This window comes from Pseudomonas sp. BIGb0278, assembly GCF_024809895.1.
In the GTDB taxonomy this organism is placed as follows: Bacteria; Pseudomonadota; Gammaproteobacteria; order Pseudomonadales; family Pseudomonadaceae; genus Aquipseudomonas; species Aquipseudomonas shirazensis.
Map to the genome: position 1 here is coordinate 227488 of NZ_JANUEL010000001.1, position 57671 is coordinate 285158.

The following is a 57671-nucleotide window of genomic DNA, read 5'->3' on the forward strand; positions in this document are numbered from 1 at the left end:
GAGCGGCTGACGTTGAGTTGCTCGGCCAGTTGCTGTTCGGTGGGCAGGCGTGCTTCGGCAGCCAGGCGGCCGCTGTCGATTTCCGCACGGATGGCGCTGACAACCCTTTCTACCAGAGTATCTGGGCGCTGTAGCTCTAACATGGACGGAGTGCCTATTGATCAGGTTGTCAGACAATGCCCGCTATCCGCTGTGTCTGTCAATTATTTCCCCAGCTCAGCCAGATTACAGCTCGCTGACGTAAGTGCCGGTGCCGTTCAGAATGATCCGTAAAGTCTCGTCGATCTCGGCCAGGTCATTGCCGTCACTGGTCAATACGATCTCCAGGGTCTCATCGCCCTTGAGGGCGTCAGTGTCACCGGCGGCAACTTCCAGCAGCAGGCGCTTGGCGCTGAAGGTGATTTTGATACCGTCCAGGGTCGACGGCTCATCGTCCAGGGTCAGGTCGACGGTGTCTTCGTCCGGGTAGCGGGTCAGCAGGAACATCTGGCCCTGGTCGCTGTGGCAGCACAGGGTCGCCATGTTGTCTTCTTCATCATCGCAAGGGGTGGCGAACAGCAGGGGGGTGGTCAGTTGCATGGTCGGCTCGAATTGACGAAATGAAATGGAATTCTGCCAGTCTTGGGCCGTTCCATAAACGAATGTTACCGGGCATTGACCGAATATGTCGCAGCGCTGCAAGCCGCGGTGACCGCTCAGTCGTTAAGCTGCGCAGTCGATGGGTCCCCGTAAAGGCACAGCCACAGGCAGTCGCTTTTGCAGGTACCCAACAGATGAGCGTGGCAAACACGCTCAGCGCCTGGTTTCATCGGCCTGTTTTGCCCCGGGTTGCTATTGTTGATCCCAGGCAACACGCACATGCACGACGCTTCACTACAAAACAAAGCCCAAGCGGAGTACCACAGATGGCGTTTTTCACCGCAGCCAGCAAAGCCGACTTCCAGCACCAACTGCAAGCGGCCCTGGCGCAGCACATCAGCGAACAGTCACTGCCACAAGTGGCACTGTTCGCCGAACAGTTCTTCGGCATCATCTCTCTGGACGAACTTACCCAGCGGCGGCTTTCCGACCTGGCTGGCTGCACCCTGTCTGCCTGGCGCATCATCGAGCGCTTCGACCCTGAAACCCCGCTGGTGCGGGTGTACAACCCCGACTACGAGCGCAATGGCTGGCAGTCGACCCACAGTGTGGTCGAAGTCCTGCACCATGACCTGCCGTTCCTGGTCGACTCGGTACGCACCGAGCTGAACCGCCGCGGCTACAGCATCCACACCCTGCAGACCACCGTGCTCAGCGTGCGCCGCGGCGCCAAGGGCGAACTGCTCGAGCTGCTGCCCAAAGGCACCCACGGTGACGGCGTTCAACATGAATCGCTGATGTACCTGGAAATCGACCGTTGTGCCAACGCAGCCGAACTGAGCTCGCTGGCCCGGGAAATCGAACAGGTCCTGGCTGAAGTGCGCGTTGCGGTTGCCGACTTCGAACCGATGAAAGCCAAGCTGCGCGAAGTGGCGGCGCTGGTCGAACAGACCCCGTACCCGCAAGCCCAGCACGAGAAGGCCGAGGTCAAGGCGTTCCTCGAGTGGTTGCTGGACAACCACTTCACCTTCCTCGGCTATGAAGAATTCACCGTCGAGGGCGGCGCCGATGGCGGCCGCATGAACTACGACGAGCAGTCCTTCCTCGGCCTGCCACGTCGCCTGCGCATCGGCCTGACCGCCGAAGAGCTGCGCATCGAAGACTACGCTGTGGCCTACCTCAACGAGCCGCTGCTGCTGTCCTTCGCCAAGGCTGCACTGCCGAGCCGTGTGCACCGCCCGGCCTACCCGGACTATGTGTCGATCCGCCAGCTGGATGCCGACGGCAAGGTCATCAAGGAATGCCGCTTCATGGGCCTGTACACCTCGTCGGTGTATGGCGAGAGCGTGCATGCCATTCCGTACATCCGCGGCAAGGTAGCCGAAGTCGAGCGCCGCTCCGGCTTCGATGCCAAGGCCCACCTGGGCAAGGAACTGGCGCAGGTGCTCGAAGTGCTGCCGCGCGACGACCTGTTCCAGACCCCGATCGACGAGCTGTCCAGCACTGTCATGTCGATCGTGCAGATCCAGGAGCGCAACAAGATCCGCGTGTTCCTGCGCAAAGACCCTTACGGCCGCTTCTGCTACTGCCTGGCCTATGTACCGCGCGAGGTCTACTCGACCGAAGTGCGCCAGAAGATCCAGCAAGTGTTGATGGAGCGCCTGAAGGCCAGCGATTGCGAATTCTGGACGTTCTTCTCCGAGTCGGTACTGGCGCGCGTGCAACTGATTCTGCGGGTAGACCCGAAGAACCGCATCGACATCGACCCACAGCAGCTGGAAAACGAAGTGATCCAGGCCTGCCGTTCGTGGCAGGACGATTACTCCGCACTGGTCGTGGAAAACTTCGGCGAAGCTCAGGGCACCAATATCCTGGCGGACTTCCCCAAAGGTTTCCCGGCGGGCTACCGCGAGCGCTTTGGCGCCCATTCGGCGGTCGTCGACCTGCAACATGTGCTGGCCCTGAACGAAGCCAAGCCGCTGGCGATGAGCTTCTATCAGCCCCTGGGTCAGTACGGCGAGCGTCTGCTGCATTGCAAGCTGTACCACGCCGATACCCCGCTGGCGCTGTCGGACGTGCTGCCGATCCTGGAGAACCTTGGCCTGCGTGTGCTGGGTGAGTTCCCGTACCGCCTGCGCCACGCCAATGGCCGCGAGTACTGGATCCACGACTTTGCATTCACCTACAGCGAAGGCCTGAGCCTGGATATCCAGCAGCTCAACGACACTCTGCAGGATGCCTTCATCCATATCGTCAAGGGCGACGCCGAAAACGACGCCTTCAACCGCCTGGTACTGACCGCCGGCCTGCCATGGCGTGATGTGGCGCTGCTGCGCGCCTACGCCCGCTACATGAAGCAGATTCGTCTGGGCTTCGATCTGGGCTACATCGCCAGCACCCTGAACAACCACACCGACATCGCGCGCGAGCTGACCCGGCTGTTCAAGACCCGCTTCTACCTGGCACGCAAGCTCACCCAGGATGATCTGGAAGACAAGCAGCTGCGTCTGGAACAGGCCATCAACAGCGCCCTGGATGACGTTCAGGTGCTCAACGAAGACCGCATCCTGCGTCGCTACCTGGACCTGATCAAAGCCACGCTGCGTACCAACTTCTATCAGCCGGACAGCAGCGGCCAGGCCAAGTCGTACTTCAGCTTCAAGTTCAACCCCAAGCTGATCCCCGAACTGCCCAAGCCGGTGCCCAAGTTCGAGATGTTCGTCTACTCGCCGCGTGTCGAAGGCGTCCACCTGCGCTTCGGCAACGTCGCCCGTGGCGGCCTGCGCTGGTCGGACCGTGAAGAAGACTACCGCACCGAAGTGCTCGGCCTGGTCAAGGCGCAGCAGGTGAAGAACTCGGTGATCGTGCCGGTCGGCGCCAAGGGCGGGTTCCTGCCACGGCGCCTGCCGCTGGGCGGCAGCCGTGACGACATCGCCGCTGAAGGTATCGCCTGCTACCGCATCTTCATCTCGGGCCTGCTCGACATCACCGATAACCTCAAGGACGGGGGCGTCGTGCCACCGGCCAACGTGGTGCGGCATGACGATGACGACCCGTACCTGGTGGTGGCGGCTGACAAAGGCACCGCGACCTTCTCCGACATCGCCAACGGCATTGCCATCGACTACGGCTTCTGGCTCGGAGACGCGTTCGCCTCGGGCGGCTCGGCTGGTTACGACCACAAGAAGATGGGTATCACTGCCCGCGGCGCCTGGGTGGGCGTGCAGCGCCACTTCCGTGAGCGCGGCATCAACGTCCAGCAAGATCCGATCACGGTGGTCGGCGTCGGCGACATGGCCGGTGACGTCTTCGGTAACGGCTTGCTGATGTCCGACAAGCTGCAGCTGGTGGCTGCCTTCAACCACCTGCACATCTTCATCGACCCTAATCCGGACCCGGCCAGCAGCTTCGCCGAGCGCCAGCGCTTGTTCGACCTGCCACGCTCGGCATGGACCGATTACGATACCAGCATCATGTCCGCAGGCGGCGGGATCTTCCCGCGTAGCGCCAAGAGCATCAGCATCAGCCCGCAGATGAAGGAACGCTTCGCCATCGAAGCCGACCGTCTGACGCCGACCGAGCTGCTGCACGCGCTGCTGCAGGCGCCGGTCGATCTGCTCTGGAACGGCGGTATCGGTACCTACGTCAAAGCCAGCAGCGAAAGCCACGCCGACGTCGGCGACAAGGCCAACGACGCCTTGCGCGTCAACGGCAACGAGCTGCGCTGCAAGGTAGTGGGCGAGGGCGGCAACCTGGGCATGACCCAGCTTGGCCGGGTCGAGTACGGCCTCAACGGCGGTGCGACCAACACTGACTTCATCGACAATGCCGGTGGCGTCGACTGCTCCGACCACGAAGTCAATATCAAGATCCTGCTCAACGAAGTGGTGCAGGGTGGCGACATGACCGAGAAGCAGCGCAACCAGCTCCTCGGCAGCATGACCGAAGAAGTTGGCGCGCTGGTATTGGGCAACAACTACAAGCAGACCCAGGCGCTGTCGCTGGCGGCCCGTCGCGTACGCGAGCGGATTGCCGAGTACAAGCGCCTGATGGCCGACCTTGAAGCGCGCGGCAAGCTCGATCGGGCGATCGAATTCCTGCCGTCCGAAGAGCAACTGGCCGAGCGTCTGGCCGCAGGCCAGGGCCTGACCCGGGCCGAGCTGTCGGTGCTGATTTCGTACAGCAAGATCGACCTCAAAGAGCAACTGCTGAAATCGCAGGTGCCGGATGACGACTATCTGACCCGCGACATGGAGACGGCCTTCCCGCCGTCACTGCTCAACCAGTTCGGCGAGGCCATGCGCCGTCACCGTCTGAAGCGCGAGATCGTCAGTACCCAGATCGCCAACGACCTGGTCAACAACATGGGCATCACCTTTGTCCAGCGGCTCAAGGAGTCGACTGGCATGAGCCCGGCCAACGTCGCCGGGGCCTATGTGATCGTGCGCGATATCTTCCATCTGCCGCATTGGTTCCGCCAGATCGAGGCGTTGGACTATCAGGTCCCGGCCGAGATTCAGCTGACCCTGATGGATGAGCTGATGCGTCTGGGCCGCCGCGCCACGCGCTGGTTCCTGCGTAGCCGTCGCAACGAGCAGGATGCAGGCCGTGATGTGGCGCACTTCGGGCCGAAGATCGCCCAGCTTGGGCTGAAACTGGACGAGCTGCTGGAAGGGCCGACCCGTGAGCGCTGGCAGGTGCGTTATCAGGGCTTCGTCGAGGCTGGTGTGCCAGAGTTGCTGGCGCGGATGGTTGCCGGGACCACGCATTTGTACACGCTGCTGCCGATCATCGAGGCTTCGGATGTGACCGGGCATGACCCGGCGCAGGTGGCCAAGGCGTTCTTCGCGGTGGGTAGTGCGTTGGATCTGACCTGGTACCTGCAGGAGATCAGCAACTTGCCGGTGGAGAACAACTGGCAGGCGCTGGCGCGTGAGGCGTTCCGTGACGATATCGACCTGCAGCAGCGGGCGATCACCATTTCTGTGCTGCAGATGGCCGATGCGCCGCAGGACATGGATGCGCGGGTGGCATTGTGGTCTGAGCAGCGGCGGGTGATGGTGGAGCGCTGGCGCGCGATGCTGGATGACCTGCGCAGTGCTTCGGGGCATGACTATGCGATGTATGCGGTCGCTAACCGGGAGTTGGTTGATCTGGCCATGAGTGGGCAGGCTGTGGTTGTGCCTTCCTGATAGCTGATTTGGTTGGTTTGTGAGTGAGAGACCCTGGTGCCTTTGGTGGTGCCGGGGTTTTTTGCTTTTAGGGGTTTGGGGCTTATCCGGATTTTGTGATGGGTTTGCGGGCCTCTTTCGCCCTTACGGCGAGTCACTTTTTTGGCAAACGCCCCAAAAAAGTAACCAAAAAAATGCTTGGCTCCACATCCGGCCCCTTCGCTGCGCTGCGGGGTTCCCTCGCTCCGGCCTCCTGAGTCGCCGGTGGATCAAGAGCAAGATCAAGATCAACAGCTGGGCCGCTGCGCGATCCTTCGCGGCGGTCCGGCGTCCCGGTGAACCCGCTCCCACAGGGTCAGCGTTGTTCATGAGTTGTGTAGCAAATTTGCTGGAGTGCCGTAGCGTCCAAAGGGATTAATGCTGACCTGAGACCCCGCAGATCCCTGTGGGAGCGGGCTTGCCCGCGAAGGGCCGCAAAGCGGCCCCAGCTTTTGACTGTCGCTTTTGATCTGCGCCAGCGCAGCGAGGCGTGCTCTTGATCTACCCGCGACCTCAGGAGGCCGAACGCAGGCATTGCGAAGGGAGGTGCCGGCCATGGATGGCCGGCAAGCGCTACGGGCCAGGATGACCCGTTCAGCGCGGTACTTCCGGGAGCAATGCCGGAGTGAGGGAACCCCGGAGGGTAGGGCAGGGGCCGTATGTGGGAGCCAGGCCTTTTTGGTTACTTTTTGGGGCGTTTGCCAAAAAGTGACTCGCCGTAAGGGCGAAAGCGGCCAAAACTGCCACTAAATCAAACAAATAAGCCCACATCCAATAAAGCCAACCTACTTGAACCGCCGCTCAACCCCCTTCTCAACCAAGATCTTCGCCGAAATCTCCTCAACCGAAAAATGCGTCGAATCAATGTTCGGAATATTCTCCCGGCGGAATAGATTCTCCACCTCACGCACCTCGAACTCACACTGCGCAAAGCTCGAATATCGGCTATTAGGCTTGCGCTCATGGCGAATAGCCGTCAACCGGTCCGGGTCAATGGTCAGGCCAAACAACTTGCTGTGATGCTTCTTCAGCACCGCCGGCAACTGCAGCCGCTCCATGTCATCCTCAGTCAACGGATAGTTCGCCGCACGAATCCCGAACTGCATCGCCATGTACAGACAGGTCGGCGTCTTGCCGCAGCGCGACACCCCCACCAGAATCAGGTCGGCCTTGTCGTAGTAATGCGTGCGCGCACCATCATCGTTGTCCAGCGCAAAGTTCACCGCCTCGATCCGCTCCATATAGTTGGAGTTGCCGCCAATCGAGTGCGACTTGCCCACCGAATACGACGAATGCGCGGTCAGTTCCTGCTCCAAGGGCGACAGGAACGACGAAAAGATATCGATCATGAACCCGTTGGAAGTCGCCAGAATCTCGCGAATGTCCTGGTTGACGATGGTGTCGAAGATGATCGGCCGCATCCCGTCACGCTCCGCCGCTGCGTTGATCTGCAGCACCATCGTGCGCGCCTTGTCCGGGCTGTCGATGTACGGGCGGGTGAATTTATTGAACGGAATGCTCTCGAATTGTGCGAGCAGGCTTTGACCCAGGGTCTCGGCAGTGATGCCGGTGCCGTCGGAGATGAAAAACGCGGTTCGTTTCATTTGCACCCTAGGCCTTAAGCTGATGACGTTTCTTGGATATGATAAGTTCGCTTTGCCGAATGCGGCTTTTGGCATTCTCACTTATTTTCCAGGTCCCGGCCATAAGCGCCCGGCCCAGTCTGAACCGTCAGGCGGGCGCTCTGAGCTTTTCCAACACCGTTAGTGGAGAGATCACCTTGGTAGAGTACGTAGTTTCCCTCGATAAGCTCGGCGTCCATGATGTAGAGCATGTGGGGGGCAAGAACGCATCCCTCGGCGAGATGATCAGTAACCTCGCAGGTGCCGGCGTCTCGGTGCCGGGCGGCTTTGCCACTACGGCTCAGGCGTACCGTGACTTTCTCGAGCAGAGCGGGCTGAACGCGCAGATCCATGCCGCGCTCGATGCACTGGACGTGGATGACGTCAACGCCCTGGCCAAGACCGGCGCGCAGATCCGTCAGTGGATCATGGAAGCCGAGTTTCCCGAGCGCCTGAATGCCGAAATCCGCGCTGCCTTCGCCGAAATGGCCCAGGGTAACGACAACATGGCCGTGGCCGTGCGCTCTTCGGCCACCGCAGAAGACCTGCCAGACGCCTCCTTTGCTGGCCAGCAAGAGACCTTCCTCAATATCCGTGGCGTTGAAAACGTGATCCGCGCGGCCAAGGAAGTATTCGCTTCGCTGTTCAACGATCGCGCCATTTCCTACCGCGTGCACCAGGGCTTTGACCACAAACTGGTCGCCCTGTCGGCTGGCGTGCAGCGCATGGTCCGTTCCGAAACCGGCACTGCCGGGGTGATGTTCACCCTCGATACCGAATCGGGTTTCCGCGACGTGGTGTTCATTACCGGCGCCTACGGCCTGGGCGAAACCGTGGTTCAGGGCGCGGTCAACCCTGACGAATTCTATGTCCACAAGCACACCCTGCAAGCCGGCCGCCCGGCGATCTTGCGCCGCAACCTGGGCAGCAAGGCGCTGAAGATGGTCTACGGCGACGAAGCCAAGGCCGGTCGTTCGGTCAAGACCGTCGAAGTCGACCGTGCCGAACGTGCGCGCTTCTGCCTGAGCGATGACGAAGTCAACGAGCTGGCCAAGCAGGCCATGATCATCGAGCAGCATTACCAGCGGCCGATGGACATCGAGTGGGCCAAGGACGGTGACGACGGCAAGCTGTACATCGTTCAGGCCCGCCCAGAAACAGTAAAAAGCCGCGCCAGCGCCAATGTCATGGAGCGCTACCTGCTCAAAGAGAAGGGCACGGTACTGGTCGAAGGCCGCGCCATTGGCCAGCGCATCGGCGCCGGCAAGGTGCGGATCATCAACGACGTGTCGGAAATGGACCGCGTCCAGCCGGGCGACGTGCTGGTGTCGGACATGACCGACCCGGATTGGGAACCGGTCATGAAACGCGCCAGCGCCATCGTCACCAACCGTGGCGGGCGTACCTGCCACGCGGCGATCATCGCTCGTGAGCTGGGCATTCCGGCCGTAGTCGGTTGTGGCAACGCCACCCAGCTGCTCAAGGACGGCCAGGGCGTGACCGTGTCCTGCGCCGAGGGCGATACCGGCTTCATCTTCGAAGGTGAGCTGGGCTTCGACATCAAGCAGAATTCGGTCGATGCCATGCCCGACCTGCCGTTCAAGATCATGATGAACGTCGGCAACCCGGATCGCGCCTTTGATTTTGCCCAGTTGCCCAACGCCGGTGTCGGCCTGGCGCGTCTGGAGTTCATCATCAACCGCATGATCGGCGTGCACCCCAAGGCGCTGCTCAACTACGCCGGGTTGCCACCTGAGCTGAAGGACAGTGTCGACAAGCGTATCGCCGGTTATTCCGATCCGGTCGGCTTCTATGTCGAGAAACTGGTCGAAGGCATCAGCACCCTGGCTGCGGCGTTCTACCCGAAAAAGGTCATCGTGCGGCTGTCGGACTTCAAGTCCAACGAATACGCCAACCTGATCGGCGGCAAGCTGTACGAGCCGGAAGAAGAAAACCCGATGCTGGGCTTCCGCGGTGCTTCGCGCTACATCAGCGAGTCGTTCCGTGACTGCTTCGAGCTCGAGTGCCGTGCGCTCAAGCGCGTGCGCAACGAGATGGGCCTGACCAACGTCGAGATCATGGTACCGTTCGTGCGCACCCTGGGTGAGGCCAGCCAGGTTGTCGATTTGCTTGCCGAAAACGGCCTGGCTCGTGGCGACAACGGCCTGCGCGTGATCATGATGTGCGAGCTGCCGTCCAACGCGATTCTGGCTGAAGAGTTCCTCGAGTACTTCGACGGCTTCTCGATCGGCTCCAACGACCTGACTCAGCTTACCCTGGGCCTGGACCGCGATTCGGGTATCATCGCGCACCTGTTCGATGAGCGTAATCCTGCGGTGAAAAAGCTGCTGGCCAACGCCATCCAGGCCTGTAACAAGGCCGGCAAGTACATCGGCATCTGTGGCCAGGGCCCTTCCGACCACCCAGACCTGGCCAAGTGGCTGATGGAACAGGGGATCGAGAGCGTGTCGCTGAACCCGGATTCGGTACTCGAGACCTGGTTCTTCCTGGCCGAAGGTCAAGCCCCGGCCTGATCCAACCACTGCGCAGGCACGTCCGACGTGCCTGCGCGCGTATTCTTCGGGGCGAGTTCCAGCGATGGTTCCCGCCCTTTTTCATACAAGTATTCTATGCAAAGCAGTAGCGCTCTCTTCCCCGTGGCCTTGCAAAGTGCCGAACGCCGCGGTGACCTCAGTGAAGACGTGTACCGGATCAAGGCTGGCAACAGCCCCGACCCCAGCGTCGAGCTGGCGGTCACGCGTCTTGGCCTTGCCGATCACGGCGGCGTTCATGGCATACCGGTGATTCTGCTGCACGGCAGCTTCTCCAATCGACGGTTCTGGTTTTCGCCCAAAGGCATCGGCTTGGGCGCGTTTCTGGCGCGGGCCGGTTTTGATGTGTGGATCCCGGAGATGCGCGGTCATGGCCTGTCACCGCGTAATCGCCAGTGGCGGCAAAACCGCGTAGCCGACTACGCGCGCTACGATCTGCCGGTGATTGCTGCATTTGTCCATGAACAAGCCGGCCGGGCTGCACACTGGATCGGCCATTCGCTGGGCGGGACCACGCTTACGGCAGCGCTGGGTGGCGCTTACCTGCCATCTGAGCAGGTGGCCAGCGTGGCCCTGTTTGGCACCCAGATCAGCCGCGTGTACTGGCCGTTGAAGGTGCCGACAGTGGAGTGGGGCGCGCGCTTGCTGCTCAAACGCTTTGCACATATTTCTGGCTCCCGGCTCAAGCGCGGGCCGGAAGACGAGCCGATCGGCCTGGCGCTGGAGAGCATGCGTTGGCATGGCCTGTTCGGGCGCTTCGGCGAGAAGGGCAAGGATTGGTGGGCGGGGCTGACCGAGGTCGACGTGCCACTGCTGGCGGTGGCGGGCGCGGGTGATCTGCAGGACCCGGTGTGGGCCTGCCGCAAGCTGTTCGAGCAATACGGCGCCGAGCGCAAGCAGTTTCTTTGCCTGGGCCGGGAGCAGGGCTTCGATGCCTTTGGCCATGTCGACATGTTGGTAAGCAAGGCTGCGCAGACCCAGGTATGGCCGCTGATCGAAGGCTGGTTGCGTGATCCTGACGCGCCGGTACGTGGCGCCGAACTGGCGGCCGGCCTGACTGAGCAGTCGCAGATGACTGCACCACCTCGCGCGGTGTAGCCTTGGCCGGACTTTCCGCTTTCGTTGTGCCTGACAGGAGCCTTCCCATGCAGCATTACGTAACGCCCGATCTGTGCGACGCCAACCCAGACCTAGTCCAGGTGCTGGAACCGATGTTCAGCAACTTCGGTGGCCGCGACTCGTTCGGCGGCCAGATCGTGACCATCAAGTGTTTTGAAGACAACTCGCTGGTCAAGGCCCAAGCCGAGCTTGATGGCCGCGGCAAGGTGCTGGTGGTCGACGGTGGCGGCTCGCTGCGTTGCGCGCTGCTGGGCGACATGATTGCCGCCAAGGCTGCGCAAAACGGTTGGGAAGGCCTGGTCATCTATGGCTGCGTGCGCGATGTAGACGTGCTGGTGCAGACCAACGTCGGTGTGCAGGCGCTGGCCGCGCATCCGCTGAAGACCGACAAGCGTGGCCTTGGCGACCTCAACGTGGTGGTGACCTTCGCCGGCGTGACCTTCCGCCCGGGTGAATACGTTTACGCCGACAACAACGGCGTGATCGTTTCGCCGCAACCGCTGCAAATGCCCGAGTGATGCGCCGCGCGCGCTGATGGAGCTGGAATGTTCGAGGAAGACAACGCGCAGTGGGGGCTGGTGCATGCCCTGGTGCTCGATGGCAAAGGTGGCGCGCGTTCTATCGCTCGGACCGAACTGGATGACCTGCAGTTGCAGCCAGAGCAGAGCCTTTGGCTGCACTGGGACCGCAGCCATCCGCAGACCCGCAGTTGGTTGCTGCGCGAAAGCGGGCTGAGCGAGTTCAGCTGCGAGCTGCTGCTTGAAGAAAACACCCGACCACGGCTGTTGCCGTTGGCGGATGAGCAGTTGCTGCTTTTTTTGCGCGGGGTCAATCTCAATCCTGGTGCCGAGCCTGAAGATATGGTCTCGGTGCGCATATTTGCCCAGGCGCAACGGATCATCTCGCTGCGCTTGCGGCCACTGCGTGCCAGCGACGAAATCCTGCAGCTGCTGAGCGAGGGCAGGGGGCCCAAATCGGCCTCCGAGTTGCTCTTGCTGATGGGCGAACTGCTGACCGAAAAGGTCCAGGCGCTGGTCAGTGATCTGTCCGAACTCGTCGATTTCGAAGAAGAGAAGGTGGAGTCCGACGAACGGTACACGCCAGAAGACGGCGTGCTGCAGCAGATCCGCCGCCGCGCTGCCGGCCTGCGCCGCTTCCTGGCGCCGCAACGGGAAATCTACGTACAGCTTGCAAGGCACAAGTGGAGCTGGTTCGCTGACGCCGATGCCGATTACTGGAACGAGCTCAACAACAGCCTGATCCGCTACCTCGAGGAGCTGGAACTGACCCGCGAGCGCGCCGCACTGGTGCTGGAGAGCGAAGACCGGCGGCGCAGCGAGCGGATGAACCGGACCATGTTCCGCTTCGGCATCATCACCTGCATTTTCTTGCCGATGAGCTTTGTCACCGGCCTGCTGGGGATCAACGTCGGCGGCATTCCGGGCGCCGACAGCCCCTATGGATTCCTGTTCGCCAGCCTGCTGGTCCTGGCACTGGCGGCAGGGCAGTGGTGGTTGTTCCGCCGCCTGCGCTGGGTGTGATCCGGTGCATTTTGAAACATTCGCGTGCGGTGACGTTGTGACCCGTTGCCCGGCGCCCTCGTCTTTGACTGACATTACGCGAGGTGCCCATGCACGATCCGTTTGAACAATCCTTGCGTGACCTGCTCAATGCGTCGCCGTCCGGTCAGGACCGAGACGACGCAGCGTGTCTGGGTCGCGTGCTGAAAACCGCCAACCGTCAGGTTGGTGCAGGCGATCTATTCAGCTTGCTTGGCCGTTGGAGCCAGGCGCTGATGATTGCCGTCAACAATGGCTCGGCGCATGTTGCGCCGGTGCGCCGTAATCCTGCCGCTGGCAGCAAAGCTGATAAGGCTGATTGAATATGGAACTCGATCTCTGGACCCAGAGCCTGGTCACCGCCATGACTGCCCTTTGGACCAAGGTGGCGAACTTCATCCCCAACCTGTTCGGCGCGCTGGTCGTGGTGCTGCTCGGTTTCGTGGTGGCCAAGCTGCTCGATACGCTGTTGTCCAAGCTGCTCGCCAAGTTTGGCCTGGACCGTCTGATGGCCGGTACGGGCATGACCAAGATGCTCAGCCGCGGCGGCATTCAGGTGCCGATATCGACCCTGATCGGCAAGATCGTGTATTGGTTCGTGCTGCTGATCTTCCTCGTCTCTGCGGCTGAGTCACTCGGCCTTGAGCGGGTCTCGGCAACGCTGGACATGCTCGCGCTGTATCTGCCCAAGGTATTTGGCGCGGCCCTGGTGCTGCTGGCCGGGGTCATGCTTGCGCAACTGGTCAATGGCCTGGTCCGCGGCGCCGCGGAAGGCATCGGCCTGGAGTACGCTGCAGGCGTCGGGCGCATCGCTCAAGGCCTGGTGATCATCATTGCGATCTCGGTGGCTATCAGCCAGCTGGAGGTCAAGACCGACCTGCTCAACCACGTAATCGTCATTGGCTTGATTACCGTTGGTCTGGCAATTGCCCTGGCGATGGGCTTGGGCAGCCGCGAAATTGCCGGGCAGATTCTGGCTGGGATTTACGTGCGCGAGCTGTATCAGGTCGGCCAGCAGGTCCGGATTGGAGAGGTTGAAGGGCAGATCGAAGAGATCGGCACGGTGAAGACGACAGTGCTGACCGACGATGGCGAATTGGTGTCGTTGGCCAACCGCAGCTTGCTCGAACAGCGTGTCGATAGCCGCTAACCGGGTAAAAGCTGTTACTGTATGTCGCCGCGAAAACGCGCCCTGAGGGTGCGTGCGGCGACTTGACCTGACTGTCGGCCAGATTCGTTTTGAATAAAGTTCATTCGCCGCCCATGCGCTATGACCCACACGAACTCACCGACGAGGAGTTGGTGGCGCGTTCGCATGAGGAGCTGTTTCACGTTACCCGGGCGTATGAGGAACTCATGCGCCGGTACCAACGGACCCTGTTCAACGTTTGTGCACGTTATCTGGGGAACGACCGCGACGCTGACGATGTCTGTCAGGAGGTGATGCTGAAAGTGCTGTACGGGTTGAAGAACTTCGAAGGTAAATCCAAGTTCAAGACCTGGCTCTACAGCATCACCTACAACGAGTGCATCACCCAGTACCGCAAGGAGCGACGCAAACGCAGGCTGATGGATGCCTTGAGCCTTGACCCTATAGAAGAGGCGTCAGAGGACAAGGCACCAAAACCTGAAGAAAAGGGCGGCCTGGACAAGTGGCTGGTGCATGTGAACCCGATTGACCGCGAGATCCTGGTGCTGCGTTTTGTCGCAGAGCTGGAATTCCAGGAGATCGCCGATATCATGCACATGGGCTTGAGCGCAACGAAAATGCGCTACAAGCGTGCGCTCGACAAGCTCAGAGAGAAATTTGCTGGCGAGGTTGAAACTTAGTGGCCAGCAAATGTCTCTAAACCACCGGTGAGTTCTGCTAGACTTGCCGTCGAGTTGTCCCCCGGTTTTTGGTGGGACTGCTTATCTATCACACGATGGGGATTTAACGGATGAAATTGAAAAACACTTTGGGCTTGGCCATTGGCTCGCTCGTTGCCGCTGCTTCGTTCGGCGCTCTGGCACAAGGCACAGGCGCTGTAGAAGTCGAAGGCTTCTACAAGAAAGAATTCTTCGACAGCCAGCGTGACTTCAAGAACGACGGCAACCTGTTCGGCGGCTCGATCGGTTACTTCCTGACCGACGACGTTGAACTGCGTCTGGGCTACGACGAAGTCCACAACGCTCGTGGCGAAGATGGCAAGAACATCAAGGGCTCGAACACCGCCCTGGACGCTCTGTACCACTTCAACAACCCGTACGACGCAATCCGTCCGTACGTGTCGGCTGGTTTCTCCCACCAGTCCATCGGCCAGACCGGCCGTGGTGGTCGTAACCAGTCCACCTTCGCCAACGTTGGCGCTGGTGCCAAGTGGTACATCACCGACATGTTCTACGCTCGTGCTGGCGTTGAAGCTCAGTACAACATCGACCAAGGCGACACCGAGTGGGCGCCAAGCGTTGGTATCGGCCTGAACTTCGGCGGTAGCCCGAAGACTGCTGAAGTCGCTCCAGCTCCAGTTGCTGAAGTGTGCTCCGACAGCGACAACGACGGCGTCTGCGACAACGTCGACAAATGCCCAGACACCCCAGCCAACGTTACCGTTGACGCCGACGGCTGCCCAGCAGTTGCCGAAGTCGTACGTGTTGAGCTGGACGTCAAGTTCGACTTCGACAAGTCGGTTGTCAAGCCTAACAGCTACGGCGACATCAAGAACCTGGCTGACTTCATGAAGCAGTACCCATCGACTACTACCACTGTCGAAGGTCACACTGACTCCGTAGGTCCAGACGCTTACAACCAGAAGCTGTCCGAGCGTCGCGCTAGCGCCGTTAAGCAAGTTCTGACCCAGCAGTACGGCGTAGAATCGAGCCGTGTTGACTCGGTTGGCTACGGCGAAACCCGTCCGGTTGCTGACAACGCCACCGAAGAAGGTCGCGCTGTTAACCGTCGCGTTGAAGCGCAAGTAGAAGCTCAAGCCAAGTAATTGGTCTGAGATTCAGGAAAAACCCGGCCTAGGCCGGGTTTTTCTTTGCCTGTAAAAAAGTCCGCTGTGCCGCGTTCAGGCAACGCCTAGGGCTGCGGTCACCAGCTCGGCCACCGCGCCTTGCCGCGCTACTTCGCCTATCACCAGCACTGCTGGGCTGCGCAGGGCGAAGGCGGTCGCATCCATGACCATCTCCAGCAGCGTACTGCGGCACTCGCGCTGGCTCGGTAGCGAAGCGTTTTCGATCATGGCGACGGGCGTGTCTACCGCCATGCCGGCCTCGAGCAAACCCCGTCGAATGTCCCCCAGCCGAGCCACGCCCATGTACACCACCAAGGTGGTGCCGCCCTGAGTCAGGCCTGCCCAGTTCAGCTCGCTGTCATCCTGGGTATGTGCAGTCACCAAGGTCACGCCACGGCTGACCCCGCGCAGGGTGAGGGGGATGCCGCACTGAGTGGCACCCGCCAGTCCAGCGGTGATGCCGTTGACCAACTCCACCTCGATACCGCGCTGCTGCAGCCACAGTGCTTCTTCGCCGCCACGGCCAAAGATGCATGGGTCGCCGCCTTTCAGGCGTGCCACGCAGCGCCCCTGGCGGGCATGGCGCAACATCAGGCGCTGAATGAACGCTTGCGGCGTCGAGCGACAACCGCCGCGTTTGCCCACGGCAATCACCCGTGCCCTTGGGCAATGCTCAAGCACAGCCGGATTGACCAGATCATCGATCATCACCACCTGCGCCTCGCGCAAGGCCCGCACCGCTTTCAGCGTTAGCAGTTCAGGGTCGCCGGGGCCGGCACCAACCAACCAGATTTTTGCGTTCATCAGATGTTCCTCATCAAGCAGCGCGCTCAGCCCTTGAACAGGCTGAACAGCAATATCAGGTTGAACAGCAGAGACAGCACGGCAAGCGTCTGCCAGACCTTGAGCGGCTCGCGCTCCAGCAATGGCCGTGGCCGCTCGCTCAGTTCCTGGCGGTCGCCACGTTCGAGCAACAGCAGCCATTGCTCGGCGGTTTCGAAACGTTGCCGGGGATCGGCCGCGACGGCTTGCTCCAGATTGCGTTGCAGCCATTCAGGCAGGTCCGGGCGATAACGGCCGGGGCTGACCAGGTGGATGAAGCGCGGCCGTTGGAAGGCCTCGATTTCACCGTAGGGGTAGTGCCCGGTGAGCAGGTAGTAAAGAGTTACACCCGTGGCATAGAGGTCCTGGCGGGCCTGCGGCAGTTGCCCGTCGAACGCCTCCGGGGCAATGAACGACGGCGTACCGGGCAGGTCATGGGGGGCGTCTTCAGAAAGCCCTGGGCAATAGGCAAGGCCAAAGTCGAGCAGGCGCAACTGGCCGTCTGTGCCCAGGTGCAGATTCTCGGGCTTGATATCCCGATGCAGCAGGTTGCGCCGGTGCAGCACGCCGACTGCCTGCAGCAACTGACGGGCGATTTCCAGCCACTGCGCCAGGGGTAGCGGGCCTTGCACGTTGTACAGGGCGCTGAGGGTCTGGCCCGGGTATTCGCGCATCAGGTAGTACACATGCTGACGGTGATTGGCCGCATGCACCTCAGGGAAGTGCCGACCGGCCACCCGCCGCAGAAACCACTCTTCCTGCAGCAAGCGCTGAGCGGCACCCGGATCTGCTTCGGCGGCGCCGGGCAGGGTCTTGAGCAGCCACGCCTGGCCCTGGCTGTCATGCACCCGATACAGCAGCGACTGGCGGCTGCGGGCCAACTGAGCATCGACCTGCCAGCCATCGATGGCTTGCCCGGGGCGCAGCGGCCCGGGCACTGGCCATTGCTGCAGTTGCGCCAGGGTGTCGCTGAAGTTGCTCGGGCCGAGCTGTTCGATCTGCACCAGCACGGCACTGGCGTTGTCCTGGCTACCGGCATGATGGGCGCTGGCGACCAAGATGTCGGCGGCGTCCTGCAGGTCAGGTTGATCTCTGAGGATGGCGGCAATCGCTTGCTCGCCAAGGCAGGCCCAGACACCATCGCTGAGCAGCAGCAGGGTTTCGCCGGCAACCAGCTCACCGTCCAGGTAGTCCACCAACAGATGCTGGTCCAGGCCCAGCGCGCGCTTGAGGACATGCTGCATGCCCGGCTGATCCCAGACATGGTCTTCGCTCAGGCACAGCAAGCGGCCCTGATCCCAGCGATAGGCACGGCAGTCACCGACGTGGGCGAGGGTGAAGCGGCGCCCGCGCAGGACCAGTGCAGTGAGGGTGGTCAGCAGCGGCTGGCCGCTGCCTTGGGCGCGCAGCCAGCGGTTTTGCGCCAGCAGCAGGCGATCCAGCGCCTGCGCGACCGGCCAGGTGGCCGGCGTGGCGTAGTAGTCCAGCGCCAACGCCTGCAGGCTGGCTCGCGCGGCCAGGCCGCCATCGGCGCACTGACTGACGCCGTCGGCCAGTGCGACCAGATAGCCTTTGCTCGCTGCCAATTCCGGTGCCGGTGTCACCAGGCGCAGAGCGTCCTGGTTCTCGCTGCGCGGACCGGTGGCGCTGGCTTGGCCAAAGCGCAATTGCAGGCTCATGGGTTTGCCCTATACCCGCGCTGCGGTAACCGCAGCCGAGCCCCAGGTGGTGCGCCAGCGTAGTTTGACCCCATGCAGGCCAAACCAGGCCAGCAGGCCCAGGCTTGCGAACAGCCACAGACCCAGCTGGTAGTCACCGGTGTGCTGCTTGATCATGCCCAGCCCTGCGGCCAGGAGGAAGCCACCGATGCCGCCGGCCATGCCGATCAAGCCAGTCATTACTCCGATTTCCTGGCGGAAGCGCTGCGGCACCAGCTGAAACACTGCGCCATTGCCGGCGCCCAGGCCAAGCATGGCGCTGACGAAAAGAGCCAGCGCAGCCGTGGCGCTAGGCAGGTTGAAGCCGACCGCGGCGATACATACCGCAGCTACGCCATACATGCCGAGCAGGGTGCGGATGCCGCCAAAGCGGTCGGCCAGAGCGCCGCCCAGCGGGCGCATCATGCTGCCGCCAAACACGCAGGCCGCGGTGTAGTAGCCGGCAGTGATCGGGTTCAGGCCATATTGGTCGCTGAAGTAGCCCGGCAGGGCGCTGGCCAGGCCAATGAAGCCGCCAAAGGTGACGCTGTAGAAGAACATGAACCACCAGCTGTCGCGATCACCCAGCGCCTTGAAGTAGTCGGCCATGGCTTTGCGTTTTGGTCGTTGCGGCGCGTTGCGGGCCAGCAAGGCAAACACCAGCAGGGTCAGCAGCAGCGGGATCAGGGCGAAGCCGAACACGTTGTTCCAGCCATAGGCTGCGGCCAGGGCCGGCGCCAGCAGCGCCGCGAAGACGGTGCCGGAGTTGCCGGCGCCAGCGATGCCCATCGCTTTGCCCTGATGCTGCGGCGGGTACCACTGCGAGGCCAGCGGCAGTGACACGGCGAACGAAGCGCCGGCAAATCCGAGAAAAACTCCCAGCAGCAAGGCTTGTTCGTAGCTGTGCACGCCCCAGTGCCAGGCGCAGGCCAACGCCACGATCACCACCACCTGGCCCATCAGTCCAGCGGTTTTGGGCGACAGACGATCGACCAGCAGACCCATGCCAAAGCGTAGCAGGGCGCCGGCCAGGATGGGCGTGGCGACCATCAGGCCGCGCTCTTGTGGGGTCAACTGCAGGTCGGTGGCAATCTGCACCGCCATCGGTCCGAGCAGGTACCAGACCATGAAACTCAGGTCGAAATACAGGAATGCGGCAAACAGGGTAGGCACATGCCCGGATTTCCAGAAGCTCGTATTCATCGAACACCTCACGCGGCTTGCAACGGTTGTCATGCCCAGGCTGTGCTGGGCTGGAACGAAAAAGACGCCGCTACCCGATCCATCTTGATGGAGGGGTGAGCGACGTCTTTGTCGGAAACTGTGGCAACCGCCGTTGGCTACCTGTAGTGATTGCACAGCAAAAGCCGGGCCAACCCCTTGGGAGGCAACCGTTTCAGCCGAGCAACTCGTGCATGGCGATGATCTGCTCCGCCACCTGGATGAGCTTCTGCTGCTTGCTCATGGCCTGACGGCGCATGAGGGTGTAGGCCTGCTCTTCATTGCAGTCCTTCATCCTCATCAGCAAGCCCTTGGCATGCTCCACACGCTTGCGCTCGGCCAGTTGCTGGTCGCGCGCCAACAGCTGGGCCTTGAGCGCCTGGTCGCTCTCGAAGCGGGCCATCGCTACATCCAGAATCGGCTGCAGGCGGCTGCTCTGAATGCCCTCGACGATGTAGGCACTGACCCCGGCGTGGATCGCTTGGCGCATCACATCCGGGTCGTGTTCGTCGGTGAACAGGACAATCGGCCGTGGCAGATCGCGGCTGACCAGCACCACCTGCTCCATGACATCACGCCCCGGTGACTCGGTATCGATCAAGACCACGTCCGGGCGCACCGTTTCGACGCAGGCAGGCAGGTCGATGGTGAGGCCCGTGGCCTCGATGACCTCGAAGCCGGCTTCGATCAGTGCCAGCTTGAGCCGGCCGACTTTTTTCTCTGTGTCGTCGATCAACAGGATCCGTAGCATGTTCAGCCCCTTCACCGAGCGAGATGGGCGCTAGGCGCCGGTGTCATGGCGTGCAGGTGAAAACTGCGGGCGTAGCCATGCGGGTCGCTGCCATCCCAGCGGATGCCGTCGATCAACAGGCTGCTGCGCATTGCTGATACGTCGCCTGGCAAGCCGAGCTCAGCGGCAGCAGCGCGGTACAGGGCTAGCTGCTGCACCTGGTTGGCGACCGTCAGGTAGTCGGGGTCTTCGCGCAGCAAACCCCAGCGGCGGAACTGGGTCATGAACCACATGCCATCGGACAGGTAGGGCTGGTTGGCCCGGCCTTGGTCATGAAAGCGCAGTGCGTGTGGGTCCTGCCAGTGATTGCCCAGCCCGTCCTGATAGTCGCCGAGCAGGCGCGGTTCAATCGTCGCCACTGCAGTATCCAGGTAGGCACTGCCGCTCAGTAGATGAGCCGTGCTACGGCGATTCTCCTGGCTCTGCTCGATAAACTGGCTGGCGGCCAATATCGCCTTGACCAGTGCACGGGCGCTGTTGGGGTACAGCTCGACGAACGCTCGCGCGCAGCCAAGGACCTTTTCCGGGTGGTCCGGCCAGATCGACTGGCTGGTGGCGAGGGTGAAGCCCTGGCCCTCGGCCACCGCCTGGGCTGACCACGGTTCGCCGACGCAGAAGCCATCGATGCGACCGGCCTGTACATGGGCGACCATTTGCGCGGGCGGCACCACGACGCTGGCGACGTCGTGCAGCGGATGAATGCCCTGGCTGGCCAGCCAGTAATACAGCCACATGGCGTGGGTGCCGGTAGGAAATGTCTGGGCAAAGGTCAGCTTCGCCCCTGATTGGTGCACCAGTTTTGCCAGTGCTTCAGGGCTGGTCACGCCTTTGCGCTGCAGGGCGGGTGACAGGTTGATGGCCTGGGCGTTCTGGTTCAGGCCCATCAGCACGGCCATATCGCGGCGGGCGCTGCCGCCGATGCCCAGGTGCACTGCGTAGATCAGGCCATACAGGCAATGCCCTGCATCCAGCTCGCCACTGACCAGCTTGTCACGCATGCCGGCCCAGGAGGCCTGGCGCTTGAGGTTGAGGGTCAGGCCTTGCTGCTGGGCGAAGCCCTGAGTGGCGGCAACCACTACCGAAGCGCAGTCGGTAAGGGCCATGAAACCGATATCGAGGCTGGGTTTTTCCGGCGCGTCACTTCCGTTGACCCAGGCCAGAGGTGTTGCGTGGGGAGCTGTATTCACAAAAATCCTCGCCTGTACCGAATAGGCTGTGCCTGCTGTTGAAGCAAGGCATATGCCAGACGGTCAGCAAAGGCCTGTCGCGCCAGCGGCGTGCTGGCTATAATCGCCCCCTCACTCATCCCCGAGTCTTGCCCGCCCATGTATAACCTGGCCCGCCAGCTGCTGTTCAAGCTTTCTCCGGAAACCTCCCACGACCTCTCCCTGGACCTGATTGGTGCCGGTGGCCGGCTGGGGCTCAATGGCCTGCTGTGCAAGCAGCCGGCGCCATCGCCAGTGACGGTGATGGGCTTGAACTTTGCCAACCCGGTCGGGCTGGCGGCGGGTCTGGACAAGAACGGCGCGGCCATCGATGGCTTTGCCCAGCTGGGCTTCGGCTTTGTCGAAATCGGTACCGTGACGCCACGCCCGCAGCCGGGCAACCCCAAGCCGCGGCTGTTTCGTCTGCCTGAGGCAACGGCGATCATCAACCGCATGGGCTTCAACAACCTGGGCGTCGATCACCTGCTGGAGCGGGTGCGTGCCTCGCGCTTCGATGGCGTGCTGGGGATCAACATCGGCAAGAACTTCGACACGCCGGTCGAGCGCGCGGTCGACGATTACCTGATTGGCCTGGAGAAGGTCTACAACGACGCCAGCTACATCACCGTCAATGTCAGCTCGCCGAATACCCCGGGCCTGCGCTCGCTGCAGTTCGGTGACTCGCTCAAGCAGTTGCTGGATGCACTTGCGGTGCGCCGCGAGCAGCTTGCCACTGAGTATGCCAAGCGTGTGCCGCTGGCGATCAAGATTGCCCCGGACATGACCGACGAAGAAACCGCGCTGGTAGCTGCGGCGCTGCTGGAGTCGGGCATGGATGCAGTGATCGCAACCAACACCACGCTGTCCCGTGAAGGCGTCGAGAGCCTGCCGTATGGCGCTGAAGCCGGTGGCCTGTCGGGTGCGCCAGTGCTGGCCAAGAGTACCCATACGGTCAAGGTGCTGGCAGGGGAGTTGGCCGGGCGGATGCCGATCATCGCCGCAGGTGGGATCACCGAAGGCCGTCACGCAGCTGAGAAAATCGCTGCCGGTGCCAGCCTGGTACAGATCTATTCGGGCTTCATTTACAAGGGCCCGGCGCTGATTCGCGAAGCAGTCGATGCCATTGCAGCAATGCCACGGGGCTGATCAGCGGGCATAAAAAAGGGCCCCTTTAAGGGGCCCCTGGGCCGCAGCCCGCCGCCCGGATGGGGCGTGCATGGTGACTCGAATTCAGATTCCTTGATCAGCCAACGGCGTGATTTTCGTTGAGTCTATGAATGCCAGCAGTGCCGGTCATGCCGTCCCAGTTATCTCCGCGACCCTCGCGCCAGCCGTTTATCCAGGCCTGACGTACAGATGCTAGGGTGAAGGGGCAAAGTTCGCGAGATTTGCCGGTGACCCCATACTGGTAGCCACGTGAATATGCTCTTTCCAACGGATCACGCTTAAGTCTTCTCATAGGGTGTTGCCCTCACTTGTTGACTGTAATGTCCCGTCGGCCTCACAGAGGCCGGGCAGAATCTTTCTGCCGGTTTGCGCTCGCTGCCGGCGTGGCGAGCTTGAAGTGCCGTTTCGTTGCGAAGCGGCCTGTGGTCAGTTCTAACCAATGAAAGTCACAGTGTGAATGATCGTTTTGTCATAAGGACGTAACGTTTCTGTAGGTGAAGTGATAAGTAAATAAATGCGACTCAACCTTGTTTGGGCAAATGCCCGCTGTGATCGGGGTTTAGCCGCACTGGCCGCTATTTGGCCAGCGTCGTCAAAAAACGGCTGAATTAATTTGAAATGCGACGAAGGGTCACTTTAATGACCTGGCGCAAGAATTTTTCGTACTGCTCGACGATCAAAGGCTGCTTTCACCCTTGGGTGCATGCACAATTGTCGGGCGGCCAGGCCTTCGCGAATCACGCAAGGCCACCCGAGCGCCTGAAAAGGGCGCTCGGGAAAACCCTGACGGACGATGCGTCGTCCCGTCACTCAAATAGCCATAGGCACTGGATTACTCATGTCGGACCGTTTCGAACTTTACCTCACCTGCCCCAAGGGCCTAGAAGGCCTGCTCGCCGATGAGGCCCGAGGCCTCGGCCTTGAGGACGTGCGTGAGCACACCTCGGCCATTCGTGGCGAGGCCGACATGGAAACCGCCTATCGCTTGTGCCTGTGGTCCCGCTTGGGCAACCGCGTACTGCTGGTGCTCAAACGTTTTGCGATGAAAAATGCCGATGACCTCTACGACGGCGTCAATGCCGTCGAATGGCAGGATCATCTGCTCGCCGAAGGCTCGCTGGCCGTGGAGTTCAGCGGGCATGGTTCGGGCATCGACAACACCCACTTTGGTGCGCTGAAGGTCAAGGACGCCATCGTCGACAAGCTGCGCGACAAAGACGGCCTGCGCCCGTCGGTCGACAAGCTGAATCCGGACATGCGTGTGCACCTGCGTCTGGATCGTGGTGAAGCGATCCTCTCGCTCGACCTCTCTGGGCACAGCCTGCACCAGCGCGGCTATCGCCTGCAGCAGGGCGCCGCGCCGCTCAAGGAAAACCTCGCCGCAGCGGTGCTGATTCGTTCCGGCTGGCCGCGCATTGCTGCCGAAGGCGGCGCGCTGGCTGACCCGATGTGCGGTGTCGGTACCTTCCTCGTCGAGGCCGCGATGATCGCCGCCGATATTGCGCCCAACCTCAAGCGCGAGCGTTGGGGCTTCAGCGCCTGGCTTGGCCACGTGCCGGCGTTGTGGCGCAAGGTTCATGACGAAGCAACCCAGCGCGCCGAAGCCGGCCTGGCCAAGCCGCCGCTGTGGATTCGCGGTTACGAAGCCGACCCACGGCTGATTCAGCCGGGCCGCAACAACGTCGAACGGGCCGGCCTGAGCGACTGGATCAAGATCTACCAGGGTGAGGTCGGCACGTTTGAACCGCGTCCGGACCAGAACCAGAAAGGTCTGGTCATCAGCAACCCGCCTTACGGCGAGCGTCTGGGCGACGAAGCCAGCTTGCTCTACCTCTACCAGAACCTGGGCGAGCGTCTGCGCCAGGCGTGTCTGGGCTGGGAGGCGGCGGTGTTCACCGGCGCGCCTGAACTGGGCAAGCGTATGGGTGTGCGCAGCCACAAACAGTACGCGTTCTGGAACGGCGCGTTGCCGTGCAAACTGCTGCTGTTCAAGATCCAGCCTGATCAGTTCGTCACGGGTGTCTCCGGCGAGCGTCGTTCTGTCGACGCCCAGGAAGCTGACAGCGATCGCCCGGTGGCAGTCGTCAACGAGCCGGCGCGCCTTTCCGAAGGTGCGCAGATGTTTGCCAACCGCTTGCAGAAGAACCTCAAGCAGCTGGGCAAGTGGGCCCGCCGCGAACATATCGACTGCTACCGCCTGTATGACGCCGACATGCCCGAATACGCTGTGGCGATCGACCTCTACCAGGATTGGGTGCACGTTCAGGAGTACGCCGCCCCGCGTACCATCGATCCAGAAAAGGCCCAAGGGCGTCTGCTCGATGTGCTTGCAGCGATCCCGCAGGCACTGGGCATCGATCAGCAGCGTATTGTGCTCAAGCGCCGTCAGCGTCAGAGCGGTACTCGCCAGTATGAGCGTCAAGCGACTGAAGGGCGTTTCCAGGAAGTCAGCGAAGGCGGCGTCAAGTTGCTGGTCAACCTGACCGATTATCTCGATACCGGGCTGTTCCTCGATCACCGTCCGATGCGCATGCGCATCCAGCGCGAGGCGGCCGGCAAGCGTTTCCTCAACCTGTTCTGCTACACCGCCACGGCGACTGTGCATGCGGCCAAGGGCGGCGCACGCGAGACCACCAGCGTCGACCTGTCCAAGACCTACCTGGACTGGGCGCGGCGCAACCTCTCGCTCAATGGCTACTCCGATCGCCATCGCCTGGAGCAGGGTGACGTCATGGCCTGGCTGGAGAGCTGCCGCGAGAGCTACGACCTGATCTTCATCGACCCGCCGACGTTCTCCAATTCCAAGCGCATGGAAGGGGTGTTCGACGTGCAGCGCGACCACGTGCAGTTGCTTGACCTGGCCCTGGCCCGGTTGGCGCCTGGCGGTGTGCTGTATTTCTCCAACAACTTCCGCAAGTTCCAGCTCGACGAGAGCGTGAGCGCGCGGTATGCCGTGGAAGAAATAAGCGCGCAGACGGTTGATCCGGACTTTGCTCGCAACAACAAGATCCACCGTGCCTGGCGCTTGCAGCTGCGCTGAAGTGGCACTAGGTAATGTCGGAGTTGCGCCGCTAATGGCCAATAGCTATAAATAGTCAGGGTTGAACAATTCGCAGGACGCTGACGTGACGAGATCGCTCTATGTCGAAGGTGCGTGCGAATGTGTTTGGCCTGCTCTATCAGGCATTACCGGCCTGGGCGTTGGCGCTGCTGGCGGTAATCAGCGGCGCTTTGTTCACGGCGGCGCTGACGACCGCCGCTTACAGCTTCTCCAAACAGCAACTGCGCCAGCGCTTCGAGCTGCTGGCCGCAGACCGCTACAGCCGTATTGCCGAACGCCTGGCAGACCAGCAACAGCGCCTGGATAGCCTGCGGCGCTTTTTCAGTTATTCCGATAACGTCACCGCAGGCGAATTTCAGGGTTACGTCAAACCGCTGTTGCAGCGCACTTTGGCCTACGCCTGGGCGCCCGCCGTTGCCACCGCCAGGTGGGGGGCGAGTGCCGAACTGGCTGTCCACAATGCGTCCCCTGATGCTGGCGGCCAGGCGCAGGTACAGCCCTTAGCATTACGCGGCCACGCCTACCCCATACGCTTTGTGCAAACTTCCAATCTGGCTGGGCTGCCTTCTGGCCTGGAGCTGTTCAATCTGAGACGCGTGCAAAGCACTTTGGTGCGCGCGACTACCCCAGGCAGCATGGCGGTGTCCGCGCCATGGCAGTTGCCAGAGCAGCCTGCGGCGGTAGTGCTGATGATGCTTGCTCCAGTCTTCGCCAATGTTGCAGGCGACGGTGTACCCAGTGGCTATGTGATTGTCCTGCTCGACTTGCAGCGCTTGGTCAGCGAGGGTGTGTCAGCTGCAACGGACGACGACCTGGTGGTGCGCATCAGCGATGGCAGCGGGCAGAACCTGCTGTACCAGTCGCTCAACCCGGCAGCGCCGCTGGCAATGGTCAGTGCCCGTCAACTGCAGCTGGCTGGTTATCCCTATCAGATGCTGATTCGTCCCAGCCAAAGCTTCGTCCACGCCAATCGTTCATCGTTGGTGCCGGCGGTCGCGATACTTGGGGCGCTGCTGAGCGTGCTGCTCGGCGCTTTGCTGTACAGCGTGCTCAGCCAGCGCCAGCGCGCATTGAAGCTGGTCGAGCAGCGCACGGCCGAATTGCGCATCAGTGAGCAGTCCCTCAGGGGCACCCATAACCAACTGCGCAGCGTGCTCGATGCGGCAACTCAGGTGGCGATTATCGCCACTGACCTCGAGGGCCGGATCATCACCTTCAATGCTGGCGCCGAGCGAATGCTGGGTTATGCCGCCAGCGAAGTGGTCGGCCGGCTTGATCTGCCCGCGCTGATTCAGGCCGACGAGTTGCACCAGCGCGCCCAGGCCCTGAGCCAGCAGCACGGCCGCGACATCAGCTGCGCTCAGGCAATCTTTGCCGATGCGGCGCAGGCCGCGGACAACCAGCCTGGCGAATGGACCCTGCAACGTAGCGATGGCAGCCAGCTGCTGGCGACCATGCTGGTCAGCCCGGTGCTCGATGAGCACGGCCGTTGGGTCGGCTACCTGGCAATCTGCATTGATGTCACTGAACGGCGCCGCGTGCATGAGGCACTGGCGGTGCGTGATCGGCTGCTGGAGAAGCTCAGTGCCGAAGTGCCCGGAGGTATCTATCAGTACCGTCTGGATGCGTCTGGACATACATGTTTCCCCTACGCCAGTCAGGGCTTGTTCGACATCTACGAGATCGACCTGCATCAGCTGCGTGAGGATGCGGCGCCGATTACGGAGCGGATTCATCCTGATGACCTGGAGCGGGTGCTGCGCTCGATCCGTCACTCGGCAGAGCACCTTGCCCCGTGGCGCGAAGAGTATCGGGTGATTCTGCCGCAGGCCGGTTTGCGCTGGGTGCGCGGTGAGGCCACGCCTGAACTGGGCGAGGCGGGATGCACCTTGTGGCATGGCTATCTGACCGACGTTTCCGAGCCCAAGCGGGTCGAGCACGAGCTGCGGGCGCTATCGATTACCGACGTGTTGACCGGTATTCACAACCGCCGCTACTTCCAGGAGCGGCTGAAGATCGAGCTTGATCGCGCAGCGCGTGATGGCCTGGAGCTGGCGGTGATCATGCTCGATGTCGATCACTTCAAGCGCATCAACGATGAGCATGGGCATGCGGTAGGTGACGATGTCCTGCGCAGCCTGTGCCAGCACATCAGCCATCGTCTGCGCCGTACAGACGTGTTCTGCCGGCTCGGCGGCGAGGAGTTCATGGTGCTGTGCCCAGGTAGCGATATCGCGCAGGCGCGCACCCTGGCGCTGGAGCTGTGGCAGGGGGTACGCAGTCTGGTGATCAACGGGGTCGGCAAGGTCACGGCAAGCTTCGGCGTGGCTGCCTGGCACCCGGGGGAGGGCGCCGATGCGCTGCTGCTGCGCGCCGATGCCGGGGTGTACGCGGCCAAGCAGGGTGGCCGCGACCGAGTTGAAGTAGTGCAGCCTTAAGTCGGCCTGATCTGCCTGCCGAGCAGCGCCGCGGCGGCTGGCACGCGCTGCTCAGACTGCTTGCTTCAGAGCCCCGATGCGGCGGTACCAATATTCAGTTTCGGCTGGCGATACAGCTCAAGCAGCACCTGATCAAGCACTTGTGACGCACCCCATGGCTTGGGATCATTCAGGATCGCCGCCACTGCCCAGGTGTGGCCGTTGCTGTCGCGGCTGAAGCCGGCGATTGCGCGCACGGTATTCAAAGTGCCGGTCTTGATATGCGCCTGGCCGGTCATGGCAGTGCGTTTAAGGCGCTTGCGCATGGTCCCGTCCATGCCCACCAGCGGCATCGAACTGATGAATTCAGCAGCGTAAGGGCTGTTCCAGGCCGCCTGCAGCAGGGTGGCCATTTCACGTGTGCTGACACGTTCAGCGCGGGATAGGCCAGAGCCGTTCTCCATCACCAGGTGCGGTGAGGTGATACCTTTTTTCGCCATCCACTGACGCACGACCCGTTGTGCGGCCCGCGCGTCATCGCCGTCGGCATCGGTACGGAACTGCGCGCCCAGGCTCAGGAACAGCTGCTGAGCCATGGTGTTGTTGCTGTATTTGTTGATGTCGCGGATCACCTCGACCAGGTCGGGCGAGAATGCCCGCGCCAGTACTCGGGCGCTTTTCGGCACGTTCTCGATGCGATCGCCACCCTGGATGGTGCCGCCCAGTTCGTTCCAGATTGCGCGAACGGCACCTGCCGCGTAGGCGGGGTGGTCGAGCAGGGCCAGATAGGTCTGCGAGTTGCAGCCTTCGCCCAATTGGCCGCTGACCACTACGGTGACACCGTCTGGTCTGACTTGCGGGTTATAGCGGACCTCACCGGCGCACTGCTTGGAGGCGACCGCCTTGACCTGATTGTCGATGCGGATGCTGGCAATCGGCGGTTCGACTGCAATCATGACCTTGCCGCCGTCATTGCGAGCAACGAAACGCAGCGCCTTGAGGTTGACCAGCAATGAGTCTGGCTTGACCAGAAACGGCTTGTTGGTGTCGCCGCCGTCATCGTCGAAGTGGGGCAGGTTGGGCTGCACGAAGTGGCTGCGGTCCAGCACCAGGTCACCGGTGACGGTGCGCACGCCGTTGGCGCGCAGGTCACGCATCAGCAGCCAGAGCTTTTCCATGTTCAGTTTGGGATCGCCGCCACCCTTGAGGTACAGGTTGCCGTTGAGCACGCCATTGCTCAGGGTGCCATCGGTGTAGAACTCGGTTTTCCATTGAAAGGTCGGGCCAAGCAGCTCGAGGGCGGCGTAGGTGGTAACCAGTTTCATGGTTGAGGCCGGGTTGACCGACACATCGGCGTTGAACACCGTTGCCGTACCGGGGCCATCGAGGGGCAGCATGACGAGCGACAGGGCGTTGTCCTGCAATTTGTTGGTCTTGAGAGCCTGTTGCACCTTGGGCGGCAAGGTGGTGTTGACGGCGGCCTGAGTGGGCATGGCCAGAGGCAGCATCAGGCCGGCGAGCAGCAGTGGGCGGAGCGCTTTGATCATAAGTAGGAAAACCCTGCGGGCGAGGGGGAAATAACGGGGCTGTAAAAGATGGTGGCCCCAGATCGAAATATAGCGGGCATTATGCCCCAAGCGCGTCCTGTATGTGCCGGGTTCGACACAAAAGCGCCGCTGCGCCCCGGAAACTGGTAAAGTGCCGCCCGTAATTACTTAAGAGGATTGTTTCATGGCTACCAACCGTTCCCGCCGTCTGCGCAAAAAACTCTGCGTAGATGAATTCCAGGAGCTGGGCTTCGAACTGAACCTTGGTTTCAAGGAAGACCTGTCTGAAGAAGCCATCGATGCCTTCCTCGACGCCTTCCTGGTAGAAGCCATGGACGCCAACGGCCTGGACTACGTCGGCGGCGATGACTTCGGTCTGGTCTGCCTGGCCGAACGTGGCTCGGTCAGCGAAGAGCAGCGTGCTGCTGTCGAAGCGTGGCTCAAGGGCCGTAACGAGCTGACCGAAGTCAAAGTCAGCCCGCTGCTCGACGCCTGGTATCCGGAAAAGCCGATCAACTCGGCTTCCTGATCCAGCCTGGCGGGCGCTGTCGGCGCGCCGCCATGCCAAAGCCCTGAACGCTCAGCCCAGCTGACGGCTCAGGGCTTTTTCAGTTCTGCGCATGTGCCTGGCCAAGGCCTGCCGCTTCAGCTTCAGCTCGTGCAGCGTCAGTTCGCCACTGGCGAGCAGCTCGCACACCTCCATCATTGCCTGAGCATCCAGCAGCCGTGCGGCGCTGAGGATTTTGTGTGCCTGCTCGACAATGGCCAGGGCTTGCTGCTCTGGATCAAGGCTCATCAGCACTGTGCAGTCATCCTTCAGGCTCTGCTGCAACAGCTGCAGAAAACGCTGTTGATCTGCCGGGTCGTCGCCAGCAACCCTCCTCACACTGGCGACGTCGAACGCCGCTCGGCGGGGCTGTAGCGCCGCGGATTCGGGTAATGGAGTGACGTTGGCGAGGTGCTCACTCAGCGTACGCAGGCTTATCGGCTTGAGCAGGCAGTCGTTCATGCCCGCATCCTGGCAGCGCTGGCGAACTTCGGGTTGGGCATTGGCGGTGTAGCCAAAAATGACGCAGGGTGGCCGGTTGCTGGCGCGCTCTTCAGCGCGGATGGCTCGCGTCACCTGATAGCCGTTCATGTGGGGCATGTTGCAGGCGAGCAGCAGCACATCGAACGTATCGCTGTGCCAACATTGCAAGGCTTCATTGCCATCCCGCGCACTGGTGTGGCGCAGCCCCATGAAATTCAACTGCTGCGCCATCAGCATCAAGTTGGCGGGATGGTCGTCGATGACCAGTACGCGCAAGTTGGGATTGAGCGCGTCGACCTGGCGTATCGCCGCCTCGGCTGCCACCGGTGCACCGGCTGGGCAGACCGGCATGCTCAGGCGGACCTGGGTGCCTACCCCCTGCAAACTGCGCAGGGTCAGTGTGCCACCCATCATTTCGCACAGGGTGCGGCTGATGGTCAGGCCCAACCCGGTGCCGCAGCGTGCGCCGTCGCTCTGGGTGTTGGCCTGCACGAAGGGACTGAACAGCCCTTGTATTTCGTGCTCGGGAATGCCGATGCCGCTGTCGCGCACCTCAAGTTCCAGTTGGGTGGTTGGCGCAGAAGCTGACCGGTGCAGCTGTGCGTGTACGCGGACCTGGCCAATGTCGGTGAACTTGATCGCATTGCTGAGCAGATTGCTCAGTACCTGCTTGAAACGCAGTGGGTCGAGCAGTACGTGACGTTGTGCGCTCGGCTCGATCTGGACTTCCAGTGCCAGGCCCTTTTCACGTGCCTGGCCTTCAAATACCCGCGCTACGGATTTGATCAAAGCAGCCAGCTCGACCGGTTCTGGCGCCAGGCTCATGTGCCCGGATTCAATCCGCACGATATCCAGGATATCTCCGATCAGGCCCAGCAGGTCGGTAGCGGAATGGTAGGCGACTTCCAGTGCCGGTTTGTCCACGCGGCCTTGATCGGCGTGCCTGACGGCGAGTTCGAGCATGCCGATGACTGCGTTCATCGGCGTGCGAATTTCATGGCTGATGGTTGCCAGAAAGGTGCTCTTGGCACGGTTGGCATCATCGGCCTGCTGTTTTGCCAGGCGCAGCTCCTGCACCAATTGGCGGCGCTCGCTGATATCGATCCAGCCGCCAATGATGCCCTGCACTTCACCCAACGAGTCACGATAGGGCAGGACCCAGTGGTACACCGTCAGTTCGCGATCTTTCAGGCGGAGCTGGCGATCAAGGATCAACGGCTCGCCGGCGGCCATGACCTGCTGATAGTCGGCTTCGATCTGATGCGTACAGGCATGCTGGCTGCCCAGGCTCTCTTCCAGGCGTTTGCCAATGACGTCTTGCGCACAGGCGTCCATCGCCTTCAGGTAACTGTCGTTGCAGCTTTGCAACTTGCCATCACGACCCCGCACAAACAGCGGATGAGGAGTGCCATTGAGCATCACCTGCATGAATTCGAGTTGGTCGTTGAGGGCTCGTTCGACGCGTTGGCGATGGCGAATCTGGCGGCGCAGATGCGCGTTCCAGACCAGCGCCAGCAACAGTAAAGAGCCGATCCCCACTGCAATCTGCAGAGCCAGATGCCTCAGGTTCCGCCAATAGGCATCGTCTTGCGCATTGAGGCCGCTCCAGCGGTTGTAGATCACGCCAAATTCTTCTGGAGAGATACTCAACAAGGCCTTGTCGAGGATAGCTGCCAGCGGCTGCGCATTGCTGGCATTCGCCATCGCGAAGCTGGCGGGCTCGATGCCCACCGTATTGCGAATCACCAGATCCGGGTCGCTGGCCAGCGCATGATTGGCATCGATCAGCGTGCTGACAGCGCCGTCGACGGCACTGCTGCTGAGCAGCGCCAGGGAGTAGTACGGGCTTTCGGTCTGGATAGCCATGACATCCGGGTACTGCTGGGCAAGCAATTGCGCTGCTGCGCTGCCACGTGTGACGGCAACCCGCTTGCCGTTGAGTTGCTCGAATGAGCTGGCCGTTTCGTTGTGTCGGGTGACCAGCACCAGCGAGCTTTCCAGATACGGCCGAGTCACCAGCAGTTGCGGGTTGTGCTGCTCTTGCATCGGCAGTGCTGCAATGACATCGGCGCGACCATCGGCAATACGCGCGAGCATGTCGTCAACACTGCCCGCACGCTGAATCTCGAAATGCAGACCTGTGCGCAGCCTGAGCATTTCCAGCAGGTCGGCGGTAATGCCGCGGAACTGACCGGCCGCGTCGAAGTAGGACACCGGGGCCGCCGTTTCGTCGATGACTACCCGCAACAATGGACGCTGCCTTAGCCACTGTTCTTCTGCTGGGCTTAGCTGCAGCTTGCGCTCGCTCAGCAGAATGTCGCTACCGGCGCTCCAGCGTTTGAGAATGTTGCTTTGCACCACCACTGGCTGAGCTTGCAGCGCGAGGTTGATCAACCCTCTGAGCATCGATGCGTCGCGGCGCATGGCGAAGCTGAAGCCAATGGCCTCATGTTGGCCAAAATTGGCCATACGCAGGCGCGGCAGATGGCCCTGATTGAGTTGAAAGTAGGTGGAAATGGTATCGCCGATGAAGACGTCGGCCTGCCCAAATGCAACCGCATTGAGTGCCTGGGTCGACGAGCCGAACGTCAGCAGTGAAGCGTTGGGGTAGGTCTCGCGTACCACCTTGGGCGGCAGGTAGTGATACAGCATGCTCAGACGCATGCCATTGAGGCCGTTGTTCAACGGGCGCGCCTCGTCCTCGCGAGTCACCAGCACGGGTTGGTCGACCGCATACGGGACCGACAGCCCCAGCCCTTGCGCAGCGGCTTCGAAGCCGTTAGCGCTGCCCAACAAGTCAATCCGCCCTTGCTTGAGCGCCTCGACGGCATCCAGGCGATTGTCGAAACGCAATACTTTCACCGGCAGCCCGAGCGCGCTGCTGATCACCGCAGCGTACTCGGCGGTAATGCCCTGGTAGTCACGGCCACCGCTGGTGATATCGAACGGGGGGTAATCGGGGAAAGAGGTGCCTAGCGTCAGTTGCTGCTTTGTCTCAAGCCAGTTGCGCTGCTCGGCGCTGAGCTGTGGGCGGCTTGGTTGTGCTGACGTACGTTTGAGCAAGGTCAGTGTCGTAGGCTCCTGCTCCGCCGCCACCGACAAGCCGGTGGCGGCCAGGACAAGGCACAAACAGGTCAAGTAATGCCCCACTCGCAGCATCACACCAGCGCGTTCCGTTTGGCTACGTCAATCAGGTCGACCAAAGTACTTACCCGTAGTTTTTGCATCAGGCGTTTTTTGTAGGTGCTCACTGTCTTGTTACTGAGAAACATGCCTGAAGCGATTTCCTTGTTGCTTCGACCCTGGGCAAAAAGTTGCAGCACCATCAGTTCTCGATCATTGACCTGTCGGAATAGACCTAATTCCGACCTGCTGCTTTCTGTCTCACCCTGCAGGACTTGGCTGGGGAAATAGTTGTAGCCAGCAAGTACTGCCTTGATTGCACTGATGAGTTCGCTCAAGTCTTCCTGCTTGCAGACATAGCCCGATGCGCCCGAATGCATGCAGCGAATGGCGAACAGCGCGGGTGACTGGGCAGTTAGTACCAGCACCTTCATGGGCAGGGCCATGCTCTGGAAACGCGCCAGCACTTCGAGCCCATCCAGTCGCGGGATAGCGATGTCAAGGATGACCAGGTTGGGGCGTGCCTCGCGAATCAGCTGCATCGCGTCGACGCCGTTGTCAGACTCGCCGACGATCTTGTAACCCTGGTTTTCCAGTAGCATGCGTACGGCCAAGCGAATAACCGGATGGTCGTCGACAATAAATACGGATTGCATAGTTAACATTCCATTGGGACAGATGGCGTGAACAGAGCGCACCTTAACCCAGATGGGCGGCAGGAAGCAGGCAACAAGCGTTTGTCAGTCGTATATGGGAAATGGACTACAGTAAGAGACTACATAGTCGATGATTCTTGAGACGAGATGTTTATATGTAGCAAGAAATTAGTAACGTGGTGTGAGTGGCTGTTAGTTGGGGTTGGTTAATCGATAGGCGTGAGATTGGTTCATCTATCTACACTGTTAACCTTCGCATAGCCGGGGCCGCACAGCGGCCCCAATACTGGCTGAGATCTGCCTAAGTTTGCCGTATTCAGGTCGGGCTGGAACGCCCAGTCATCTCACAAGCCATCTCGCTGGCATAGCTGTCGGTCATGCCGGCGATGAAATCAATCATCCGCAGGAAGGCGTTGTGCAACGTGTCATCAGGGCTTGGCGCATGGTTGCCAATCAGGTCGAGCACTCGCCGGCTTTTGAACGACGGGGTGCGCCCGCCGTGTTGTTCCAGGGCCGCGCCACAAAAAGCGTTGAGCAAGATTTCCAGCGTGGTGTAAGCGCCAATCTCGTGCAGCGTCTTGCGCTTGTCCTGGAAGATCTTCTTGCGCGCCATGTCCTTGGCCTGCAGTACACAGCGCTTGGCAGGGCCGTGCATGTGCTCGACCAGGTCGCCCGCTAACTGACCGCTGAGCAACGCCCGTTGCTGCTCGACGAACGCTTCGGCTGCCGCATTGGTCAGGTGTTCGATAGCCTTGCCGCGCAGGATCGCCAGCTTGCGTCGGCGCGAGTCGTTGGCGCCGAGCTGGCGGTAGGTCTCGGGCAGGTCGTCACCGACCAGGTCCAGCAGCAGCGCTTCGACTTCGGCATATTGCAGCAGCTCCATCTCGACCCCGTCTTCAAGGTCGATCAAGGCGTAGCAGATATCGTCGGCAGCCTCCATCAGGTACACCAGCGGATGGCGTGCCCAGCGTTGCTCCTCGAGCTGCGGCAGGCCCAGCTTGCGTGCGATCTGCTCGAGCAACGGCAGCTCGCTCTGATAGCTGCCGAACTTGTGCTTCTTGTAGCCCAGGGCATCGGCGTGACGCGAACTCCACGGGTATTTAAGGTAGGTGCCGAGGGTGGCGTAGGTCAGCCTGGTACCGCCATCGAACTGGTGATACTCCAACTGTGTGAGCACCCGAAAGCCCTGCGCATTGCCTTCAAAATTGAGAAAGTCAGCGCGTTGCTCGTCGCTCATGCCGTCCAGCCAGCCGCGACCTGCCGCCTGCTGAAACCAGGAGCGGATCGCGTCTTCGCCAGAGTGGCCGAACGGCGGATTACCGATGTCGTGGGCCAGGCAGGCCGACTGCACGATCATGCCCAGGTCGCTTGGCTCGCACCAGGCCGGCAGCTCGTCGCGCAAGGTCTCGCCCACACGCATGCCGAGTGAGCGGCCGACGCAGCTCACTTCCAGCGAATGGGTCAGGCGGGTATGAATATGGTCGTTGCTCGACACCGGGTGGACTTGAGTCTTGCGTCCAAGCCGGCGAAACGCACCGGAAAAGATGATCCGGTCGTGGTCCTTGTGGAAGGGACTGCGCCCTAGTTCCTCAGGGCTGTACAAGGCCTTGCCCAGGCGCTCACGGGTCAGCAGGGTATCCCAGTCCAATGCTCGCTCTCCGATCGGATAATCGCCATAGCTTCAGGGTAGCGCTGCGCCTGCGCAAGGGGCAGGCGCAGCCGCTGCTAGCGGCGTCGACCGTTGTGCAGGAACAGTCTGGCCAAGGGCAGCAACGTGCCGCCCAGGCGCAGCAAGCGCGTAAGGCCACCACCGCGGGCACCCTTGCCAGTCAGAAAGCCCATCAAAACCACGCCGGCAATGCCCCATAACGGCGCATGCTTGATCCCCAGCCCTTGCTGCACAGAGCTACCTATGCCGCGCAGGCGACGGACTGGCTCGAGCAGTTGCGCCGATTCCTGGCGGATTTCCTGGCGGTGCATTTCGAGGCGCAGACGCAACAGCGCCTTGCGCAGCTCGCGCGGATTACGCGTATTGGGAAGTTCAGGCAGGCTCATGGCAACAGTCGCTCCCGATCCTTGGCAAGCTCCTCAAGTGTGGAGCTGAACGGTGAAGACTCATCGAATACCGCAGCTTTCAGGCGAACAGCGCAGTACAGCGTGGCGAGGCAGTAGAACACGCACAGACCGATGATCCCGGCCAGGCGATAACTGTCCCAGACCAGTACCAGCAGCAGACCAGACAATGCCGACAGCAACAGCAGGGCAAATACCAATGCCATGCCTGCGAACAGCAGCAGCTTCAAGGTACGGCCTTTCTGCTCCTGAAGCTCGATGCCGAACAGCTCGATGTGGCTGTGCAGCAGCCCAAGCACGGCAGCGCCGAGGCGCTTGCCGGTTGCGCCAGTGGAGGCGTCATTTTCCATGAAGTTACCTCAGCGGCGATTGGCCAGCAGCCCGATCAGCAGGCCGACACCTGCAGCAATGCCGATAGCCTGCCAAGGGTTTTCCTGGACATAGGCTTCGGCTTGAACAACTGCCTCCTGACCGCGGGCGCGCACCGATTCCTGAGTCACCTGCAGGTTGGCACGAGCCTCTTCGAGGCGCGCATGGATCTGTTCGCGCAATTCGTCAGCCTGATCACCCGCCAGATTGGCCGTGTCCGCCAGCAGCCGCTCGGTGTCGCGTACTAGCGCCTGGAAGTCAGCCATCAATATCTCTTGAGCATTCTTTGCCGATTTGCTGGCCATTGGGTCTCTCCCTGTTTAGGTATGTGGATAATTCGAGTGATGGCTGTTGTGAAGGTTCACTGCAGTTGCTGGTATGGCGTTTGCTAAGTGTTTGTTAAGTATTGGGGCGTGCCTGCAGCGGCTGCGACGATTTCGCGCATCACGTCTGCACATACCGATAAACCTTAACCCAATCCACGACAAACCCAAGAAAAAACCACGCACGTTCCGCCAGGCCTCACCAGAACAGGGCAGCGGGGCGGGCACCGATTCGGTGCAGGGATGCCGGTTCTTGAACTGTCATGGTGCCTTTTCAGCAGGTCTGCCAATTTCATGGAAAACACCCACAGCGCAATGGACTCTCTGGTCCACGGTTCCAACACGCTTTTCTTACTGATGGGCGCCATTCTGGTGCTGGCGATGCATGCCGGTTTTGCCTTTCTGGAAGTAGGTACGGTTCGCCACAAGAATCAGGTCAACGCACTGTCGAAGATCCTCAGCGACTTTGCCATTTCGGCGCTGGTGTACTTTTTCGTCGGTTACTGGGTTGCTTATGGGGTGACCTTCCTGCAGCCGGCAGCGACGCTGGCCAGCGATCATGGCTACGCCTTGGTGAAGTGCTTTTTCCTGATCACCTTCGCAGCGGCCATTCCCGCGATCATCTCTGGCGGCATCGCCGAACGTGCCCGCTTCGCCCCGCAGTTATGCGCGACAGCGCTGATTGTGGCGTTCGTCTACCCGTTCTATGAAGGCATTGTGTGGAACAGCAATTTTGGCTTGCAGGACTGGCTGCAACAGCGCTTCGGTGCGCCGTTTCACGACTTCGCTGGCTCGGTGGTAGTGCATGCCATGGGCGGCTGGCTGGCCCTGGCAGCGGTGTTGCTGCTTGGCGCACGGCGTGGGCGTTATCGTGACGGGCGACTGATCGCCTTTGCTCCCTCGAGCATTCCGTTCCTCGCGCTGGGCTCTTGGATCCTGATCATCGGCTGGTTCGGCTTCAACGTCATGAGCGCGCAGAGCCTGCAAGGGATCAGTGGCCTGGTGGCGATCAATTCGCTGATGGCAATGGTGGGCGGCACCCTGGCAGCGCTGCTGGCCGGGCGCAATGACCCAGGCTTTCTGCACAACGGTCCGTTGGCTGGGCTGGTGGCGGTCTGTGCCGGCTCCGACCTGATGCATCCACTTGGCGCGCTGCTCACCGGCGTAGTGGCGGGTGGGCTGTTCGTCTGGTGTTTCACCGCTGCGCAGAACCGCTGGAAAATCGACGATGTTCTCGGCGTCTGGCCACTGCATGGCGTTTGCGGTGTGTGGGGCGGCATCGCCTGCGGGATCTTTGCCCAGCCGAGCCTGGCTGGCCTGGGCGGGGTGAGCATGATCAGTCAACTGATCGGCACCCTCGGCGGTGTACTCGTGGCATTGACCGGTGGCCTGGTCGTGTATGGCTTGCTCAAGGCTACGCTGGGCTTGCGTCTGAGCCATGAGCAGGAGTTTCAGGGGGCAGACCTGTCGCTGCATCGAATTGGTGCCACCAGCCAGGATTGACGGGTGCGGGCTGGACTTTACAATAAGTCCACCTCTCCATTGTGCGCAGGCCCGCCATGCTTCCGGAATGCCAACTGCTGGGCACCCTTGGGTGCCACCTGTGCGAAGTCGCCGAAGCCGTGCTGATGCCATTCGTCGAGCGCGGCCTGCTGGTCGAACTGGTCGACATCAGTGAACAGGAGGCATTGTTCGAGCGCTATGGATTGATCATCCCGGTGCTGCGTCGGTGCGATTCAGGCGATGAGTTGCACTGGCCGTTCGATAGCGAACAGGTGGTGGCTTTCCTCCGGCAATGATCGCACCAGCGGCGGCGCGTCCCTCGTGTGCAAACCTGTGTGGTGACAGATGATCGGCCCTGGCCCGCCATGAGCGAGCCTTGCCATCAGCCACGCAGAGGTCCGTGATGTTCATCACCCCCCACTTCACGCTAGCCGAAATGACCGCTTCCAGCACAGCAGCGCTTGCAGGTCTGGATAACACGCCGCCGCCCGCGGCGTTGGCGAACCTGGGCCTGTTATGCGGCGTACTCGAGCAGGTGCGTAGTCTGCTCCAGGTGCCACTGACGATTACCAGCGGCTTTCGTAGCCAGGCGCTCAACCAGAAGGTCGGCGGCACAGCGCAAAGCGCTCATGTACTGGGGCTGGCGGCTGACTTTACGGCTTTGAACATTCCCGCACGCCAAGTTGCAATACGGATTCGCGACAGTGACATCATGTTCGATCAGTTGATTCTCGAGTTCGACAGCTGGGTCCACCTGGCTGTCTCGACCGAGCATCCACGCCGTCAGGTACTGACTATTCAACGAGGCGGCGGCTACCTACCGGGCATCCACTGACAGCGCCTGCCATTTGACGAAAGCCGGAACAACTTCGTATGCTGTATATAAATACAGTATCAGGGTGGAGCGATGCTCAATGTCGAGCAACTGAAATACAGCATCAACAGGATGGCGCCCGAGCGTGTAGCCGACGCCGTTCTGGAGCTGCGTCTCGAGGGCCTGGTCACGGATGACCGGACGCCCTTTGGCAAGGTCCACTTCAATACCTGCTTCGCTGAAGTCGAGGCGTTGTTTCAACGGGCCGGTTTTCACCGAGCGCTGGATGTCGTCGGCTATCAAGGCCTGGTTTATGCGCTGTACGATCCTGGTCGCTGGGACGCCGTGCAGGTACTGCGCTGGCTCAAGGTGCGCTGCGAGACGGCCGAAGCTGGCTGAGCCGCAGGCCATCGGTGATAATGCCGGCTTACTGACTGCCTGAGCCTGACATGAGCGCACCTTTCGACCCCGCACATCAACAAGCCAGCACGGTGTGCCTGCCGCCTGGCGAGTGGAAGACGGTGCTTGATTGCTTGTGTGAGCACTTCAAGGCGATTGATCGCGAGCAATGGCTTGACCGTTTTGCTCGCGGTCGGGTACTGGACGCTGAAGGGCGTGCAATTGGCGCAGATTTGCCTTACCGACGCGGCATGCGCCTGCATTATTTTCGTGAAGTGGCCAACGAGAAACCGATCCCGGTGCACGAATCAATTGTGCACATGGACGAGCACCTGGTCATCGCCGACAAGCCGCACTTTCTGCCGGTGACGCCCACAGGCGAATACGTCGAGCAGACTTTGCTCCGTCGGCTCATCCGCCGGCTGGGCAACCCGCACCTGGTGCCCTTGCATCGCATCGACCGGCATACGGCAGGACTGGTCATGTTCTCGGCCAACCCTGAGACCCGCAGCGCCTATCAGCGCCTGTTCCCCGAACGGCGTATCGACAAGCAGTATCAGGCGATTGCCGCTGCACTGCCTGAACTCGACTTCCCGCTGGTGCGACGCAGCAGGCTGGTGCACGGCGAACCGTTTTTCCGCATGCACGAGGTCCCCGGCGCAGAGAACAGCGAGACGCTGGCGCATGTGATCGAGAAAAATGGTGATTGCTGGCGCTATGGCCTGTCGCCGGTAACCGGCAAGACTCACCAGTTGCGCGTGCACATGGCCGCGTTGGGGGCGGGCATCTGCAACGACCCGTTTTACCCGCAGCTGCAGGCGGTCGAGGATGACTATCAGCGGCCCTTGAAACTATTGGCGCAGAGCCTGCGCTTTGCCGATCCGCTGGACGGCAGCGAGCGCTGTTTCGAAACGCGGCTGGCGCTGGACTGGTAAACGGCCGTTACCGCAGGTTCCCCAGCGATAACGGCTCCGTCAGCACATCAACGGTTGAAGCGCTCCACCAGTGAGTACTGAGTCCCCGCCGTGCCGGTCAGCTCTTCGCTGAGCAAAGCCGAGTGCTGTGCTTGTTCGGCGGTTTCGTCAGCAAGGCTGGCAATGGTGCTGATGTTGCGGCTGATTTCGTCAGCCACGGCGGTTTGCTCTTCGGTTGCCGCTGCGATCTGGGTCGCCATGTCGGTGATATTGGCCACCGCTTCGCTGATGCCGATCAGCGCCTGATCCGCTTCCATAACCCGGGCAACGCCTTCCTGCGCCTGGCGATGGCCACTTTCCATGGTCAACACGGCGCTGCTGGCCGTCTGTTGCAGCTTGGCAATCAGGCCGTGGATCTGCCCGGTGGATTCGGCAGTGCGTTGCGCCAGCTGGCGCACTTCGTCAGCCACCACGGCAAAACCGCGGCCCATTTCGCCGGCGCGGGCGGCTTCGATGGCCGCGTTCAAGGCCAGCAGGTTGGTCTGATCGGCAATGCCTTTGATCACATCGACCACGCCGCCGATCTCGTCGCTGTCCTTGGCCAGTTGGGTCACGGTCTGCCCGGTTTCGCCGACTGCGGTGGACAAGCGAGCAATGGCCTCGCGGGTCTCCCCGGCGATCTGCCGGCCCTGGCTGGTCAGGCGATTGGCTTCCTGGGTGGCATCGGCAGTGCGCTGCACGTGGTTGGCAACTTCCTGGGTGGTCGCGGCCATCTGGTTGACGGCAGCTGCGACCTGTTCGGTTTCTACCCGTTGGCGTTCCAGGCCCGATGAGCTCTGGTGAGCCAGGACATCGGACTGACGCGCCTGATCGCTCAGGTGTTCGGCGCTGTCCTGCAAGCGGGTCAGGCAGGTTTTCATCCGCGCGTCCTGGCTGAGCATGGCCATCTCAAGACGCGCCTGTACGCCGCGGCTGTCGGTGTACATCTGCGCGATCAGCGGGTCGGAGGTGGTTTGCTCAGCCAGACCGAGCAGGCGCTTGAGGCCGCGTTGCTGCCAGCTCAAACCGAGTAGGCCCAACGGTACTGACAGGCCGGCGGCGAGGGCGAAGCCCCAGGAATGGCCCAGCCAGTTGCCGATCAGGAAGCCGACCTGGCTGACCAGAATGAACGGCAGCCAGTCTTGCAGCACCGGCAGCCAGCGGTCGCGGCGAGGGATCGCCGACTTGCCCTGGTTGAGGCGCTGGTACAGGCCTTCGGCACGGCGAATCTGTTCAGCGGTAGGTTTGACCCGCACCGATTCGTAACCGACTACCTGGTTGTTGTCGAAAATCGGCGTTACGTAGGCGTTGACCCAGTAATGATCGCCGCTCTTGCAGCGGTTCTTGACGATACCCATCCACGGCAGGCCTTGCTTGAGGGTCTGCCACATGTGGGCAAACACTGCTGCGGGGACATCGGGGTGGCGGACCAGATTATGCGCAGCGCCGATCAATTCCTCGCGTGAGAAACCGCTGATTTCGACGAAGGCATCGTTACAGTAACTGATCACACCTTTGGCATTGGTGGTGGAGATCAACCGCTGTTGGGCAGGGAAAGTCCGTTCTCTCTGGGTAATCGGCTGGTTGTTACGCATGGCTGCTCGGTCCGCAAGGCTTTCCATGGCTATCGGCATGGCTGCGGTTTTATTGAATGATTATTTAACCAGCGGCGGGCGAGAGAAGGGGCGCAGTGCGCCCCTGGGTTGATGAGATGGCGATCAGCTGGCGATCAGTTGCCGCAGCACATAGTGCAGAATGCCGCCTGCCTTGAAGTACTCGACCTCGTTGAGGGTGTCGATCCGGCACAGCACCTGGATGTCCTGTTGCTCGCCGTGTTCACGGTGGATGCGCAGGGTCAGGGTCATGCCCGGGCGGATCTGCGCGTCGCTCAAGCCGAGGATATCGATGCGTTCAGTGCCGGTCAGGTTCAGCGTCTTGCGGCTGTCACCTGCCATGAACTGCAAAGCCAGCACGCCCATGCCGATCAGGTTCGAGCGGTGAATGCGCTCGAAGCTCTCGGCCAGCACTGCCTTGACCCCGAGCAGGTTGGTGCCCTTGGCTGCCCAGTCGCGGCTGGAACCAGTGCCGTATTCCTGCCCGGCAATCACCACCAGCGGAGTACCTTCAGCCTGATAACGCATGGCGGCATCGTAGATCGAGAGTTTTTCACCGCTGGGCACGTGCACGGTGTTGCCGCCTTCTTCGCCGCCGAGCATCTCGTTGCGGATGCGGATGTTGGCGAAGGTGCCGCGCATCATTACCTCATGGTTGCCGCGGCGCGAGCCATAGGAGTTGAAGTCTTTGGGCTGCACGCCTTTGTCGCGCAGATAGCGACCGGCAGGGCTGTCGGCCTTGATGTTGCCGGCAGGGGAGATGTGGTCAGTGGTGACCGAGTCTCCGAGCAACGCCAACACACGGGCCTGCTGAATATCAACGATCTCGGGCAGCGCCCCGCCGATGTCCTCGAAGAATGGCGGGTGCTGAATGTAGGTCGAGTCAGCCTGCCAGACATAGGTTGCCGCTTGGGGCACTTCGATGGCCTGCCATTGTTCATCGCCGGCGAATACCTCGGCGTATTCCTTGTGGAACATCGCGGTATCGACCTTGGCTACCGCATCGGCGATCTCCTGCTGGCTCGGCCAGATGTCGCGCAGGTACACCGGCTGGCCATCTTTGCCGACGCCCAATGGTTCTTGGGTGAGGTCGACGCGCACACTGCCAGCCAGCGCGTAAGCCACCACCAAGGGTGGCGAGGCCAGCCAGTTGGTCTTGACCAGGGGATGCACCCGGCCTTCAAAGTTGCGGTTACCCGAGAGCACCGAGGCAACGCTCAGGTCAGCGGTGCCGATGGCCGTTTCAATAGCTTCATCGAGCGGCCCGGAGTTACCGATGCAGGTGGTGCAGCCGTAGCCGACCAGGGCAAAACCCAGTTGGTCGAGATAAGGGGTGAGGCCGGCAGCATTGTAGTAATCGGTGACGACCTTGGACCCAGGCGCCAGCGAGCTCTTGACCCAAGGCTTGCGGCTCAAACCCTTCTCGATCGCCTTCTTCGCCACCAGCCCGGCGGCCATCATCACGCTGGGGTTGGAGGTGTTGGTGCAGGAGGTGATCGCGGCAATCACCACCGCGCCGTCGCGCAGGGTGTAGTTCTGGCCTTCGTGGCTGTAGTCGATCTGCCCGGTCTGGTCGGCATTGCCCACTGCAACGCCACCACCACCTTCGCTCTCGAGCCGGCCGACTTCCTTGGTGGCAGGTTTGACCTGCAGCTTGAGGAAGTCATCGAAGGCCTGGCTGACCTGACCCAAAGCGACCCTGTCCTGCGGCCGTTTCGGGCCGGCCAGGCTGGCTTCCACGGTGTCCATGTCGAGCCCCAGGCTGTCGCTGAACAGTGGCTCCTGACCTGGCATACGCCATAGGCCCTGGGCCTTGCAATAGGCTTCGACCAGGTCGACCGTGGCTTGCGGCCGGCCTGACAGGCGCAGGTAGTCGAGGGTCACCTGATCCACCGGGAAGAAACCGCAGGTGGCGCCGTATTCCGGCGCCATGTTGGCCAGCGTCGCGCGGTCGGCCAAGGGCAGTTCGGCAAGGCCGTCGCCATAGAACTCGACGAACTTGCCGACCACGCCTTTCTTGCGCAGCATCTGCGTGACGGTCAGCACCAGGTCGGTTGCAGTGATGCCCTCGCGCAGCTTGCCGGTGAGCTTGAAGCCAATCACTTCGGGGATCAGCATCGACACTGGCTGGCCAAGCATGGCTGCCTCCGCCTCGATGCCGCCCACGCCCCAGCCAAGTACACCGAGGCCGTTGATCATGGTCGTGTGCGAATCGGTGCCGACCAGGGTGTCGGGGAATGCGTAGACCTTGCCGTCTTCCTCGCGGGTCCAGACGGTGCGGCCGAGGTATTCCAGGTTGACCTGGTGGCAGATGCCGGTACCCGGTGGCACCACACTGAAATTATCGAACGCATTCTGGCCCCAGCGCAGGAAGGCATAGCGCTCGCCGTTGCGTTGCATTTCGATATCGACGTTTTGTTCGAAGGCATCGGCGCTGGCGTAGCGGTCGACCATCACCGAGTGGTCGATGACCAGGTCCACGGGCGACAGCGGATTGATCCGCTGCGGGTCACCACCGGCCTTGGCCATCGCCGCGCGCATGGCTGCCAGGTCGACCACGGCCGGTACGCCGGTAAAATCCTGCATCAATACCCGGGCCGGGCGGTACTGGATCTCGCGGTCGGAGCTGCGCGTGTCCAGCCACTGCGCCAGCGCCTTGAGGTCGGTGCCGGTGACGGTCTTGCCGTCCTCCCAGCGCAACAGGTTTTCCAGCAGAACCTTGAGCGACATCGGCAGGCGTTGCAGGTCGCCTAGCTGCTGTGCGGCTTCGTCGAGGCTGAAGTATTGATAGGCGCGGTCGCCTACCTGCAGGGTCTTGAGGGTGTTCAGGCTATCGAGCGAGGGCATTGCCAACTCCTTCTGCGCCGGTGCCCGGCCTCTTGTGCATGCCGGTGTCACCGCTCTGAATAGGTCCGCACGGCACGGACCTGGCTGAGTAGTCAGGTTAGGCCGAAATTGCGGCCATGACCCTGTACTGGACAGGCGGGGCATGTCGCTGGTTCCGATCTTCCTTTATCATCGCCGCCGTGCCGGTGCGTGTTGTGCGCTGGATCAAGGCTGACGATCGCCGTCAGCGATGTGGAGTGACAAATGAATACCCTGTTCATGCATTGCCGGCCTGGTTTCGAAGGCGAGGTCTGCGCCGAAATCAGCGAACACGCCGCCCAGCTTGGGGTGGCCGGCTATGCCAAAGGTAAAGCGCAGAGCGCCAGTGCCGAGTTCGTCTGCAGCGAGCCGGGTGCCGCCGAGCGCCTGATGCGTGAACTGCGCTTCGACAAACTGATCTTCCCTCGCCAATGGGCGCGTGGTGAATTTATCGAGTTGCCCGAAACCGACCGCATCAGCGTGTTGCTCGAGCATCTGGCAGCACTGCCGGTCGCCGGCAGCCTGTGGCTGGAGGTGCTTGATACCAATGACGGCAAAGAGCTGTCGACGTTCTGCCGCAAGTTCGAAGGGCCGTTGCGCAAGGCTTTGGAGAAGGCTGGCCGGTTGGTCGAAGACGCTCAGCGGCCGCGCCTGTTGTTGAGCTTCATCAGTGGTCGACGGGTGTTTGTCGGCCTTGCCGAAGCGGACAACTCGGCGCTGTGGCCAATGGGCATTCCGCGCCTTAAATTCCCCCGCGAGGCGCCCAGCCGTTCGACCCTCAAGCTGGAAGAGGCGTGGCATCAGTTCATCCCGCGCGATCAGTGGGAAGAGCGTTTGCAGGATGACATGACCGGTGTCGACCTGGGTGCCTCACCGGGTGGCTGGACCTATCAGCTGGTCAAGCGCGGCATGCTGGTTACCGCGATCGACAACGGGCCGATGGCCGAAAGCTTGATGGACACCGGCCTGGTGCAGCACCTGATGGCCGATGGCTTCACCTGGAAGCCCAAGCACACCGTGGACTGGATGGTCTGCGACATCGTCGAAAAGCCTGCGCGCAGTGCGGCCTTGATCGAGACGTGGCTGGGCGAGGGCTTGTGCCGTGAGGCGGTGGTCAACCTCAAATTGCCGATGAAGCAGCGCTACGCCGAAGTCCGGCGCCTGCTGGACCGCATCGAAGCGGGCTTCAAGGAGCGCAAGGTCAGGGTCTCGATCGCCTGCAAGCAGCTCTATCACGACCGCGAAGAAGTCACCTGCCATTTGCGCCGGCTTGACCTCAAACCGCGCAACACGCGCGGCTGAGGCTCTGCCGGGATCAACGCTTGCCGAGAATTTCGCCGAGCTTGTCCGGCCTTGGTGCGCCTTGCTGACTTTGCAGGCGGCCTTGCGCGTCCTGGTAGAAGATCGCCGGGGTTGCCGATAGCCCGAGTTCTTCCATCACCGCCAGGTTGCTGTCGAGCTGTTGCTGGACGCTCTCGGGGATCTTGTCCAGCGCCTTGAGGGTGCTGGCCTTGCCAGAACTCTCGTGCTGCAGCAGGGCCTTGGCTGGGTCCTTGGCGGCCAGCAGGGCTGCCGATTTGCCTGGGCTGTCTTCACGAATGATGCCGACCATGATGTGCCGCAGCTGCACCTTGCCAGACTCGACCCACGGCCGTGCCTGCTGCCAGAACATGTTGCAGTAGGGGCAGTTCGGGTCGCTGAACAGGTAGACCGTGCGCGGTGCATCGGCTTTGCCATCGGCAATCCACGCCGACTTTTCCAGCTTTGCCCAGATCGCCTTGCTCATCGGCGCATAGACCAGTTTTTCCAGTGCTTCAGCGCTCAGATCCTGGCCTTGCTCGTCAAACAGGCTGCCGACCAGCACATGCTTGCCGTCTGGTGTGAGATACAGGGCAATACCGTTGTTCTGGTACTCGGCTGCGTAGCCACGCATACCGTCTGGAGCGGCGAAGCTGCCCTTGATCACGGCGCCCTTGGCCTGCAGTTGCTGGATGGCCTTTGGCAGTTCTTCGGCCTGCAGCAAGGGCGCGGCGAGCAGAGCGAGGGTCAATGGCAGGAGTGCGGTCAAACGCATGTCAATTTCCTTTTGCAGCGGAGGCGGGCACATCGTCCCGCTCGAATGATTGCAGCGCGTGGCTCAGGCTGGCCCGGGACAGCTCGCCCAGGTGGCTGCCGACCAGCCTGCCGTCGGCGCTGTAGAACAGGGTGGTGGGCAAGGCCATCGAACCGACCCGTTGGGCCAGTTGGCCAGCGCCGTCGAACAGCACATGGGTCAGACTGAGGCCGGTGGTAGCAAGAAAGGTGCTGACGTTTTCCGGGGTTTCCCCTTGGTTGACGAACAGGAAAATCACGTGTGGGTATTCGTGCTGGGCCTGTTGCAGCACCGGCATCTCGCGCCGGCAAGGCGGGCACCAGGTCGCCCAGATATTGATCACAAGTGGCTTGCCGCGGTAGTCGTGCAGCGCCATCGACTGGCCACTGGCGGTGCGCAAGGTCAGCTGCGGCAGCTCGGTGCCCTTGCTGTACAGGTGGCTGCCCAGGCTGGCCAGCACCCAGAACACACCGCCGCTGGCCAGCGCCCAGCCCAGCGGCCGGCGCAGGCCGGGTTGGCGCCAGCCCTGCCAGAGGGTGCCGAGCACGATCGCCAGCAAGCCGCCCCAGAGCAAGAAGCCGCCATCGCGGATATCGATGATCTGCAGCAGCTCATCGCGGTACATCGGCCAGTAGGCAAGCACGAAGGTCACGCGTGCACCCAGTACCCCCAGCAAGAACAGGTTGAATAGTGCCGACTCCGGGCTCTGGCCACCACGTCGGGCGACGGCCCAGCCAACCACGCAGGCAATCGCCAGCGCCGCCAGCATCAGCAGATGGTTCAGGGCCATGGTCAATGGCCCGAGGGTCACGCTCAGCATCAGCCTTGGCTCCTTGTCTGTGCCCAGTGTTGCAAGAATGTCGCCGCGTCGACTTCACCGGTGATGCGCCGGGGGCGGCGTTCGTCACCCTCTGGGCCGATCCAGATCAGGCTCGGTGGGCCCGGTACCTTGTAGTGTTGCAGCAACTCGCGACTGGCTTGCGAGTCAGCGGTGACATCCAGCCGTAGCAGGTGCACACCGGCCAGGCTGGCTTGTACATCAGCGCGAGCGAAGACTTGTTTCTCCATGACCTTGCACGACACGCACCAGTCGGCATAGTAGTCGACCAGCACCCACTGGCCACGGGCCTTGGCGGCTTGCAGTTCGCGTTGCAGGTCCTGCGGCTGGCTGACGGTGATGAAGGCGTCTTCGGTTTTACCCGCTGAGCTTGGCGCACCGGCGGTAAACGGATGCAGCGGCTGCCATAACTCGCTGCCACCAGCAGCGGCGCCCACCAGCAGCAGGCTACCCCACAGCGCGCCGAGCAGTGGCAGCACGCGCAGCGCCGGCAAGCGCTGCAGTGCGGGCCAGGCGGCCCAGGCCAGGGCAATCAGCCAGCTGCCGGCCAGACCCAGCAGTAGAGGCGCTGGCAGCAAGCCGCGGAGGGTGTACAGGGCCATGGCCAGGAAGACAAAGCCAAACAGGCCCTTGACCCGGTTCATCCAGGCGCCGGGGCGCGGCAGGAAGCGGTTACCGAGGGTGACCAGCAACAGCAGTGGCACGCCCATCCCCAGGCCAAGGCTGAACAGCACCAGAGCGCCTTGCACGACATCGCCGCTCTGCGCGATATACAGCAGTGCACCGGCCAGCGGCGCGGTCATGCATGGGCCCATCAACAGCCCGGACAACGCGCCGAGCAGGGCTGCACCGTACAGGTTGCCACCGCGGGTCCCCTGGCCGGCCCGGTCGAGGCGGTCGCGCACGGCGACAGGCAATTGCAGCTCGAAGGCGCCGAACATTGGCAGCGCCAGCAAAATGAACAGCCCCGCCAGGCTGCCGAGCAACCACGGTTGCTGCAGCCAGGCTTGCAAGCTGGCGCCCAGCAGTGCGGCGATCACACCCAGTGCGGCGTAGACCAGAGCCATGCTCAGTACATAGACGCCCGCCAGCAGCCAGCCGCGGCGAGCGCTGGCGCCGTTGCCCAACACCAGCCCGGCCAGGATCGGCAGCATGGGCAGCGAGCAGGGGGTAAAGGCCAGCAGCAGCCCCAGGCCAAAGAACGCCAGCAGGCCCCAGGCCAACTGGCCCTGCTGCAGATCACTTGCCAGCGCCTGGTCATCCGCCTGGCCTGCGCTCGTAGCAGGCGTGCTGCCGCCAAGGTCGATAACGGTGGTTTGCGGCGGGTAACACAGGCCGGCGTCGGCACAGCCCTGCCAGCCCAGTCGCAGCTGGCCACTGGCCGTCGCCGGGATCAGCAGCTCAAGCTCGCTGCGGTACACCGCACTGTCACCGAAGAATTCATCGTGATGGTTGAGTGCCGCTGGCAGCGGCGGGTGCTGCGTTGCATCCAGGCCGTCGAATTTCAGCCGCTTCTGGTACAGGTAATAGCCGTCCTTGATTTGAAACTGCACGCGCAGTTCGCCTGACGGCAAGCGCTCATGGGTGAGCATGAACGCCTGTTCCACCGGGAGAAAGTCAGGCTTGACCTCGAATGGATTGGCCAGCAATGGCCCGCTCATGAAGAATGTCAGCAGCAACAGAAAAACGCGCATGTCTGGGCCTTGGCAGTGCAGAAGAATGGCCATGCTGGATTGGCCTGATTAACCGAGGGTTAACCCGGTCCTACACGGGCCGTCCTACAGCCAGGCGCAGGCGACTAATCCAGCCGCACAGTCCATAATCCTGACTTAATCAGGCCATGGCGCAATAGCTCATCGCCTATTGGAGATTGACCATGCACGTACTGCTCTGCGAGGACGACGACCTGATCGCCAGCGGCATCTGCGCCGGGCTTACCGCCCAGGGCCTGACCGTGGATCGGGTTGCCAGTGCCTCGGCCGCCCGCGCGCTGCTGCAGGCGGCACAGTTCGACGTGATGATTCTCGATCTTGGCTTGCCGGACGAAGACGGCCTCAAGTTGCTACGGCGGCTGCGCCAGCAGGGCGAGAGCTTGCCGGTGCTGGTACTGACCGCCCGCGATGCGATCACCGATCGCGTCGCCGGCCTTGAGGCGGGCGCCGACGACTACCTGCTCAAGCCGTTCGACCTGCGCGAGCTGGCGGCGCGCCTGCACACCTTGCTGCGGCGCATGGCCGGGCGCGCAGTGAACATGATCGAGCACGGGCCGCTGCGCTACGACCCGAGTAGCTGCGAAGCCTATCTGGGCGACCAGCCTGTTGACTTGTCCCGGCGTGAACAGGCGCTGCTGCAGGCACTGCTGCAGAACAAGGGGCGGGTGCTCTCCAGTGAACAACTCAAAGACTGCGTCTACGGCTTCAGCGATGAAGTCGAGAGCAATGCCCTCAACGTGCATATCCATCACCTGCGGCGCAAGCTGGGCAACGGCATTGTCGAGACCGTGCGCGGCCTCGGTTATCGGCTGGGCCCGGCGCAGGTGCCCGCACCATGAGCCTGCGTGTACGCCTGTCGCTTATTCTGGGCAGCGCCTTCATCGTCATCTGGGCGCTTGCCGCGGCCTGGATGCTGCGCGACCTGCGCCAGCAGATGATGTTCTCCCTTGACCAGCGCCTGGTGGCCTCCGCGCGGATGGTTGCCGGGCTGATCGACCAGTTGCCCCAGCCCCTGGCGGGCAAGGGTGAAGAAACTCGCTTTGCCGCTGACCAGCTCAGCGTGCCGGATGGCATGGCCTGCCAGGTCAGTTCGCTGCGCGGCGAGATCATCGCCAGCAACCACAAGCACGAAGGCACCATGGACGACCAGTACAGCGGCTTTCGTGACCAAACCATCGACGGTGCAAGCTGGCGCACGTTCACCTACCACCGCGGTGATATCCGCATCACCACGGCGGACCGCCATCAAGAGCGCGAGGCGCTCAATCAATCGATCCTGCTGGCGGCTTCGGCACCGGTGCTGATGGCCTTGCTGGGCAGCCTGGGCTTGTTGTGGATCGGTCTGGGCAAAGGGCTGGAGCCGATCAATCGGATCCGCGATGCGTTGCGCAAGCGTCGTGTCGACAGCGTCGAGCCGCTGCAGGTCAGTGGTATACCGAGTGAACTGCAGCCGTTGGTGGAAACCCAGAATCAGCTGTTCCAGCGCATCGCCCAGACCCTTGAGCGCGAGCGGCGCCTGACCGACGACGCTGCCCATGAGCTGCGCAGCCCGCTGACCGCGATCAAGACACACCTGCAGGTGGCACGCATGACCGACGGCGCCGTACGCGAGCAGGCACTCGAGCACGCCGAGCAGGGCACCGACCGCATGCACCGCACTCTTGAGCAGTTGCTGATGCTGGCGCGGGTCGAGGGCAGCCTGTCGTTTGACGACGGGGTGCAGTGCACTGCCGAGCAAGTGGCGCGCCAGGCCGTGCAGGATGTCGGCGCCGGTGACAGTCGGCGGATCACCGTACGCCTGCCGCAGGACGCCACCGAGGTTTACCTGAGCATGCCCGGCCCGCTGGCGGTGGCGGCCTTGCGCAACCTGCTCGACAACGCACTGCGCCATGGCGGTGATGCCGCCGTGGAGCTGGAAGTGCAGATGGCCGACGGCCAGGCCGGGTTCCTGGTGCGTGACCATGGCCCGGGCATCAGCGCAGGCGATTTGCAGCACATGACCGAGCGTTTCTGGCGCAACAGCCAGAGTGGCGGCTGCGGCCTGGGCCTGGCGATTGTGCAGGCGATTGTCCAGCGTTGTGCCGGCAGCCTGCGCTTTGACAGCCGCAGCGATGGTTTGCGGGTTTGGCTGCAGGTGCCGACTCGGGCGGACAACTGAGTTTGCCGGCGGCGCCTTGGCCTGGGTTGGCCCAGGCGCAAAATGTTTGTAAATCCGTGACGGGCTGAAGCGTATTTCAAGCGATGCCACCTTTCGCTTGCAAGGGACTCTTCAATGTCGACCGCTTCCAGCCTTGCCCAGATCCTGCCGCTTGCCACGCCGCAGCCGTTGTATGAATTCGCCGAATCACCGTTGCTGCTGCGCCAGCAGCAGCAGGAGTCCAATGCGCGCAGCTATCCGCGGCGGATTCCGCTGGCGCTCAAGCGCGCCCGCGGGATCTATGTCGAGGACGTCGAAGGGCGGCAGTTCATCGACTGCCTGGCCGGGGCCGGTACCCTCGCGCTGGGCCACAATCACCCGGTGGTGGTGGCGGCGATCCAGCGTGTGCTGGCCGATGAACTGCCCCTGCATACGCTCGACCTGACCACACCGGTGAAGGACCGCTTTGTCCAGGACCTGTTTGCCATTCTGCCCGAAGCCTTGCGGCGTGAGGCGAAGGTCCAGTTCTGTGGCCCGACCGGCACCGACGCGGTGGAAGCTGCGCTGAAACTGGTGCGCACGGCGACCGGTCGCAGCACGGTGCTGGCGTTCCAGGGTGCCTACCACGGCATGTCGCAGGGGGCGCTGAGCTTGATGGGCAGCGTCGGGCCCAAGCAACCGCTGGGCGCGTTGCTGGGCAACGGTGTGCAGTTCATGCCGTATCCGTATGACTACCGTTGCCCGTTTGGCCTCGGCGGTGCCGCAGGCGTGCGCGCCAACCTGCATTATCTGCAGAATCTGCTGCTCGACCCGGAGGGCGGCGTGCCGCTGCCGGCAGCGGTGATCCTCGAAGTGATACAGGGCGAGGGCGGCGTGATCCCCGCCGATATCGAATGGCTGCAGGGCGTGCGGCGCATCACCGAGCAGGCCGGTGTGGCGTTGATCGTCGACGAGATCCAGAGCGGCTTTGCCCGCACCGGCAAGATGTTTGCCTTTGAACATGCCGGCATCGTGCCGGACGTGGTGACCCTGTCCAAGGCGATTGGCGGCAGCCTGCCGTTGGCCGTGGTGGTCTATCGCGACTGGCTCGACACGTGGAAACCGGGCGCCCATGCCGGCACCTTCCGCGGTAATCAGATGGCCATGGCGGCGGGCTCGGCAGTCATCGACTATTTGCTCGAGCATCGCCTGGCAGACCACGCCGAGGCCATGGGCCAACGTCTGCGTGGCCACCTGCAGCAGTTGCAGCGCAGCTACCCGCAGCTTGGCGATATCCGCGGGCGTGGCCTGATGCTGGGCGTCGAGCTGGTCGAGCCGAATGGGCCACTCGACACCCGCGGGCATCCGCCGGTGGCCCGCGAGCTGGCGCCGAAGGTGCAGCGCGAGTGCCTCAAGCGCGGTTTGATTCTCGAACTCGGCGGTCGGCATGGCGCAGTGGTGCGCTTCCTGCCGCCACTGATCATCACTGCCGAGCAGGTCGACGAGGTCGCGCAGCGCTTTGCCGAGGCCTTGCAGGCTGCGCTGGGGAGCTGCGGCTAATTCGCCGAAAAGGCGTCGAGGATGGTTCTGGGGGCGGGCTTGAGCGACAATGGTCGGCCATTCACGGAGTAGCCCATGACCGATTACACCCCCGACGCCGTCCTCGACGCCAGCGGCCTGAACTGCCCGGAGCCAGTGATGATGCTGCATCAACAGGTGCGCGCACTGGCTGCCGGCGGCCTGCTCAAGGTCATCGCCACCGACCCGTCGACCCAGCGTGACATCCCCAAGTTCTGCACCTTCCTCGGCCATCAGTTGCTTGAGCAGCAGGAACAGGCTGGCACTTATCTGTATTGGATTCGCAAGAAGGCCGATTGAGCCGCGCTGGATCGCGCCCGGCGCAGGGCCTACACTGCGGGCCCCTGACAGGAGAGCGCCATGCTGATAGTTGCCGACGAAAACATCCCGCTGCTCGACGCGTTTTTTGCCGGATTCGGCGAGATCCGCCGCTACCCTGGCCGCAGCATCGATGCTCAGTGCGTGCAAGATGCCGACGTGCTGCTGGTGCGCTCGGTAACCGATGTCAATCGGCAACTGCTGCAAGGCAGCAAGGTCGGCTTTGTCGGTACCTGCACCATCGGCACCGATCACCTGGATCTGGACTACTTCGCCGAGGCCGGTATCCGCTGGAGCAGCGCCCCTGGCTGCAATGCCCGTGGCGTGGTCGACTATGTGTTGGGCAGCCTGCTGACCCTGGCCGAGCTCGAGGGTGAAAACCTCGCCGAGCGGGTCTATGGCGTGGTCGGTGCCGGGCAGGTTGGTGAGCGTCTGGTGCGGGTGCTGCATGGCCTGGGCTGGAAAGTACTGGTGTGTGACCCACTGCGACAGGCGGCGGAAGGCGGCGATTTCGTCAGCCTCGATCGCGTGCTCGAGCAGTGTGATGTGATCAGCCTGCACACTCCGCTGCAGCGCGACGGCGAACACCCCACCTGGCACTTGCTCGGCGCCCCGCAACTGGCGCGGTTGCGCCCGGGCGCGTGGCTGATCAACGCCAGTCGCGGGCCGGTGGTGGATAACCGGGCGCTGCGTGAGTTGCTGCTGCAGCGCGACGATCTGCACGCGGTCCTGGATGTGTGGGAGGGTGAACCTCAGGTTGACCTGCAACTGGCCGACCTGTGCACGCTGGTGACGCCGCACATTGCCGGTTACAGCCTCGACGGCAAGCAGCGCGGTACGGCGCAGATCTATCAGGCATTTTGCCAGTGGCGCGGCGTGCCGGCGCCTGTGCAGTTGGCCGATCTGCTGCCGGAACGCGACCTGGTCCAGATAGAGCTGAATGCGGCCAGTGATCCGGCCGTGGCCTTGGCGACGGTCTGCCGAGCAGTTTACGACCCGCGCCGCGACGATGCCGACATGCGCCGTAGCTTGAGCGAGGATCCGATCGAGCAGCGAGCAACCTTTGACCTGCTGCGCAAGCATTACCCCGTGCGCAGGGAAATCGAAGGGTTGGCAGTGAAGGTGCGCGGCGAGTCGGCGCAGTTGGCGCAGATGATCAATGCGCTGGGGGCGGTTCTGGTTTAGCCAGTAGTGTAGTAAAGCAGGGGCCGCTTGGCGGCCCCAATCCAGCCCGCGCAGCGCTCAACTAGCTAACTGAGCGCCACGCTGCTGTGATCCAATCAATTCTTCTCGGCAAGCGCCACTCGGCTTTTTTCCAGCTCTTCACACGCTTGTTTGATCATCTCAGGGGTAATTGCCACTTCGCGGCCCTGGTCGTCGATGATCGAGCCGCAAATCGGCTGCGGTTGCGCTTGCTGGTTGGCGTGCGTTTCACTGTGCTGCTGCATGTGCTGTCTCCTCATCAGGTTCAAACCAAGCCTATCCACGGGTCGTGACTGGCGTATGACATTGTCTGTGCCGCCACGACTGCTCTAGTCCAACAGAAAGCTCGGCAAAGCTCCACCAGCACTTTAGAACCATAAGCTATTGCTACTGTGCTCTGCTGTGCTGGCCAATGGCATGTCCTTTTCTGCGATCCTGACAACCGCTGCAAAGTTCAGCCTGTGCAGATGGATGGTAGGCTTGCTGCTTCTTCGCCTGAATGATCTGAGTCATGACCGAACCTGTCTCCTCACGTCAGCGCCGCGCCTTGCGCCTTAGCTGGCGGTTTCTGCGTCCCTACCGCAAGCAGGCGGTAATGGCACTGCTCGCGCTGGTCGTCACCGCTGCGATCACGTTGTCGATGGGCCAGGGCATTCGCCTGCTGGTCGATCAAGGCTTCATGACCGGTTCTGCGCACCAGCTCAACCAGACCCTCGGCTTGTTCATGTTGCTGGTGCTGGCACTGGCGATCGGCACGTTCAGTCGCTTCTACCTCGTGTCGTGGATCGGCGAGCGCTGCGTGGCCGATATCCGCCGCGCCGTGTTCGACCACCTGGTCGGCCTGCATCCGGGCTTTTTCGAGGACAACCGCAGTTCGGAAATCCAGTCGCGGCTGACCGCTGACACCACCTTGTTGCAATCGGTGATCGGCTCGTCGTTGTCGATGTTCCTGCGCAACGCCTTGATGGTGATTGGCGGCGTGGTGTTGCTGTTCATCACCAACCCCAAGCTCACCAGCATCGTCGTGCTGGCACTGCCGCTGGTGCTGGCGCCGATTCTGTTGTTTGGCCGACGGGTGCGTAGCCTGTCGCGGCAGAGCCAGGACCGGGTCGCCGATGTCGGTAGCTATGTCGCAGAGACCCTCGGCCAGATCAAGACCGTGCAGTCTTATAACCACCAAAACCTCGACCGTGAACGGTTTGCCGACACGGTCGAGGCAGCCTTTGATGTGGCGCGGCAGCGGATTGCCCAGCGGGCCTGGCTGATCACGCTGGTCATCGTGCTGGTGCTCGGCGCTGTCGGGGTAATGCTCTGGGTGGGCGGCATGGACGTGATCGCCGGGCGTATCTCCGGTGGCGAGCTGGCCGCATTCGTGTTCTACAGCCTGATCGTCGGCAGCGCGTTTGGCACCCTCAGCGAGGTGATCGGCGAGCTACAACGCGCGGCTGGGGCGGCAGAGCGGATCGCCGAGTTGCTGGCAGCGCAGAGTACGATCCTGCCGCCGGCGCTGAGCGCGGGCCTGGCCAACCCGCGCGCCAGCGGTCGCATCGAGCTGCGCGAGGTGCGCTTTGCCTACCCGTCGCGGCCGACCGTGGCGGCGCTCGATGGCCTTAGCTTACTGATCGAACCGGGCCAGACCTTGGCGCTGGTTGGTCCGTCCGGCGCCGGCAAGTCGACGTTGTTTGACCTGTTGCTGCGTTTCTATGACCCGCAACAAGGCAGCATCCTCCTCGATGGCCAGGCACTGACCAGTCTCGACCCACTGTTGTTGCGTAGCCAGTTCGCGATGGTGGCGCAGAACCCTGCGCTGTTTCGCGGCTCGGTTGAGGCCAATATTCGCTATGGCCGCCCCGATGCCAGCTTCGCCGAGGTGCAGGCCGCGGCCCGCGGGGCGCATGCCGAGGAGTTTATCCAGCAGCTGCCGCAGGGTTATCAGACCTTGCTTGGGGAAGGCGGGGTCGGCTTGTCCGGTGGTCAACGCCAGCGCCTGGCGATTGCCCGGGCGCTGCTGGTGGATGCGCCGATCCTGTTGCTCGACGAAGCCACCAGTGCCCTCGACGCCCAGAGCGAGCACCTGATCCAGCAGGCTCTGCCCGCGCTGATGGCGGGCCGTACCACCCTGGTGATCGCGCACCGCTTGGCCACCGTGCAGCATGCTGACCGCATCGCGGTGATCGACAAGGGCCAGATTGTGGCGGTGGGCAGTCATCGCCAGTTGATCGAAGAAAGCCCACTGTATGCGCGGTTGGCGCAGTTGCAGTTCACCTCGAGCTGAAATTGGAGGCACGTCGCTGATCTGTCACATTTCTGTAGCAATGGCCTGAGACTATCTGCCTCAGCGTAAGTGCTCGACCTGGCTGCTATCGACTGATGGCAGCTTTTTTTTGCCCTGCGAACGAGGACATGGATGTCTGTCGTGGTGCTGCCTGCAGCGCCGTTTTCTTCTCTCCTTGTTCTCGAGACCCGCATGTTGCGTAAATCCCTTCGCGTGCAAATTCTCTCTCTGCTGGGCGGCAGCCTGATCGCCAT

47 protein-coding genes (1 of these 47 running past the window's edge) are annotated in these 57671 nt (G+C 62.1%); 25 read left to right on the forward strand and 22 right to left on the reverse strand.

Annotated elements, in window-relative coordinates; genetic code table 11:
* Together M2396_RS01060 and M2396_RS01065 are read right to left on the reverse strand one after the other, a co-directional pair.
* Window positions 1-143, reverse strand: the beginning of a protein-coding gene (locus M2396_RS01060) for a FadR/GntR family transcriptional regulator (protein ID WP_220634091.1). Its footprint begins 568 nt before the window's first position; only the first 143 of its 711 coding nucleotides appear in the window; its start codon is at window positions 141-143; its stop codon lies beyond the left edge, outside the window.
* Between the two features lie 82 nt (window positions 144-225).
* Complete coding sequence (locus M2396_RS01065) at window positions 226-579, reverse strand: hypothetical protein (RefSeq protein ID WP_101321337.1); 354 nt, start codon at window positions 577-579, stop codon at window positions 226-228.
* Between the two features lie 326 nt (window positions 580-905).
* On the opposite strand from M2396_RS01065, the gene M2396_RS01070 reads away from it, so the two are divergent.
* Window positions 906-5771: an NAD-glutamate dehydrogenase gene (locus M2396_RS01070; RefSeq protein WP_259072408.1), complete on the forward strand. Its 4866-nt coding sequence runs from the start codon at window positions 906-908 to the stop codon at window positions 5769-5771.
* A gap of 803 nt (window positions 5772-6574) precedes the next feature.
* Here the strand turns inward: M2396_RS01070 and M2396_RS01075 are convergent.
* Window positions 6575-7393, reverse strand: coding sequence for a pyruvate, water dikinase regulatory protein (locus M2396_RS01075; RefSeq protein WP_103438071.1), 819 nt, complete (start codon window positions 7391-7393; stop codon window positions 6575-6577).
* Window positions 7394-7569: 176 nt separating this feature from the next.
* On the opposite strand from M2396_RS01075, the gene ppsA reads away from it, so the two are divergent.
* The 8 genes from ppsA (at window position 7570) to M2396_RS01115 (ending at window position 15616) form a co-directional block, all read left to right on the forward strand.
* Complete coding sequence (ppsA, locus tag M2396_RS01080; protein WP_259072409.1) at window positions 7570-9945, forward strand: phosphoenolpyruvate synthase; 2376 nt, start codon at window positions 7570-7572, stop codon at window positions 9943-9945.
* 96 nt (window positions 9946-10041) lie between these two features.
* Entirely contained in the window at window positions 10042-11061 is a 1020-nt protein-coding gene (locus M2396_RS01085) for an alpha/beta fold hydrolase (protein ID WP_259072410.1), read from the forward strand.
* 47 nt (window positions 11062-11108) lie between these two features.
* Window positions 11109-11600 carry a ribonuclease E activity regulator RraA gene (gene rraA / locus M2396_RS01090; protein ID WP_101321327.1) on the forward strand — a complete coding sequence of 164 codons (492 nt, stop codon included), beginning with the start codon at window positions 11109-11111 and terminating at the stop codon, window positions 11598-11600.
* 27 nt (window positions 11601-11627) lie between these two features.
* Window positions 11628-12623 (forward strand): CorA family divalent cation transporter, encoded by a 996-nt coding sequence (locus M2396_RS01095; protein WP_150570713.1) that lies wholly within the window; start codon window positions 11628-11630, stop codon window positions 12621-12623.
* A gap of 89 nt (window positions 12624-12712) precedes the next feature.
* Window positions 12713-12964, forward strand: coding sequence for a CrfX protein (locus tag M2396_RS01100; protein ID WP_101321323.1), 252 nt, complete (start codon window positions 12713-12715; stop codon window positions 12962-12964).
* 2 nt (window positions 12965-12966) lie between these two features.
* The gene (locus M2396_RS01105) at window positions 12967-13791 is read left to right on the forward strand and encodes a mechanosensitive ion channel family protein (RefSeq protein WP_101321321.1); all 825 of its coding nucleotides are present in this window, start codon (window positions 12967-12969) and stop codon (window positions 13789-13791) included.
* A 113-nt stretch (window positions 13792-13904) separates the two neighbouring features.
* On the forward strand, window positions 13905-14471 hold the full coding sequence (gene sigX / locus M2396_RS01110; RefSeq protein ID WP_101321319.1) for an RNA polymerase sigma factor SigX: 567 nt from the start codon (window positions 13905-13907) through the stop codon (window positions 14469-14471).
* Between the two features lie 110 nt (window positions 14472-14581).
* Window positions 14582-15616 (forward strand): OmpA family protein, encoded by a 1035-nt coding sequence (locus tag M2396_RS01115; protein WP_101321317.1) that lies wholly within the window; start codon window positions 14582-14584, stop codon window positions 15614-15616.
* Window positions 15617-15691: 75 nt separating this feature from the next.
* Here the strand turns inward: M2396_RS01115 and cobA are convergent, their stop codons facing one another.
* From cobA to M2396_RS01140, 5 genes are all read right to left on the reverse strand, one after another.
* On the reverse strand, window positions 15692-16441 hold the full coding sequence (gene cobA / locus M2396_RS01120) for a uroporphyrinogen-III C-methyltransferase (protein ID WP_259072414.1): 750 nt from the start codon (window positions 16439-16441) through the stop codon (window positions 15692-15694).
* A 26-nt stretch (window positions 16442-16467) separates the two neighbouring features.
* Window positions 16468-18138, reverse strand: coding sequence for a bifunctional protein-serine/threonine kinase/phosphatase (locus tag M2396_RS01125; RefSeq protein WP_259072415.1), 1671 nt, complete (start codon window positions 18136-18138; stop codon window positions 16468-16470).
* Between the two features lie 9 nt (window positions 18139-18147).
* Window positions 18148-19359, reverse strand: a complete 1212-nt coding sequence (locus M2396_RS01130; RefSeq protein WP_101321311.1) for a NarK/NasA family nitrate transporter — start codon at window positions 19357-19359, stop codon at window positions 18148-18150.
* 193 nt (window positions 19360-19552) lie between these two features.
* Window positions 19553-20128 (reverse strand): ANTAR domain-containing response regulator, encoded by a 576-nt coding sequence (locus M2396_RS01135; protein WP_259072417.1) that lies wholly within the window; start codon window positions 20126-20128, stop codon window positions 19553-19555.
* Between the two features lie 11 nt (window positions 20129-20139).
* On the reverse strand, window positions 20140-21354 hold the full coding sequence (locus tag M2396_RS01140) for a CmpA/NrtA family ABC transporter substrate-binding protein (RefSeq protein WP_259072420.1): 1215 nt from the start codon (window positions 21352-21354) through the stop codon (window positions 20140-20142).
* 138 nt (window positions 21355-21492) lie between these two features.
* Between M2396_RS01140 and M2396_RS01145 the strand changes: the two genes are divergently transcribed.
* On the forward strand, window positions 21493-22518 hold the full coding sequence (locus M2396_RS01145; protein ID WP_101321307.1) for a quinone-dependent dihydroorotate dehydrogenase: 1026 nt from the start codon (window positions 21493-21495) through the stop codon (window positions 22516-22518).
* 97 nt (window positions 22519-22615) lie between these two features.
* Here M2396_RS01145 and rmf read toward each other — a convergent pair whose 3' ends face one another.
* Complete coding sequence (gene rmf / locus M2396_RS01150) at window positions 22616-22831, reverse strand: ribosome modulation factor (protein WP_101321305.1); 216 nt, start codon at window positions 22829-22831, stop codon at window positions 22616-22618.
* Window positions 22832-23377: 546 nt separating this feature from the next.
* Between rmf and rlmKL the strand changes: the two genes are divergently transcribed.
* Complete coding sequence (rlmKL, locus tag M2396_RS01155) at window positions 23378-25579, forward strand: bifunctional 23S rRNA (guanine(2069)-N(7))-methyltransferase RlmK/23S rRNA (guanine(2445)-N(2))-methyltransferase RlmL (protein WP_259072421.1); 2202 nt, start codon at window positions 23378-23380, stop codon at window positions 25577-25579.
* Between the two features lie 101 nt (window positions 25580-25680).
* Window positions 25681-28038: a sensor domain-containing diguanylate cyclase gene (locus M2396_RS01160; protein ID WP_259072422.1), complete on the forward strand. Its 2358-nt coding sequence runs from the start codon at window positions 25681-25683 to the stop codon at window positions 28036-28038.
* A gap of 65 nt (window positions 28039-28103) precedes the next feature.
* Here M2396_RS01160 and dacB read toward each other — a convergent pair whose 3' ends face one another.
* A complete protein-coding gene (gene dacB / locus M2396_RS01165) occupies window positions 28104-29564 on the reverse strand; it encodes a D-alanyl-D-alanine carboxypeptidase/D-alanyl-D-alanine-endopeptidase (protein ID WP_259072423.1) in 1461 nt (486 codons plus the stop codon).
* Window positions 29565-29748: 184 nt separating this feature from the next.
* Between dacB and M2396_RS01170 the strand changes: the two genes are divergently transcribed.
* Complete coding sequence (locus tag M2396_RS01170) at window positions 29749-30093, forward strand: YggL family protein (RefSeq protein WP_101321297.1); 345 nt, start codon at window positions 29749-29751, stop codon at window positions 30091-30093.
* Between the two features lie 51 nt (window positions 30094-30144).
* Here the strand turns inward: M2396_RS01170 and M2396_RS01175 are convergent, their stop codons facing one another.
* The 6 genes from M2396_RS01175 to M2396_RS01200 all read right to left on the reverse strand — a co-directional run bounded on the left by M2396_RS01175 (window position 30145) and on the right by M2396_RS01200 (window position 37120).
* Window positions 30145-33753, reverse strand: a complete 3609-nt coding sequence (locus tag M2396_RS01175) for a transporter substrate-binding domain-containing protein (RefSeq protein WP_259074203.1) — start codon at window positions 33751-33753, stop codon at window positions 30145-30147.
* Window positions 33753-34373 carry a response regulator transcription factor gene (locus M2396_RS01180; RefSeq protein ID WP_101321292.1) on the reverse strand — a complete coding sequence of 207 codons (621 nt, stop codon included), beginning with the start codon at window positions 34371-34373 and terminating at the stop codon, window positions 33753-33755. Before M2396_RS01180 ends, M2396_RS01175 begins: the two co-directional genes overlap by 1 nt.
* A gap of 316 nt (window positions 34374-34689) precedes the next feature.
* Window positions 34690-36021 (reverse strand): deoxyguanosinetriphosphate triphosphohydrolase, encoded by a 1332-nt coding sequence (locus M2396_RS01185; RefSeq protein ID WP_101321290.1) that lies wholly within the window; start codon window positions 36019-36021, stop codon window positions 34690-34692.
* Between the two features lie 77 nt (window positions 36022-36098).
* Window positions 36099-36428 carry a hypothetical protein gene (locus M2396_RS01190; protein ID WP_101321288.1) on the reverse strand — a complete coding sequence of 110 codons (330 nt, stop codon included), beginning with the start codon at window positions 36426-36428 and terminating at the stop codon, window positions 36099-36101.
* Complete coding sequence (locus M2396_RS01195) at window positions 36425-36796, reverse strand: phage holin family protein (protein WP_101321286.1); 372 nt, start codon at window positions 36794-36796, stop codon at window positions 36425-36427. Before M2396_RS01195 ends, M2396_RS01190 begins: the two co-directional genes overlap by 4 nt.
* Window positions 36797-36805: 9 nt before the next feature.
* A complete protein-coding gene (locus M2396_RS01200) occupies window positions 36806-37120 on the reverse strand; it encodes a YqjD family protein (RefSeq protein WP_101321284.1) in 315 nt (104 codons plus the stop codon).
* A 312-nt stretch (window positions 37121-37432) separates the two neighbouring features.
* On the opposite strand from M2396_RS01200, the gene M2396_RS01205 reads away from it, so the two are divergent.
* The 5 genes from M2396_RS01205 to M2396_RS01225 all read left to right on the forward strand — a co-directional run bounded on the left by M2396_RS01205 (window position 37433) and on the right by M2396_RS01225 (window position 40789).
* Window positions 37433-38641 (forward strand): ammonium transporter, encoded by a 1209-nt coding sequence (locus M2396_RS01205; RefSeq protein ID WP_259072425.1) that lies wholly within the window; start codon window positions 37433-37435, stop codon window positions 38639-38641.
* A 56-nt stretch (window positions 38642-38697) separates the two neighbouring features.
* On the forward strand, window positions 38698-38937 hold the full coding sequence (locus M2396_RS01210; RefSeq protein WP_150570722.1) for a glutaredoxin family protein: 240 nt from the start codon (window positions 38698-38700) through the stop codon (window positions 38935-38937).
* Between the two features lie 107 nt (window positions 38938-39044).
* Complete coding sequence (locus M2396_RS01215; protein WP_259072427.1) at window positions 39045-39476, forward strand: D-Ala-D-Ala carboxypeptidase family metallohydrolase; 432 nt, start codon at window positions 39045-39047, stop codon at window positions 39474-39476.
* 72 nt (window positions 39477-39548) lie between these two features.
* Window positions 39549-39854: a transcriptional regulator gene (locus M2396_RS01220; protein WP_150570724.1), complete on the forward strand. Its 306-nt coding sequence runs from the start codon at window positions 39549-39551 to the stop codon at window positions 39852-39854.
* 50 nt (window positions 39855-39904) lie between these two features.
* Window positions 39905-40789, forward strand: a complete 885-nt coding sequence (locus tag M2396_RS01225) for a pseudouridine synthase (protein ID WP_101321272.1) — start codon at window positions 39905-39907, stop codon at window positions 40787-40789.
* Between the two features lie 47 nt (window positions 40790-40836).
* Here the strand turns inward: M2396_RS01225 and M2396_RS01230 are convergent, their stop codons facing one another.
* Both M2396_RS01230 and acnA read right to left on the reverse strand, forming a co-directional pair.
* Entirely contained in the window at window positions 40837-42402 is a 1566-nt protein-coding gene (locus M2396_RS01230; RefSeq protein ID WP_150570726.1) for a PAS domain-containing methyl-accepting chemotaxis protein, read from the reverse strand.
* A 123-nt stretch (window positions 42403-42525) separates the two neighbouring features.
* On the reverse strand, window positions 42526-45267 hold the full coding sequence (acnA, locus tag M2396_RS01235; RefSeq protein ID WP_220634082.1) for an aconitate hydratase AcnA: 2742 nt from the start codon (window positions 45265-45267) through the stop codon (window positions 42526-42528).
* Window positions 45268-45510: 243 nt separating this feature from the next.
* Between acnA and rlmM the strand changes: the two genes are divergently transcribed.
* A complete protein-coding gene (gene rlmM, locus M2396_RS01240; RefSeq protein WP_101321266.1) occupies window positions 45511-46587 on the forward strand; it encodes a 23S rRNA (cytidine(2498)-2'-O)-methyltransferase RlmM in 1077 nt (358 codons plus the stop codon).
* Window positions 46588-46600: 13 nt separating this feature from the next.
* Here rlmM and dsbG read toward each other — a convergent pair whose 3' ends face one another.
* From dsbG to dsbD, 3 genes are read right to left on the reverse strand one after another with little or no spacing between them, the layout of a single operon-like run.
* Window positions 46601-47359 carry a thiol:disulfide interchange protein DsbG gene (dsbG, locus tag M2396_RS01245; RefSeq protein ID WP_259072428.1) on the reverse strand — a complete coding sequence of 253 codons (759 nt, stop codon included), beginning with the start codon at window positions 47357-47359 and terminating at the stop codon, window positions 46601-46603.
* A gap of 1 nt (window position 47360) precedes the next feature.
* Entirely contained in the window at window positions 47361-48197 is an 837-nt protein-coding gene (locus M2396_RS01250) for a TlpA disulfide reductase family protein (protein ID WP_259072429.1), read from the reverse strand.
* Window positions 48197-49909, reverse strand: coding sequence for a protein-disulfide reductase DsbD (gene dsbD, locus M2396_RS01255; RefSeq protein ID WP_101323075.1), 1713 nt, complete (start codon window positions 49907-49909; stop codon window positions 48197-48199). Before dsbD ends, M2396_RS01250 begins: the two co-directional genes overlap by 1 nt.
* Window positions 49910-50091: 182 nt before the next feature.
* Here dsbD and M2396_RS01260 point away from each other — a divergent pair, with 182 nt between their 5' ends.
* The 5 genes from M2396_RS01260 to pdxB all read left to right on the forward strand — a co-directional run bounded on the left by M2396_RS01260 (window position 50092) and on the right by pdxB (window position 55124).
* The gene (locus tag M2396_RS01260; protein WP_101321259.1) at window positions 50092-50766 is read left to right on the forward strand and encodes a response regulator transcription factor; all 675 of its coding nucleotides are present in this window, start codon (window positions 50092-50094) and stop codon (window positions 50764-50766) included.
* Window positions 50763-52085: an ATP-binding protein gene (locus M2396_RS01265; protein ID WP_103438045.1), complete on the forward strand. Its 1323-nt coding sequence runs from the start codon at window positions 50763-50765 to the stop codon at window positions 52083-52085. The genes M2396_RS01260 and M2396_RS01265 overlap by 4 nt, the downstream gene beginning before the upstream one ends.
* Window positions 52086-52199: 114 nt before the next feature.
* Window positions 52200-53603 (forward strand): aspartate aminotransferase family protein, encoded by a 1404-nt coding sequence (locus tag M2396_RS01270; RefSeq protein ID WP_150570731.1) that lies wholly within the window; start codon window positions 52200-52202, stop codon window positions 53601-53603.
* A gap of 75 nt (window positions 53604-53678) precedes the next feature.
* A complete protein-coding gene (gene tusA / locus M2396_RS01275; RefSeq protein ID WP_101321253.1) occupies window positions 53679-53921 on the forward strand; it encodes a sulfurtransferase TusA in 243 nt (80 codons plus the stop codon).
* 60 nt (window positions 53922-53981) lie between these two features.
* On the forward strand, window positions 53982-55124 hold the full coding sequence (pdxB, locus tag M2396_RS01280) for a 4-phosphoerythronate dehydrogenase PdxB (RefSeq protein ID WP_259072432.1): 1143 nt from the start codon (window positions 53982-53984) through the stop codon (window positions 55122-55124).
* Between the two features lie 95 nt (window positions 55125-55219).
* Here the strand turns inward: pdxB and M2396_RS01285 are convergent, their stop codons facing one another.
* Window positions 55220-55387 carry a PA1571 family protein gene (locus M2396_RS01285; protein WP_178080784.1) on the reverse strand — a complete coding sequence of 56 codons (168 nt, stop codon included), beginning with the start codon at window positions 55385-55387 and terminating at the stop codon, window positions 55220-55222.
* 266 nt (window positions 55388-55653) lie between these two features.
* On the opposite strand from M2396_RS01285, the gene M2396_RS01290 reads away from it, so the two are divergent.
* Window positions 55654-57417: an ABC transporter transmembrane domain-containing protein gene (locus M2396_RS01290; protein ID WP_259072435.1), complete on the forward strand. Its 1764-nt coding sequence runs from the start codon at window positions 55654-55656 to the stop codon at window positions 57415-57417.
* Window positions 57418-57671: the final 254 nt, after the last annotated feature.

Coding starts and splice junctions, on each gene's coding strand:
- M2396_RS01065 (WP_101321337.1), bottom strand. CDS start 579: ATGCAACTGACCACCCCCCTGCTGTTCGCCACCCCTTGCGATGATGAA.
- M2396_RS01070 (WP_259072408.1), top strand. CDS start 906: ATGGCGTTTTTCACCGCAGCCAGCAAAGCCGACTTCCAGCACCAACTG.
- M2396_RS01075 (WP_103438071.1), bottom strand. CDS start 7,393: ATGAAACGAACCGCGTTTTTCATCTCCGACGGCACCGGCATCACTGCC.
- M2396_RS01085 (WP_259072410.1), top strand. CDS start 10,042: ATGCAAAGCAGTAGCGCTCTCTTCCCCGTGGCCTTGCAAAGTGCCGAA.
- rraA (WP_101321327.1), top strand. CDS start 11,109: ATGCAGCATTACGTAACGCCCGATCTGTGCGACGCCAACCCAGACCTA.
- M2396_RS01095 (WP_150570713.1), top strand. CDS start 11,628: ATGTTCGAGGAAGACAACGCGCAGTGGGGGCTGGTGCATGCCCTGGTG.
- M2396_RS01100 (WP_101321323.1), top strand. CDS start 12,713: ATGCACGATCCGTTTGAACAATCCTTGCGTGACCTGCTCAATGCGTCG.
- M2396_RS01105 (WP_101321321.1), top strand. CDS start 12,967: ATGGAACTCGATCTCTGGACCCAGAGCCTGGTCACCGCCATGACTGCC.
- sigX (WP_101321319.1), top strand. CDS start 13,905: ATGCGCTATGACCCACACGAACTCACCGACGAGGAGTTGGTGGCGCGT.
- M2396_RS01115 (WP_101321317.1), top strand. CDS start 14,582: ATGAAATTGAAAAACACTTTGGGCTTGGCCATTGGCTCGCTCGTTGCC.
- cobA (WP_259072414.1), bottom strand. CDS start 16,441: ATGAACGCAAAAATCTGGTTGGTTGGTGCCGGCCCCGGCGACCCTGAA.
- M2396_RS01125 (WP_259072415.1), bottom strand. CDS start 18,138: ATGAGCCTGCAATTGCGCTTTGGCCAAGCCAGCGCCACCGGTCCGCGC.
- M2396_RS01130 (WP_101321311.1), bottom strand. CDS start 19,359: ATGAATACGAGCTTCTGGAAATCCGGGCATGTGCCTACCCTGTTTGCC.
- M2396_RS01135 (WP_259072417.1), bottom strand. CDS start 20,128: ATGCTACGGATCCTGTTGATCGACGACACAGAGAAAAAAGTCGGCCGG.
- M2396_RS01145 (WP_101321307.1), top strand. CDS start 21,493: ATGTATAACCTGGCCCGCCAGCTGCTGTTCAAGCTTTCTCCGGAAACC.
- rmf (WP_101321305.1), bottom strand. CDS start 22,831: ATGAGAAGACTTAAGCGTGATCCGTTGGAAAGAGCATATTCACGTGGC.
- rlmKL (WP_259072421.1), top strand. CDS start 23,378: ATGTCGGACCGTTTCGAACTTTACCTCACCTGCCCCAAGGGCCTAGAA.
- M2396_RS01160 (WP_259072422.1), top strand. CDS start 25,681: ATGTCGAAGGTGCGTGCGAATGTGTTTGGCCTGCTCTATCAGGCATTA.
- dacB (WP_259072423.1), bottom strand. CDS start 29,564: ATGATCAAAGCGCTCCGCCCACTGCTGCTCGCCGGCCTGATGCTGCCT.
- M2396_RS01170 (WP_101321297.1), top strand. CDS start 29,749: ATGGCTACCAACCGTTCCCGCCGTCTGCGCAAAAAACTCTGCGTAGAT.
- M2396_RS01175 (WP_259074203.1), bottom strand. CDS start 33,753: ATGCTGCGAGTGGGGCATTACTTGACCTGTTTGTGCCTTGTCCTGGCC.
- M2396_RS01180 (WP_101321292.1), bottom strand. CDS start 34,373: ATGCAATCCGTATTTATTGTCGACGACCATCCGGTTATTCGCTTGGCC.
- M2396_RS01190 (WP_101321288.1), bottom strand. CDS start 36,428: ATGAGCCTGCCTGAACTTCCCAATACGCGTAATCCGCGCGAGCTGCGC.
- M2396_RS01195 (WP_101321286.1), bottom strand. CDS start 36,796: ATGGAAAATGACGCCTCCACTGGCGCAACCGGCAAGCGCCTCGGCGCT.
- M2396_RS01200 (WP_101321284.1), bottom strand. CDS start 37,120: ATGGCCAGCAAATCGGCAAAGAATGCTCAAGAGATATTGATGGCTGAC.
- M2396_RS01205 (WP_259072425.1), top strand. CDS start 37,433: ATGGAAAACACCCACAGCGCAATGGACTCTCTGGTCCACGGTTCCAAC.
- M2396_RS01210 (WP_150570722.1), top strand. CDS start 38,698: ATGCTTCCGGAATGCCAACTGCTGGGCACCCTTGGGTGCCACCTGTGC.
- M2396_RS01215 (WP_259072427.1), top strand. CDS start 39,045: ATGTTCATCACCCCCCACTTCACGCTAGCCGAAATGACCGCTTCCAGC.
- M2396_RS01220 (WP_150570724.1), top strand. CDS start 39,549: ATGCTCAATGTCGAGCAACTGAAATACAGCATCAACAGGATGGCGCCC.
- M2396_RS01225 (WP_101321272.1), top strand. CDS start 39,905: ATGAGCGCACCTTTCGACCCCGCACATCAACAAGCCAGCACGGTGTGC.
- M2396_RS01230 (WP_150570726.1), bottom strand. CDS start 42,402: ATGCGTAACAACCAGCCGATTACCCAGAGAGAACGGACTTTCCCTGCC.
- acnA (WP_220634082.1), bottom strand. CDS start 45,267: ATGCCCTCGCTCGATAGCCTGAACACCCTCAAGACCCTGCAGGTAGGC.
- rlmM (WP_101321266.1), top strand. CDS start 45,511: ATGAATACCCTGTTCATGCATTGCCGGCCTGGTTTCGAAGGCGAGGTC.
- dsbG (WP_259072428.1), bottom strand. CDS start 47,359: ATGCGTTTGACCGCACTCCTGCCATTGACCCTCGCTCTGCTCGCCGCG.
- M2396_RS01250 (WP_259072429.1), bottom strand. CDS start 48,197: ATGCTGAGCGTGACCCTCGGGCCATTGACCATGGCCCTGAACCATCTG.
- dsbD (WP_101323075.1), bottom strand. CDS start 49,909: ATGCGCGTTTTTCTGTTGCTGCTGACATTCTTCATGAGCGGGCCATTG.
- M2396_RS01260 (WP_101321259.1), top strand. CDS start 50,092: ATGCACGTACTGCTCTGCGAGGACGACGACCTGATCGCCAGCGGCATC.
- M2396_RS01265 (WP_103438045.1), top strand. CDS start 50,763: ATGAGCCTGCGTGTACGCCTGTCGCTTATTCTGGGCAGCGCCTTCATC.
- M2396_RS01270 (WP_150570731.1), top strand. CDS start 52,200: ATGTCGACCGCTTCCAGCCTTGCCCAGATCCTGCCGCTTGCCACGCCG.
- tusA (WP_101321253.1), top strand. CDS start 53,679: ATGACCGATTACACCCCCGACGCCGTCCTCGACGCCAGCGGCCTGAAC.
- pdxB (WP_259072432.1), top strand. CDS start 53,982: ATGCTGATAGTTGCCGACGAAAACATCCCGCTGCTCGACGCGTTTTTT.
- M2396_RS01285 (WP_178080784.1), bottom strand. CDS start 55,387: ATGCAGCAGCACAGTGAAACGCACGCCAACCAGCAAGCGCAACCGCAG.
- M2396_RS01290 (WP_259072435.1), top strand. CDS start 55,654: ATGACCGAACCTGTCTCCTCACGTCAGCGCCGCGCCTTGCGCCTTAGC.